We start from the raw sequence: 57,671 nt of genomic DNA, 5'->3' as shown, positions 1-57,671 counted from the left end.
GCCTGAGGGGAAAAAATCATTAAATATGATAAAATATATTGGAAGTGATTTAACTATGTATCCTAAAGAAGATGCTATAATTTTGTTGGATAAATTTTATATAATGGCACTTGCTGGGGTTTTATCAAGAGAAGATAGTGAGCTTGCATCAGTACTTTTAAGAGCAAGTTTAGAATAAAAATATTATTTAAATTTTTATAGATGGTACGTAATATTAAGAAGCTATGAAATTTTAATGGATATTAAAGTTTCATAGCTTCTTTTATGCATTTTTAAATAACATTTTTTTTTGTCTACAGTGAGCCAAATACACTCTAAATAAACTTTCTGTAGTTAAAAGGCATGCCCGTAAAGCGTATGTTACATCTTTTTCATGATTACTTAATGTATTATCATTTAGATATTTATCATGAAGTGAAAATATTTCAGTTAAAATGTCTTTTGGACAATTAAATAATTCATAGGGTTCTAATATTAAATTATTTAAAATGCTATTTATATTTTTGTTTATAAAAAACACTTGGTTTTGTTCATATATATGATGGTCTGGACGATTTCCTTCGTAGTGCTCATTGTGAGGATAACAAAAATAATCACATATAAAGTGGCAAATACTACCTAGTTCTATCATAAAATTACTATAAGTTATGTCATTGTCTATATTAGAATATATATTATTAATTAAAGTATTAAGATGTGTTACACAGTGATGGTTCACATGATATTTCATATTCTTTTTTTAACATCCGGTCGTATATTACCATATAAAAATGAAACAGGTTTAATAATAATATCAAGTCGTTCTTCTAATATAGGTTGGATTTTATGACCAATTGTCAAATGTGCAATAATATTCATATAAATTACCTCTTTAATTTCTTAAGTATACTTGTGTATTTTAAATGTTAAATTAAAATACTAATTAATATTTATTTTATCCACTACAATTAAAATTATATATTATCCATTAAAAAAATCACTATTAAAAATTGGAAATTTAACTTTTTTAATAGACTGTTTTAAATTAATAATTTAAAACAGTCCTTTTTATAATTATTTAATTAAAATAGAGCTATCTATATTTGAGTATTTAGATATATAATAAGATCTATTTAAAGCAATTTTTTCAAGTGCATATAATAAAACATTTATTTCTTCTATAGTATTATACATTCCAAAACTTACACGAAGAGTTCCGGGATAGGTTTCTTTAGGTAAGGGAATAAAACTTCTGCTTTGTTCGGGAGAAATATGCAAAAGTCTTTGCATATAAGGTTGGGCACAAAAACAGCCACTTCTTACTGCAATTCCAAATTCTAAAGAAAGAGCTTTAGCAACTATATTATGATGAATTCCTTCTATATTAAAAGGGATTATACTAACTTTATTATTAAAATTTAAATAATCTCCATAAATAATCAAATTAGGTATAGAAATCATATTTACAGTAGCATATTTTGTTAAATGTTTTTCATAACTTTCAATGTTCTTCATGCCTAATTTAGAAAATTCATCTACTGCAGAAACCATAGCTAATGCTCCTATTACATTTGGTGTTCCAGCCTCATGCCTATCTGGAGAATCAGCCCATTTAATATAGTCATGCATAACAAAATCTATAGTCCCACCACCAACGTGATCTGGATTACAGTTTGCAAATATATCTTTAGGTCCTAAAAGTGCACCACATCCAAATGGAGCATAGAATTTATGACCGGAAAATGCAATGAAATCTATATGGTTTAAATCATAAAATGGTTTTAAATCTATAGGTGCGTGTGGAGCTAATTGTGCACAATCAACTAAAATTTTTGCATCATAGCTATGAGCAAGTTGTGCTATTTCATAAATTGGTGTTTTATGCCCAGTTACATTTGAAGCTCCAGTTACTGTAACAAGTTTAACCCTACCTTCATATAAATTTAATTTCTTTTCTAAATCATCTATTAATAAATTCCCATTATTATCTATATTAATATAGTCTATATTATACCATTTACGCCAAGGTAAATCGTTAGAATGATGTTCCATTACAGATGATAGTATAACATCTTTTTCAGGTTTATAATCCATTAAAATATAGGCTAATTTGTTTATAGACTCTGTGCAATTTTTTACAAAAATTACATCCATATATTCTTCGTCATAGTTAAAAAAGTTTCCTATAGCTCGTCGATTTTCTTCATACAATATAGTGGAAAGTTGAGATTTATAACCATTTCCACGGTGTATTGATGAATATTGAGGACAAAAGGTAATTATATCATTTATTACCCTTTTTAGAGGTGGCGTAGTTGCTGCATTATCGAAATTTACATATTTTACTAATTTACCATTCAATAGAGGTATATTTGAGTTAACACCAACTACTAAATCTCTGTAAGGGCTATAGTTATTACTCATAAAACACCTCCAAAATTAGGTAGTTTAAAAGGTACTACCTATATAGATATAATATTAAACTTTTTTGTAAATGGTACATATAAATGATATGAATATTGGTAGAACATAAATAAAAAGTTAATTTATTTTTAAAAAATTAAAGTTTATATTTTGTAAAATATAACTATGGACTAATTAATTATTAAAAATACTAACAAATTAACTATAAATATTTAAAATTTTTATAGAAAATATGATAAAATTATTGTTGACAGTATTACTCTGATTTGGTATTATCAAAGTGTAGTAAAACACTCAACATTAAGGAGTGATAAAATGAAATTATCAACAAAAGGACGTTACGGAGTTAAGGCTATGGTTGACTTAGCTATTAATTACGGAAAAAATCCTGTTTCTATAAAAGTTATTTCTCAAAGACAAAATATTTCAGAATATTATTTAGAACAGCTTTTTTCTACACTAAGAAAATCAGGACTTATAAAAAGTATAAGGGGTGCAGCTGGAGGATATGTTTTAGCTAAATCTCCAGAAAAAATAACAATCTATGATATATTAGAGGTTTTAGAAGGTCCAATAGAGATATCAACATGCTTAGATAGTGATTGTTGTGACAATATTGATTGTTGTGCAACAAGAATAGTGTGGAAAAAAATAAAAGAAAGTATAGATAGTGTTACAACATCTATAACTCTTCAGGATATAGTAGACGATTATAAAAATATTTTAACTATTAAAGGAGTGACAGTTCAAAATGAATAAAAAAGTTGTTTATATGGATTATGCAGCTACTACTTACACTAAACCAGAAGTTTTAGAAGAAATGATTCCTTATTTTAATCAATATTTTGGAAATCCATCTTCAATATACTCTATATCAAGAGAAACAAAAAAAGCAATAGATATAGCAAGAGATAGAGTTGCTAAAGCACTTAATGCAGATAGAAGTGAAATATACTTTACAGGTGGCGGATCAGAAGCGGATAACTGGGCTTTAAAAGGAATAGCTTTTGCGCATAAAGAAAAAGGAAACCACATAATAACTACTAAAATAGAACATCATGCAATACTACACACTTGTGAGTATTTAGAAAAATATCATGGATTTGAAATTACATATTTAGATGTAAATGAAGAAGGTATAATAAGCCTTGAAGATTTAGAAAATGCAATAACTGATAAAACTATATTAGTAAGTATTATGTTTGGAAACAATGAGATAGGAGCTATTCAACCAATAAAAGAAATAGGTTCTATATGTAAGGCGAAGAAAGTATTTTTCCATACAGATGCGGTGCAAGCTGTAGGAAATGTAGCTATTGATGTTAAAGATATGAATATAGATATGCTATCATTAGCAGGACATAAAATATATGGACCTAAAGGTGTAGGTGCACTATATATAAGAAAAGGAATAAAAATTCACAATCTAGTACATGGCGGTGGACAAGAAAAAGCAAGACGTGCAGGAACAGAAAATGTAGCAGGAATAGTAGGACTTGGAAAAGCAATAGAACTTGCTAGTGATAATCTAGATGCACATAATAAAAGATTAGTTGAATTAAGAGATAAATTAATAAATGGTTTGCTTAAAATACCTTATACAAAATTAAATGGACCAACTGGAGAAAAAAGATTGCCAGGAAATGTGAATGTTTGCTTTAAATTTATAGAAGGAGAATCTATACTTTTAATGCTTGACGCTATGGGAATATGTGCATCAAGTGGTAGTGCTTGTACATCAGGATCATTAGATCCATCTCATGTATTATTAGCTATAGGACTTCCACATGAAATAGCACATGGTTCATTAAGATTAAGCATAGGTGATGGAACAACAGAAGAAGATGTAGATTACGTTTTAGAAAAAGTTCCAGCAATAGTACAAAGATTAAGAGATATGTCACCATTATACGATGAGTTTGTAAAAGGAGATGAAAAATAATGATATACAGCGAAAAAGTAATGGATCATTTTACTAATCCAAGAAATGTAGGAGAAATAGAAAATGCTAGTGGCGTAGGAGAAGTTGGAAACGCTAAATGTGGAGATATAATGAGAGTTTATCTTAAAATAGAAGATAATATAGTTGTTGATGCAAAATTCAAAACTTTTGGTTGTGGATCTGCAATAGCTTCATCAAGTATGGCTACGGAACTTATAAAAGGAAAATCAGTAGACGAAGCATGGGAGCTTTCTAATAAAGCTGTAGCGGAAGCATTAGATGGACTTCCACCTATAAAAATGCACTGTTCAGTACTTGCAGAAGAAGCAATTCACAAAGCAATAAATGATTATAGAGTTAAACAAGGTTTACAGCCATGGGATTTTAAAGAGACAGATCATGACGCATTACATGATGTGGTTCATGGAGAATAGGTGAATATATAATGAAAAAAAAAGTTGTCATAGGAATGAGTGGAGGCGTAGATAGCTCAGTTGCAGCATATTTATTAAAAGAGCAGGGGTACGACGTTATAGGAATAATGATGAAATTATCACCAGATGATCCAGATTATGCAGAAAATGAAGGTGGATGCTGTTCGCTTTCAGCAGTGTTGGATGCTAGAAGGGTTGCAGATAAATTAGATATTCCTTTTTATGTTATGAACTTTAAGCAACCATTTAAGAACTATGTAATAGACAATTTCGTAGATGAGTATTTTAATGGGAGAACTCCTAATCCATGTATAATGTGTAATAAACATATAAAATTTGAGGAGCTTTTAAGAAAAGCTATATCTATAGGGGCAGATTATGTTGCTACGGGTCATTATGCATCTATAGAGAAAAAGGATGGAAGATATCTTTTAAGAAAATCTGAAGATGATAGGAAAGATCAAACTTATGCATTATATAATCTAACACAAGAACAATTAAAGCATACTTTAATGCCTTGTGGACAATATGCTAAGACTGAGATAAGAGAAATTGCAGAGAAAATTGGACTTGAAGTGTTTAGAAAAAAAGATTCTCAAGAAATATGTTTTATACCAGACAATAACCATGGAAATTATATAGAAAAGAAAAGTGGTAGAAAAGTAAAACCAGGAAAATTTGTGGATAAAAGTGGTAAAGTTTTAGGTGACCACAAAGGAATAGTTTACTATACTATAGGTCAAAGAAAAGGACTAGGTATAGCACTTGGAAAACCAGTTTTTGTAATTGATATTATTCCAGAAAAAAATCAAGTAGTATTAGGCGATGAACAGGATATATTTAGAAATACGTTGATAGCTAAAGATGTTAATTTAATACCGTTTGATGAAGTTGATGGGGAAATTGAAGTTACAGCTAAGGTTAGATATTCAGCAAAACCGGCTAAAGCAAAATTAAGTCAAGTTGGAGTTAATAAAGTAAAATTAGTATTTGAAGAAAACCAAAGAGCAATAACAAAAGGTCAATCAGTAGTATTTTATGATGGAAATTATGTTGTTGGTGGCGGTGTAATAGAAACAGTACTATAAGCATATAAAAGCCTTCATGAAAATGGAGGTTTTTTATTATATCATAATTATAAGTAAAATCTAAAGGAGCAAAAAATGAATGAAATATTAAATTAGGGAAAAATATATAGGGTTATAAAAGATAATGTACATATCCTTGATAGTAAAATAGTTGCAATTAATAAATAAAGAACACAATACTATTAAAATATGTAAAGATAAAGCAAAGTATATTTTCTAAAAATTTTACCAATTAGATTGTTTTTAATGTTATAATTAATAATATAATAAATTAAATATTAATATTTAATTTATGTAAACATATATATTTTTTTCTTATCATGAACGATTTTCACTTGAAGATGGTAGTAGTTTAAATGCCATTTTATAAACATACAGGGTATTTACAGGAGATGATTTTATGGATTATAGTGATAAAGTTTTAGAACATTTTTATTCTCCAAGAAATGTAGGAACAATGCCAGATGCTGATGGAATTGGTGAGGCTGGCGATGCTAATTGTGGAGATATAATGAAGATTTATATAAAGGTAGAAAATAATATAATAAAAAAAGTTAAATTTATGACTTTTGGATGCGGTTCAGCTATTGCATCATCTAGCATAGCAACAGAACTAATAAAAGGCAAAACTTTAGAAGATGCTTGGAGTCTTACAAATAGATCAGTTATAGAAGCATTAGATGGTTTGCCATCAGAAAAAATTCATTGCTCTGTGCTTGCAGAACAAACTATACACAAGGCTATTAATGATTATAGAGAACGCAATAATCTACCTAAATGGGCAGATAGATGGGAAGAAGATAAAAGATAAAATTCATGGGATATCCATGGATTTTATTTTTATATAGATAAGGGATGAGGATTTATTTAAAAAAGTTAGAATATTCAGTTTGTTAATAAAAAATTAAATTTATATAAGGTTGGGGATTGAATGAAAAAAAGAATAATGTTAATAAGAGGAGGCATATTTTCAATAATTATCGCCATGTTACTTTTTAATGTATATATATTTTATATTTATAATGTTGATTTAATTACTTATATTAAAAAATCCCAAGATATATCAGCAGAAGAGCATAGGTGGTTAAATAATCATGGAAAAATAATTTATGCATCAGATCAAAATGCTCCGCCGCTTGCATTTAAAAGTTATAATGGCCAATACAAAGGAATATTAGTTGATTTTATGAATGCATTATCCATAGAAATAGGTCAAGAAGTTGATTTTAGAATTGATGATAGATGGAAAAAATCTTTAGATAACATATTGACTAAACAAATAGATTGTTATGGAATTATACCATCTGATGATAGAAGTGATTACTTTCTCTTTTCAGATCCCATATATATTATAAAAGGAAATATAGTAAAACCTAAAAAATACACAAATATAAAAAATTATAAAAATTTAAAACCATATAAAATAGCAGTTCCAAAAGGAGATTATTCATTAGAATTTTTAAAAGAAAATTTGCAAGATGGGAAATTTATTTTAACAGAAGATGTTAGTGAAGCTTTAGACTTAGTACAGGAAGGGAAAGCTGATGTGGCTATAGGTGATGAGCCCGTTATAAAGTATTACATGGAAAGTAAAGGTTTAAATAGGAATTATGAAACTTTAGAAGAAAGTGTATATGAAAAGCCTATTGTTATAGCAGTACCAAGAGGGGAAAAAAAATTAATTAATATACTAAATAAGGGCATATTTTCATTAAGAAAAAAAGAAACTTTTAGTAGCATAAAAGAGAAATGGTATAAAGATGATTTAAGACTTATTGGAGAAAGTAAAAATAGTAGATTAACTGGCATAATCTTAGTAGCTATTTTTATTTTATTAATATTAACTTACATTATATATATATGGACAAATCTATTAAAAGAAAAGGTGAAATCAAGCACTAAAGAATTAATGGAAAGCAAGAATACTTTAAACAATACTCTAGATAGTATAACTGATATGGTAATTGTGGTAACAAAAGATTATTCAATAACTCATGCTAATAATGCATTTTATGAATTTTTAAAAAAGGATGGGTATTTTAGAAGGTTTAAAGTAAGCATATTTAGTGAGATTATAGAAGAGACTTTTAGTGAAAATTTTGAACTCAGAAAGGAATATATAATAAATGAAAGAACTTTAAGAGTAAATACATTTCCATTTAAAGATAATAGCGAAATTTTACAGAAAATTGTTATTGTTATAAAAGATATAACAAAAGAAAAAATTATAGAAAAAGATATGATTCAAACTAATAAAATGGCAGCAATAGGAGAGTTAGCAGCAGGAATTGCCCATGAAATAAGAAATCCATTGGGCATAATAAGAAATTATTGCTATTTATTAAAAGATAGAACTAATACTTATAATGAGAATAAAGAGTATGTTTTATCAATTGAAAATAATATAGGTAGAGCAACAAAAATTATTGGAAATCTATTGAATTTTGCACGAATATCTAATGAAGAACTAAAAATGACTAATGTAAAAGAATTTATTGATAATATTTTATTATTAGAAAATAAATCTTTAGAAAAGGAAGAAATAGAGGTTATAGTAGAATGTGATGAAAATTTAAGTTTCAAGTTATACAAAGAATCATTAAATCATATATTTTTAAATTTAATTTCAAATAGTATAGATGCTATAAGAAGTGTAGAGCGAAAGGGTAAAATCATTATAACGGCTATGGTAAAAAATAATATATTATATTTTAAAATTTATGATAATGGTTGTGGTATTAAAGAGGACAAACTGACTAAAATATTTAACCCTTTTTATACAAGTAAGCCAATAGGTAAAGGTACAGGCTTGGGATTATATATAACTTACAATGAAGTTGAAAAATGTGGAGGGAATATAAGAGTAGAGAGTATATTTGGGAAAGAAACTTCTTTTTACTTAAATTTTTCTTTATTGGAGGAATGGGAAAATGAGTTATAAGATGGATATTTTATTGGTTGATGATGAAAAGGAATATACGACTATATTAAAAAAATAATAGAAAAGAAAGGTTATAATGTAGAAACTGCTTCTAGTGGAAAAGAAGCTATTGAAAAAATAAAAAAGTTTAGATTTAACTTAGTACTATCAGATTTAATAATGGATGGAATGGATGGCATAGAATTATTAACTAGAATAAAAGAAATAAGTAGTAATATAGAAGTTATATTAGTTACAGGATATGGCAGCATACAAAATGCAGTAGAAGCTATGAAAAAGGGAGCATTTTCATATTTTATTAAAGGAGATTCACCAGAAGTTCTTATAGATGAAATAAAAAAGGTAGAAGAAATGGTGGAGTTAAGGTGTGCTTTTGATAAAAGTAGTGAATTTGTCTTAAAGACTAATAATAAAGAATTTAGTCAAGCGATAGATATAGCTAAGAAAGCAGCAGAAAGTAATATAAATATATTGATTTTAGGAGAGTCAGGAGTAGGAAAAGACGTTTTTGCGAATTATATACATCAATATAGTGATAGAAAAGAAGAAAATTTTGTAGCAGTAAATTGCTGTGCATTTTCTGATACGCTTTTAGAATCAGAATTATTTGGACATGAAAAAGGAGCTTTTACAGGAGCTATAGAAAAAAGAGTAGGAAGATTTGAACTTGCTAATAATGGAACTTTGTTTTTAGATGAAATAGGAGATACATCCTTAGATGTTCAGGTAAAACTTTTAAGGGTTTTAGAAAATAAGACTATACAAAGAATTGGCAGTAATAAAGAAATAGAAGTTGATTTTAGATTAATTTGTGCAACGAATAAGAATTTATATGATGAAATAAAAAAAGGAACATTTAGAGAAGACTTTTTTTATAGAATAAGTAGTATAGTGATAGAAATACCACCTTTAAGAAATAGAGTTGAAGATAAAGAGATGTTAATAAATTTTTTCTTAAATCAATGTGAAATGGAATTTAACAAAAAAATAGAATATATAGATGATGACGCTAAAAAGTTTTTAATGACTTATGAATATCCAGGAAATTTAAGAGAAATGAAAAATATTATAAGAAGATTAGTTGTTTTGGCGGAAAATGGAATGATTACTTCTAAGTATTTACCAAATCAAAACATATCTAATATATACGAGGATGACGTAGATGAAATAAGACCATTAAGAGAAATACGAAGAGAATTCGAAAGTGAATATATAGATAAGGTTTTAGTACAATGCAATGAAAATATTTCAGAAGCGGCACGAAGACTAGAAATAAGTAGAAGGCAATTAAGTAATAAAATAAATGATTTTCAAATTAGGTAATAAATTTTCAAGTGGGAAAAAAATTTCATAGTGATTAGGAAATTTTTTTCCATAATATAAAGTAGAGCATTGTTTTATAAATGCTCTATTTTTTTATGTTTTTATTATATGTAGCATTAATTGATGATAGATTTAGTAAACAGGCAAAAAAAAGAGCGTAAAGAGAATAAACATTATTTTTTATAAAGTTTTAAAGACATATAGGTATTTAAAGCAAATTATCATCTTATATATATAAATCAATATATTTGGCATGATAATTGCTTAAATAAATAGTATATAAAAAATATAAAATATAAGAAATGTTTTATTATATACATCTTAAATCTTTATAGTCATATTATTTTAGTAAAGAGGTGGGGTTATTTATGGATAAGAAGAGAGAAAATTGGGGAAGTAGGTTTGGATTTATAATGGCCACGGCAGGTTTTGCCATAGGTTTAGGAGCCGTATGGAGGTTCCCATATATGGTTGGAGTCAACGGAGGGGGAGCGTTTTTATTAGTTTATATTTTAATATCAGCAATAATAGGTATTCCATTATTTATAGCAGAGATGGGGCTTGGTAGAAGAACACAACTTAATCCAATAAGTGGTATGAGAAAATTAGAAAAAAAAGGAAGCATATGGGTAGCTATAGGATGGCTTGGTGTAGCAGCAGCAACAATAATAATGTCATATTATACAATGCTTATAGGGTGGATGCTTGCTTATTTTATAAAAATGTTAACAGGGCAATTTTCAGGAACTACAGCTGAAGAAATAATGACAATATATACGTCTTTTACATCAAATCCTGTAGAAGTTATGATATATACAGTGATTATGATTATAATACTTGGAATTATAGTTAATAAAGGATTAAAAAATGGTATTGAAAGTTGTTGTAAGTATTTAATGCCAGCACTATTTGTTCTTTTAATTGGACTTGCAATAAAGTCTTTAACATTACCAGGTGCTATAGAAGGTGTTAAATGGTATCTTACACCAGACTTTTCTAAAATTGATGGTGGAGTAATACTTGCAGCACTAAGTCAGGCATTTTTCGCTATAGGAATAGGTTTTGCAGGTTCCTTTGTATATGGAAGCTATTTAGATAAAAATAATAGTAACTTGCCAAGTGATGCAACTATAATAATAATTGTAAATACATTAATAGCAATAGTTGCAGGACTTGTAATATTTCCAGCTATATTTTCATTTGGATTATCTCCAACAGAAGGGCCAGGTTTGACATTTATAACTATGCCAAATTTATTTTCAAAAATGGCAGGAGGAAGATTTTTTGGAGCAGCGTTTTTCTTCTTGGTTATAATTGCGGGAATAACATCAGGGATAGGTTTTTTAGAAGCTATAACTTGTACAGCTTCAGAGGTTTTTAAAGTAGATAGAAAAAAAGCGGTTTGGGTTATCTTAGGAATCATATTTATTCTCTCTATACCATGTATATTATCACAAGGTCCATGGTCAGGAATTAAAATATTAGGCAAAAATTTCTTTGACTTAGCAGATTATGTTTCAGGCAGTATATTAATGCCATTAGGTGCATTATTAATGTCATTATATATTGCGTTAAAGTGGACATTTAAAGGATATATGGATGATTGCAATACAGGTGCAGGAAAGTTTAGGGTACAAAGTTGGTGGAAACCTATAGTTGTAGTTTTAATTCCTATAACAGTAATTATTATAATGATAACTGGATTGATTTAAAATATATTAGAAATATATTAGAATATTAAAAAGGGCTATTGTAAAACTCACTGAATAATTTCAGTTAGTGGAGCAATAGCTCTTTTTATATTTATTAAAAGAATATATTTTAAAAAAATATGGAAACAATATAGAGGAGGTGGTGAGATTTTGTATAAAAGTAGTGACTTTATTTACATGGATGTAGTTAATATAGAAGGAGAAACCTTAGGGTATATTAATGATATTCTTATAAATTTTCATAAAAAACAGATTTTAGGTTTTTCTGTAACCCCTTATAAATTATTAAGAAAAAATTTTAATGTATTAAAAGAAGATATAATTTATCATAATAAAAATATGGTTGTAAAAAGCATTAACAAAGGTAAATATTTAAAATTTAGTGATATAAAAAAATATATGTTATAAATAAAATTCAGAGGTTATAGGAATAGTTAAGGATATAATTTTTGAAGAAAAAGAGTTTAAATTAAAAGGCATAGTAGTTGCAAAAATATTTCTAGTTTACTTAAAGAAAGAAATATATTTATTGCAAAGGAAATGATTTTAGGGGAAAAAATATGTTTTACATAGGAGAAAATAAAAATTTCAACTAGTATGTGTTCCCGGTACTAAAAAAATATAAAGAAATTTTGCAGTATATAAAATTAAAGTAGAGGTTGATGAATTTGAAAAAATAAATAAAGATAAAATCATTAATGTAAGCTTTATGATTTTTATACTATTTGGTATATACTTCATATTAAAGAAGTTTCCTATATTTTTAGATTTAATAATGGTAGTATTACTTTCGTTTATAATTTCATATAGTTTAAGACCATATTATAAGTTTTTAATAAAAAAAGGAATGAATTCTAGGTTAAGTGCGTTAGTAGTAATTTTAAGTATCATATTAGGAATAATAATTATTTTTACAATATTAATTCCTTCTATATTTAACGAAAGTGAAAATTTAAATGGATTATTAATAACTATAGAAGAGTATATAAGTAAGTTTAAAAATTTAAAAATACCTATGGGAAATAATGAATATATAGCAAATTTTATGACTGTAGTATATGAAAAGGTTCAACTGCTTTTTAATGAATTGGCAAATAGTGCAATAGAAAAAATAATACAATTAGGTGAAAATATATTACTGTTTTTAATAGTGCCTACAGTAATTTATTTTTTCTTATGTGATGATAACCTTATTTTAAGTGGATTATTAAAGTTTATACCTAATAGTGAACGACAAGCACTAAGAAAAACATTGCTTCATATTGATAAAGTACTAGAAAGATATATAATAACACAATTTGAATTATGCGGAATAATAGGTGTATTAACATTTTTTTCATTAGCATTTTTAAAGGTGAAATTTCCTGTATTATTATCAGTAATTAATGCAATTTTCAATATCATACCATATTTTGGACCTGTTATAGGTGCAGTACCAATAATTATATTATCTAGTATGACATCTATAAGAACTGCAGTATATGTTTCTATTGTATTAGCCATAATACAACAGGTAGAAGGTGATATAATAGGTCCTAAAATAATAGGTGACAGTGTTAATGCTCACCCATTAACGATACTTATATTACTTTTGATAGGTGGAAATATTGGAGGAATAATTGGTATGATAATAGTTATTCCTATTTGGGTAACAATTAAGGTGATATATGAGGATATTGAAGCATATTTATTTTAATGTTATGTTTTGTCAATTAAAATAAAGTATTGCAATTTAAAATTTATAAATTTGATATATAGTATAGAATATAAGAAGCTATATATAGTAGGAAATAGAACAGTAAATATTAAAAATAAGTTTTTTCTTTTATAAAATAGTTGACAAATTAAGCTTTTTTAATATAATGAAAATATAAAAATTTAATATAATGGCAATGATAAGAATTAGTAAATATATTAAGACATTAAGAGAGGAAGTGGTTGGTGAAAACTTCTTGGGAGATATATTGAAGCTGTCTTTGAGCTATATTTAATTAAGAGATATTGACGATGAAAATAATTGTCATCAATATAATAAGGGTGGTAACGCGGAACTTTCGTCCCTTCTTAGGGAAAGAAGTTCTATTTTTTTACAAAAAAACAAATTATTTGAGGAGGAAAAGATATGAAAAACATGACCGTAAATGAAATAAGAGAATCTTATTTAAGCTTTTTTGAAGGTAAGGAACACTTAAGATTAGAAAGTTTTCCATTAGTACCTAAAAGTGATAAAAGCTTATTGTTAATAAATGCAGGAATGGCTCCATTAAAGCCATACTTCACTGGAATTCAAACACCGCCATCTACTAGAGTTACAACATGCCAAAAATGTATAAGAACAGGTGATATTGAAAATGTAGGAAAAACTTCAAGACATGGTACATTTTTTGAGATGCTTGGTAATTTTTCTTTTGGAGATTACTTTAAAGGGGAAGTTATTCCATGGGCATGGGAGTATATAACAAAGGTTTTACAAATACCAAAAGATAGATTGTATGTAACAATACATTTAAATGATGACGAAGCTTTTGAAATATGGACTTCAAAAACAGATGTTGATCCAAGTCGTATATTTAGATTAGGTGCAGATAACTTCTGGGAAATAGGAGTAGGTCCTTGTGGTCCATCTTCTGAAATACATTTTGATAGAAATCCAGAGCTTGGACAGGTTAAAGATGCAGAAGAATTTGTAACTGCATCAGATAATGATAGAATAATTGAGTTTTGGAATTTAGTATTCACTCAATTTGATAAAGATGAAGAAGGTAATTATAATAAATTAGATCATCCTAATATAGATACAGGAATGGGGCTTGAGAGAATAGCTACTATAATGCAAGGTGTTGACAATATATTCGAAATTGACACTATGAAAGCTATAGTAGATAGAGTTTGCGAAATGTCAAATAGAAAATATAAAGAAAATGCACAAGAAGATATTTCTATAAGAATAATAACAGATCATGTTAGAAGTGTAACGTTTATGATTAGTGACGGAATATTACCTTCAAATGAAGGAAGAGGATATGTACTTAGAAGACTTTTAAGAAGAGCAGCTAGACACGGTAGATTGTTAGGGATAAAAGATATATTCCTAAGTGAACTTTGTGATGTAGTAATAAAAAATTCTAAAGGTGAATACAAAGAGTTAGAAAAAAAAGCTGATTATATTAAAAAAGTAATTAAACTAGAAGAAGAAAGATTTAGTGAAACTATAGACTCTGGTATGGATATATTAAAATCATATATAGAAGAATTAGAAAAAAATAATGAAAATATCTTAAAAGGTGAAAAAGCATTTAAGTTATATGATACTTATGGGTTCCCAATAGAACTTACAGAAGAGATCTTAGATGAGAAAAACTTAAAAGTAGATATAGATGGTTTTAATAAAGAGATGCAAAGTCAAAGGGAGAGAGCAAGAAATGCTAGAGGCGACTCAAATTATATGGGAAATGAAGATATTATAACAAATAAAATAGATAAAGATATAAAAACTTCTTTTGTTGGATATAATAAATTAATAGATGAGTCAGAAGTGAGAGTACTGATAAATGGTAATGAGTTTGTATCTTCACTTGAAAAGGGAGATAAAGGGGTTATCGTTACAACTGAAACTCCATTCTATGCTGAAATGGGAGGTCAAGTTGGAGATAAAGGTACTATAACTTGTGAAAACTTTAAAGCTATAGTTTATGATTGTAAGAAAAATATTTCTGGGAAAATACTTCATTTTGTAAAAGTTATTGAAGGTGAAATTAGTGTTGGAAATAAAGTTAAGCTTTCAGTAGATGAAGAAAGAAGAAATAAAATATGTAAAAACCATACTGCAACCCATATGCTGCATGAGACGTTAAAAGAAATTTTAGGTGATCATGTAAATCAAAGTGGTTCATATGTTGATGATAGTAGACTAAGATTTGATTTTACACATTTTTCAGCAATGACGGCAGATGAGATTAAAAAAGTTGAAAATAGATTGAATGAAGAAATAATGAAAGTTTATAATGTATCTACTGATGTTATGACTATAGAAGAAGCAAAACAAAGTGGTGCAGTTGCATTATTTGATGATAAGTATTCAGAAGATGTAAGAGTTGTTTCTGTAGGCGAATTTAGTAAAGAACTTTGTGGAGGAACTCATGTTAAAAATTCTGGTGAAATAGGATTATTTAAAATTTTAAGTGAAAATGGAGTAGCAGCTGGAATTAGAAGAATAGAAGCAACAACTGGTGAAGAATCTGTAAAATTTGTTGAAGAAAAAAATGAGTTATTAAAAGATGTTGCATCAATGTTAAAGTGTACAGAAAAAGATTTATTAAATAAAGTTCAAGGATTACTTCAAGAAATAAAAGAAAAAGAGAAGGAAGTTCAGGGTTTAAAAAATAAATTATCAAGTGGATTAGAAGATGAATTATTAAGTTTAGTAGAAGAATGTAATGGAGTAAAAACATTAGTTGCTGCAGTAAAAGACATAGATGGAGATGGATTAAGAAGCCTTGCAGACAAATTAAGAGACAAACTTCAAAGTGGAGTAGTTGTTCTTGGAAGTGCATCAAATAATAAAGTTCAATTTGTAGCTATGGCAACAAAAGATGTAACATCAAATGGAATTCATTGTGGAAAAATAATAAAAGAAGCAGCTACAGTAGCTGGCGGCGGCGGCGGTGGAAGACCAGATATGGCTCAAGCTGGTGGAAAACTACCTGAAAAATTAGATGAGGCAATTAATAAAGCTAAGGCAGTAATAGAAAGTTCTGTTAAATAGTGTACTTTTTACTTCCGATGATTTATAATATATATAACAATTATGAGAGTATAACTTTTTAAGTTCTACTCTCTATAATCCATATGGATAAGAAAGAGGGCGATTATAATGGATAACCAAAATACAGTTCAGTTTGATGGAGTAAGAGATAAGAAAGATATGACTAAGATGATATTGACTGACGTATATGATGCCTTAAAAGAAAAAGGTTATAATCCTGTTAATCAACTAGTAGGATATTTAATTTCAGGAGATCCAACATATATTACAAATTATAATGGAGCAAGAGCATTGGTTAGTAAACTAGAGAGAGACGATATATTAGAGGAAGTTTTAAAAGCTTATCTAGATATAAAATAAAAATGCCTTATTGGCATTTTTATTTTAATTTTTTAATGAAACTAATATAGTAATAGGAATGATATACTATATGGTTAGGTTTGCAAAATACATATATCTAAACCTCGTATAAAGTTTATGGTTTTCTGCATATTAAATCATATGAAATTTACCAAAAACAGCTTAGTATATAGTAAAAATTATTTATAATGTATAAAAAATATTTAAAAAACATATATTTTAGAGAAATAGTTAATAACTATTAAATAATTAATTATACATATTTATTTTTATAAATTAATTTTATATAATAAAGTAAAATTAAATTTACTTCACTTAAAATTAAGTATTATATATAAAATGGCTAAGATCTTTTATTATAGCTATAAAAAGAGTGAATTTTAAAATTTTAATAAAACCACAATTTATAATTATATTTGTATAGGAATAAAAGTTCGAGTTAAAAACATATATAAAATCATTATTAGATAGAAAATAAAAGAATTTTAATAAATATCAATAATACAATATATTCTTTTGTTTAATTGAAAAATTTTGCTTTAAAAAGACATAAATTGAATTTAAATATAGAGAATTATAATTATAGTGTGTAAGCATTAAAATAAAAACTTAATTCATAAAGCCTTTAAAATCCTAAAGTATAATCCTAAAGTGAAATTTTATTAAAGAATATGTATGATAACAATTTCACATTAAGATCTATTCAATAACTTTAAAATGTTTTTATACAAAATTAAGTATTGAATTTAAAAGGTAAGAAAGCGCCCAATTATTTTAGGTATTTAAGCTTTGAAAGAAATAATTTTAAGAGTAAAACTAAAGTGTTAAAAGTAAATAAAAATTTTAAATTTTATCATAATATAAACATATTTAAAAATATGAGCATTTGATTTTATATAATTATTAATATATATTAAATATATTAGGGAAGTAAAAACATATGCAAAAATATTGTCTTATGAGAAATATGTTTAATTTGCAAATGAAAATATGATGTATGAAATTTCTATACTTTTAAAGATTAATTTTACAATTAAAATAGTTTTGGCAATATGTTAAGTTTAGAGCGGAAAATTATTTAAAATAGTGTATTTATTATTAACATATAAAGAGTATAAGTTTTAAAACGTTAATTTGAAATTTACGTTTAATTTTAAAGAAAAATATGTGTTTTATAGATTTTTATATCTAAAACATGATTAGGAGACTAAAATGATGAGAATATTAGGATTAGATGTAGGGGATAGAACTATTGGAGTTGCAATAAGTGATCCCTTAGGTTTTACAGCCCAAGGAATAACTACAATTAAAAGAAAAGGGCTAGAATATGATATGAATGAGTTAATGAAAATATGTGATGAATATAGTGTTGAAAAAATTGTTTCAGGTCTTCCTAAAAATATGAATGGTACTGTTGGAGAACAAGGTGAAAAAGTGAAGCAATTTTGCGAAGAGTTAAAAAAACATACAGATAAACCAATAATATTTTGGGATGAACGTTTAACAACAGTAGCAGCACATAGAGTTATGCTAGAGGCAGATTTATCAAGAAGTAAAAGAAAAAAATTAGTAGATAAAATTGCAGCTACTTACATATTACAAGGATATCTAGATAGTATATAAAAAAGGAGAGAATGAATATGGAAAATAAAATGGAAACAATAATGTTAATGGACGAAAACGGAAATGAAATAGAATTTGAAATTGTTGTAAAATTAGACATAGAGGATAAAGAGTATGTTATAGTTACACCAGTTGAATCTGATGAAGAATATGATGTAGCCTTAAGAATAGAGGAAAGTGAAGACGGAGAACTTGTACTAGTACCAGTTGAAGAGGATGATGAATTAGCTTTAATTTCAGAAGCATATGAGGCACTAGAGTTAGAATAATAAAAGAGCATTATCATTTGAAAATTAATATCTTTGTAATAATGAAGATTTCTTTTAATATTAAATTTGTAGAATAAAGGTAAGCACTAGTTTTGTTAGTTGTAGAGGAGTTAAGATAGTTTAGCTTCTTAAATGAAATTTTCATTCATTGAAATTATCATATTAGAAAGATTTACCTATCTGTGAAATATAAATTATTTTAGAGAGGATGTAATATTTTGAGTATGTCTCATGAGAAAATTGAAGATTTAAAAGAGGTTTTAAAAGAAAAAGGATATAAATTAACTCCTCAAAGAAGGGCTATATTAAATGGCATAATAAACAGTGAAGGTAGTCATTTAACTGCAGAGGAGTTATATGACTTAGTAAGAATTGATTGTCCAGAGATAGGACTAGCAACAGTTTATAGAACAGTTCAACTTCTAGAAGAAATGGGAGTTGTTTGTAAGCTTGATTTAGATGATGGTAGAAGTCGATATGAGCTTTGTCAAGGTGACGATAATCATCAACATCATCATTTAATATGTAATGATTGCAATAAAGTTATTGAAGTTCAAGGGGATTTACTTGACGAAATAGAAGAAGTAATAGAAAAAAAATATAAGTTTAAAATAGAAAATCATAGTTTGAAATTTTATGGATTGTGTGAAGACTGTAATAAAGAATAAATGACAAATTAAGATTTTTCATATTTTAGAAATTATTAATTTAGTTAGGAAAAGATATATGGAGAATAAAAATATACCGAATAATAAAACTACTGATGAAAATAAAGTAGTAGATAATAAGGCAATTCATGAAGATAAGGTAGTGAATAATAAGGTTAAAAATAGAGTCGGCTCTAATGGAGGGTTTAAAAAATATAAAAAACCTTATAGAACGTATAACAAAATAAGTGATAAAGAAGAAAATGTGACTGAAAAGGCAGGGAAAATTAAAACTGACAATGTAAATATAAGTAATAGAAAAAAAACTGACGATAATTTAGTAGAGAAAAAACAGTTTAAAAACTCATTGCCAAAGGTAAAAAAAGATACAGTTACAAAAAATAACATTAAAGCTAATAAAGATATGACTAATAAAGATTTAACAGAAAATGAAAATAAAAAAGTGTATATGAAAAAAAATAAAGAAAAAGGAGGGGAGAAAGTGAGAAAAGAGAAAGATAAGATAAAAATTATACCTCTTGGAGGCTTTAACGAGATTGGAAAAAATCTTACTGTTATTGAGTATAAAAATGATATAGTTATAGTTGATTGCGGTTTAAAGTTTCCAGATGATGACATGTTAGGTATAGATGTTGTAATACCGGATGTCACTTATCTTTTGAAAAATAAAGATAGGGTTAAAGGCATATTTTTAACTCATGGTCACGAGGATCATATAGGGGCATTACCATATATATTAAAACAAATAAATGTACCTGTATACGGAACTAAACTAACTTTAGGTATTGTTCAAATAAAACTTAAAGAACATGGTATTTTAAGTACAGTTGATTTAAAGTATATAAAACCTAAAGATATAGTTAAACTTGATAATGTATCAGTAGAGTTTATAAGAACTAGTCATAGTATAGCTGATTCAGTTGCTATAGCAATTCATACTCCAGTAGGAGTAGTGCTTCATACTGGAGACTTTAAAATAGATTACACACCAATAGATGGATGTGTAGCAGATTTAGCAAGATTTGCAGAACTTGGTAAAAAAGGTGTAACAGTAATGTTAGCTGATAGTACTAATGTTGAACGACCAGGGTATACAATGTCAGAAAGTACAGTTGGAGAAAGCTTTGAAAACATATTCTTTTCAGCTAAAGGAAGAATAATAGTAGCTACATTTGCTTCTAATATTCATAGAATACAGCAAATAATTCAAGCTGCAAGTAAGTATGGAAGAAAAGTAGCTGTTTCAGGAAGAAGTATGGAAAATATAATGGCAGTAGCTATAGAACTTGGATATATCAAAATTGATAAAGAAACATTAATCAATGTTGATGCTATATCTAAGTACAATGATAACCAAGTTGCTATAATTACCACTGGAAGCCAAGGAGAACCTATGTCAGCACTTTCAAGAATGGCAGCATCAGAGCATAAAAAAGTAAACATACAAGAAGGAGATACTGTCATAATATCAGCAACACCAATACCTGGAAATGAAAAACTAGTTTCTAAAGTTATAAATCAATTGTTTAAAAAGGGTGCAGATGTTATATATGAGGCATTAGCTGATGTTCATGTATCAGGGCATGCTTGTCAAGAAGAACTGAAATTAATGCATACATTAGTTAAACCTAAGTTTTTTATACCTGCCCATGGAGAATACAGACATTTAAAACAACATGGTGAACTTGCTGTTAAACTAGGTATGCCTGAAAGAAATGTATACTTAGGAGAAAATGGTGATGTTATTGAACTCTCAAGAGATTCTATAAGAAAAGTGTCATCTGTTACATCAGGTCAGGTATTTGTAGATGGATTAGGTGTAGGTGATGTAGGTAATATAGTTTTAAGGGATAGAAAGCATCTATCACAAGATGGAATACTTACAGTAGTTGTTACAATTGAAAAAGATACATGTACAGTTATAGCAGGTCCAGATATAATCTCAAGAGGATTTGTATACGTTAGAGAATCTGAAGATTTAATGGATGGAGCAAGAGAACTGGTTAAACAGGTATTAAAGGAATGTGAAGAAAATAAAATTAAAGAATGGCCAACTATAAAAGGTAATATAAGAGAAGTATTAAGAGGATATCTTTATGAAAAAACTAAAAGAAGACCTATGATATTACCTATAATAATGGAAGTTTAAAAAATAAGCTGTATAAAAATAGAAAGATTTTCTATTTTTATACAGTTTTAGTTTTGTAATAATTATTATGAAGTTATTAATAATTTTAATGGTCACTTAGATATTTACAAGTGTTAAAGCTAAGTGAAGAAATAAAAATTATAGTATTTAAAAGTAATAAATTAAAATACTTATATATTTGAAACTTTATAGTTTCAAAAAATAATGAATTGATTATATAGAAATAAAACTTAACTAAAAGATAAAATTTTATAAAAAGTCATATTGAAAATAGTAGTTAATAATTATTAAATATAAATTTGAATTAAAAAAATCATAATTACATTCAAAAAGAAAAATAAAATTAAAAGTTCGAAAAAAGAATGAAAGAATATGGAGAAAATCAAATTTGAAATTATAAATTAAAAAATAATTTACATATGAGATAATTAAAATATTAAATATTTATATTAGAAATAAAAAATAGTTTTTATATTAAATAAATAGGAAAACTAATAATATTAATAGTTATAAAAAATATATAAAAACATAATAAAAAATTGAAATCTAACTTAAATTTTTATGAAAATTATGTTAAAAAATAAAGTGAAGGTTTATTTTAAATATAATTCTTAAAGAATTAACAATATAATTAATTATAATAAAAGAAATACTTTAAAGTATAAAAATAATAAAAGATTAATGGGAATATTGTAAAAAAATCAAAAAAATTTAACTAAAATTTAGCTAATTGAATAAATATATATATTAAAATTTCTTTGAAAATTATTAAATGATTTATTGTTAATAAAATTAATTGTAAAAGTGCGACTTTAAACAGTTGTATTGTGTATTTTAGTTGAATTTTATGTAAAATTAGAATAAAATTAATTGATAATGTATAATAAAATATTTTTTGTCAAAAATTTATATGTAAGAAGAAATTTAGAACTTAATATAAACATTACAACATTGACTTTTATTAAACATAATATTAGAATAGGTATAGTTAATTTAAATTGGGTACAAGAGCCGTATCCAATTTTATTTTGTACGTGATTTGTAGAAAAAAGAAGAAATTTGGAGGAAATTTAATGGATAAAATAACTAGAGATGATATAAGAAATATAGCTATAATAGCTCACGTTGACCATGGTAAAACAACATTAGTTGATGCGCTATTAAGACAAAGTAAAGTTTTTAGAGATAATGAGAAAGTTCAAGAAAGAGTAATGGATTCAAATGACTTAGAGAAAGAAAGAGGAATCACTATTCTTTCTAAAAATACAGCAGTTCATTATGGAGATGTAAAAATCAACATTATAGATACACCTGGACATGCTGACTTCGGTGGAGAAGTTGAGAGGGTTTTAAAAATGGTAGATAGCGTTCTACTAGTTGTAGACTCTTATGAAGGTGCAATGCCACAAACTAAATTCGTTCTTAAAAAAGCTTTAGAGCTTGAATTAAAACCAATAGTTGTAATAAACAAAATAGATAAACCAAATGAAAGAGCAGCTGAAGTTATAGATGAAGTGTTTGACTTATTTGTTGAGCTTGGAGCTTCAGATGAACAATTAGATTTTACTGTAATATATGCTTCTGCTAGAGATGGAATTGCTAAAGCAGAATTAGAAGATGAATCAGATAACATGGAAGCTTTATTTAAAGCTATAATTGAACACGTAGATCCACCAAAAGGATACGTAGATATGCCATTACAAATGTTAGTAACATCTTTAGATTACAACGAGTATGTTGGAAAAATTGGTATAGGTAAAGTTGAAAGAGGTACTGTAAAGAAAAATCAAACTGTAGCAGTAATGAGAAAAGATGGTACAGTGAAAAACGTTAAAGTATCTAATGTATATACATATAATGGATTAAAAAGAGAAGAAACTGAAGAAGCTAAATTAGGTGATATAGTTGCAGTATCAGGAATTGCAGATATAAATATAGGAGAAACAATAGCAGATGCACAAAATCCAGAGGCACTTCCATTCGTAGAAATAGATGAGCCAACATTAAGCATGAACTTTATTGTTAATAATTCTCCATTTGCAGGTCAAGATGGTGAATTTGTAACATCTAGACACTTAAGAGATAGACTTATGAAGGAACTTGAAACAAACGTAAGTTTAAAAGTTGAAGAAACTGATTCAGCTGATTCATTTAAAGTAAGCGGAAGAGGAGAACTTCACTTATCAATATTAATAGAAACTATGAGAAGAGAAGGATATGAGTTCCAAGTTTCTAAACCAACAGTTATATTTAAAAGCGAAAATGGAAAGAAATTAGAGCCAATAGAGCACTTAACAATAGATGTTCCAGAAGAATTTATGGGAGTAGTTATGGAAAAGCTAGGACCTAGAAAAGCAGAAATGCTAAATATGACTAGTGCTATAAATGGATATACAAGACTTGAATTCACAGTACCATCAAGAGGTCTTATAGGATTCAGAAATGAATTTATGACTGATACAAAAGGTAATGGTATAATGAATAGTATATTAGAAGGCTACGAACCATTTAAAGGTGAAATTCCTGAGAGAAGCAGAGGATCATTAGTTGTATTTGAAAATGGAGAATCTGTAACTTACGGATTAGTTAATGCTCAAGAAAGAGGAGTATTATTTATAGGAGCTGGAATTCCTGTATATCAAGGAATGGTAGTTGGAGAATGTTCAAGAAATGAAGATATAGAAGTTAATGTTTGTAAGAAAAAACATCTTTCAAATACAAGAGCATCTGGTTCTGATGAAGCATTAAAATTAATAACACCAAGAGATATGTCATTAGAACAATGTTTAGAGTTTATAGCTTCAGATGAATTAGTAGAAGTTACACCAAACAACATAAGATTAAGAAAAAGAATTTTAGACCCAGCAATGAGAAAAAGAGCGGCAAAAAAATAAATAATAGAATAATAATGGGGTGAGTCTGTGAAAAAAGGTGTTATTATATCTAGTTTATGCCTAGTGGGGATATTAGTATTAGGAGGAGTCTTTTATAGTCATACTATAAAAGACCCTTTTAAAACAAATGAAGATTTTGTAATTGAGGTACAACAGGGGGATAATTTATATAATGTTATATCACGATTAAAAGATGAAGGCAAATTGAAAAATGTAATAATTCCTAAAATCTATATAAAAAGTTTGGAAAATAAACCAGATATTAAACCAGGTGAATACAAAATAAATAAAAATAGTTCCTTAAAAGAATTTTTATCAGTTTTAGAGGATGCTACTTTAGATCAGAGTAAAGTTCAAATTACAATTCCAGAGGGGTATGATATAACCCAAATAGCGTCACTTTTACAGGAAAAAGGTATAATAGAAAAAGAAATTTTCTTAGAATCATTTAAGAATTATACTGTTCCAACATATATAAAAGCCGATAATAAAGTGAAATATCCTATGGAAGGATTTCTATTTCCAGATACATATACTTTAAAAAAAGGAAGTAGTGGAGAAGAAATCATAAAAGTTATGAACGACAGGTTTAATGAAGAAATAGAGGAAATTACAAATGATAAAAAACTTTCAGATGAGGAACTGTACAAAATAGTTACTATGGCATCTATAGTTGAAAGAGAAGCTAGCAACCCAGAAGAAAGGGATGTTGTAGCATCAGTTTTTTATAATAGGATAAATAAAAATATGAAATTTCAATCATGTGCTACAGTACAATATGCATTAGGTGAACACAAAGAAAAATTGTATGAAAAAGATTTAACGATAGAATCTCCTTATAATACATATTTAGTTGATGGTATGCCAATAGGACCTATAAGCAACCCAGGCAGAGAGTCTTTAAAAGCAGCAATTAATCCTAAATCAACTAACTATTTGTATTTTGTATCAAATAATGACGGAACACATTTTTTTACAGATGATTACAATGAATTTTTAAAAGTTAAAGAAAAAACCCAAGGTTTTTAAAAAAAATTATTTAGTCTATTATTAACAATCTAAGAAGATGGAGGATATTTATGAGTGGAGTTACTTATGAATACATGGAAAATTATTTAAGAAATCTTATCCCTGATGATATAGGTATTTTAAAAGAAATGCATGACTTTGCGATGGAAAATAAAGTGCCAATAATTCAAAAGGAAGGGGCTAAGTTTTTACAATTTATGGTTAACTTTAAAAGGCCTAAAAAGATTTTAGAACTTGGAACTGCCATAGGTTATTCCTCTATTTTAATGAATTTAGCATCAGGAGGTAGTTGTGAAATTACAACTATTGAAAGAGATGAAAATATGTTAAAAATAGCAAGTGAAAATATAGAAAAGTATGGTTTGCAAGATAAGATAACAGTGCTTCCAGGAGATTGTTTAGAAGTTTTAGAAAAGCTAAATGATAAATATGATATGATATTTATGGATGCAGGGAAGGGCCATTACAATCATTTTTTACCTCATTGCTTAAGATTATTAGAAAAAGATGGTATAATTGTTGCAGATAATGTTCTTTTTAGAGGAATGGTAGCCTGTGATGATCTTGTTAAAAGAAGAAAAATAACTATAGTTAAGAGGATGAGAAGTTACTTGGATATGGTTTCAAGTGATGAAAGCTTAGTAACAACAGTAATACCAATGGGCGATGGTATTGCACTTACTGTAAGGAGGAATGAAAATGATAAGACCAGAGATATTAGCTCCAGCAGGTAATTTAGAGAAACTAAAAACTGCTATAAACTTTGGCGCAGATGCAGTATATTTAGGTGGGAGTAAACTAAACTTAAGGGCATTTGCAGATAATTTTTCCAATGAAGAGTTAAAAGAGGGTATAAAATATGCTCATGACAGAGAGAAAAAAGTTTATGTGACATTAAATGTTTTTCCTCATAATGAAGACTTAGAAGGCTTAGAAGAATATCTTAAAGAACTTTATGAGTTAGGAACTGATGCTATAATTGTTTCAGATCCAGGAATTATCATGACTGCAAGAGAAGTTGTACCAGAGTTAGAAATACATTTAAGTACTCAAGCTAATAATGTAAATTATAAGTCTGCTATATTCTGGCATAAGCAAGGAGTTAAAAGAATAGTTTTAGCAAGAGAATTAACTCTAGAAGAAGTTACAGATATTAAAAATAAAATACCAGAAAGTTTAGATTTAGAAATATTTGTACATGGTTCTATGTGTATGTCTTATTCAGGTAGATGTTTATTATCAAATTATATGACAGGAAGAGATTCTAACAGAGGTGCCTGTGCTCAGCCTTGTAGATACAAATATAAGCTTGTTGAAGAAAAACGAAATGAAGAATATTTTCCAATAATGGAAGATGATAGAGGAACGTACATAATGAATTCAAAAGATTTATGTATGATAGAGTATATTCCTGAGCTTGTTAAAACTGGTTCAGTTTCATTGAAAATTGAAGGCAGGATGAAGAGTGCTTATTATGTTGCAACTGTAGTTAAAGCTTACAAAGAAGCTTTAGATACATATATGAAAGATCCAGAAGGGTATAAGTTTAATCCTAAGTGGTTACAGCAATTAGATAGACCAAGTCACCGAAAATATTATACAGGATTCTATTTAGGAGATAAGGATAGTCAAATATATGAATCTTCTTCATATATTAGAAATTATGACATAATTGGAATAGTAAAAGATTTTAATAAAGAAGAAGGTATAGCAACTATAGAACAAAGAAACAAAATTTTTGATAATGATACTGTAGAAGTCTTAAGACCTGTTGGTGATAATATAGAAGTTAAATTAACAGAAATGAAAGATGAAAATGGTAAAAAAATAGAGTCAGCACCTAGTGCACAAATGATATTTAATGTGAAAGTTGATACTGAATTAGAAAAAAATGACATACTTATAAAGGCCAAGGAGGAAAAAAAGTAATGAGCCGACCAGTTTTAATAGGAATTACCGGCGGAACGGGTTCTGGAAAGAGTACTATTGCAAAGGAAATATACAAAAAGTTTGGAGAAAATTGCATAGCAATGATAGAGCAAGATTCTTATTATAAAGATCAAAGTCATTTAACTCCAGAAGAAAGAGTTAAAACTAACTATGATCATCCAAATGCATTTGATACAGAACTATTAATCCAGCAATTACAAAGTCTTATAAATGGAGAGAGCGTAGAAAAACCAATATATGATTTTGAAATTCATAATAGAAAAAGTGATGAAACGGTAAGAGTTGAATCAAGAGATATAATTATTGTTGAAGGAATATTAGTTCTTCAAGAAAAAAATCTAAGAGACATGTTAGATATAAAAATATATGTAGACACTGATGCAGATGTTAGATTCATAAGAAGAATGGTAAGAGATGTTAAAGAAAGAGGAAGAACAATAGATTCTGTTATAACTCAATATTTAACGGTTGTAAAGAAAATGCATGAAGAATTTACTGAGAACACTAAAAAGTATGCAGATATAGTAATTCCAGAAGGTGGCCATAATAAAGTTGCCATAGACATAATAAATGCTAATATAGATCAAATATTACAACAAAAAAATAATTAACATTAATTAGGAATAGAACACTTTACTATAGTCAATAATTTGATTATGGTGAGGTGTTTTTTTATGAGAAGAAAAAGAAAAGTAAAAAAATTTATAGTTATAAAAAATACGATTTAAAAAAAACTATTAAAAATAGAACTTATATAGTAACAATAGTATTTACTGCCATATATTTAGGGTTAATATGTAGGTTATATTATATTCAAAATTATAAAGATAATACCTATGCTGTCATGGCAGATAAACAATATTATTATGAAGAAAAGATAAGTAATATAAATTACAAGCTATTAGGTAGAAATAATGAGGACTTGTTTAATTATGAAAATAAATATTATATAGTTGTAGATCCTATGACATTTATAAATATGAATAATAATACTGATGATAATAGTATTAAAACTGTAATGTATATATTGAGAAATTATGATAAAGAATATGATTTATATCAAATACCTTATATGGATAAAAATAAAAAATATACTTATGAAGTAGATAAAGAAACTTATGAAAAAATTAAAAATTATACTGATGTAAATGGAGTTTATGGATATATAAGTAAAGATGCATTAATAGATAAAAATTGGAAGCTAGAAAATATTATAGCATCTCCTAAGAATTATGATGATGAAGAATTTAAGGATAAAGATTCTCTTGAAATAAAAGTATATAATATGATTAAAAATAATAAATTTCCAAAAGTAATTTATGAAAAAAATGTAGATGGTAAAATAATAAGTGAGAAATTTATTGAGCCTAATGAAAATATAAATGTTAAACTGACTATTAATAAGAATGCTGAAACCTTAATAGAAAATATCTTAAAGGATAATTTATTAAAAAAATATCCTCAAGTAGGTGTGTGTTTAGTGGAAAGTAGTACTGGAGAAATTCTCTCTATGTGCCAAAAAAATGATAACATTTCTAATGTAAACATAGGTGTTCCAAGTAGTAATGGATTTTTAGTTGGATCTGTATTCAAAACTATTGTGTTAGAGGGAGTATTAGATAGAGAGAGCCACTCATTAAAAGAAAATCTTGATATCAAACATATATTTCCTAAAAGTAATGAACATAAAAGCAGATATAATTTAAGTGAAGCATATTTATATTCATCTAATGATATTTTTGCTCAATTAGGTTGGGATTTAGGCAGTGATACTATGATTAGTTATGCTGAAAAACAAGGGTTAACAAGTAAAGTTTTAGGATTATCAGACGAAAAATGTGGAACATTTGACAATATTGATGATAAAGAAAATATAGGTTTTATAACTAATACATCTATAGGCCAAACTTTAAGAACAACACCAATAGCATTAACATCTATTCCAAGTGTAGTAGTTAATGATGGGATTTATATAAAACCTAATATAATAAAGGGATATGTGGATAATGAAAATAATGTAATTCAAAATGATGAAGTAGAAAAAAAACAAGTAATAAATGAGAAAACAGCTAATTTACTAGAAAAAGAAATGATTAAGGTAATAAAATCTACAGATGGAACAGGAAGAAATGCAGATGTTAAAGGTATAAATATGGGTGGTAAAACTGGAACAACTGAATATTTTATTAAAGGAAAAGAATACTCAGATGGATGGTTCGCAGGTTTTTTTCAGCATAAAAACAAGTATTATTCATTAGTAGTATTTATACCTGAAATAGATATCAAAGAGGATGCAGGTGGAAGAACTTCTGCATTAGTGTTTAAAAAAATAGTAGAAGAGTTAACAAGTAAAGAAATTTTATAAATTAGAAAGACAGTTTAAAAAATAATTAATAATTTTATTTTTAAACTGTTTTTTTATGTTTATAAGTAAAAATATGTACTAATTTGTAGAAAGTTAATTTATGAGTGTAAAATGAAAAATATTTCAAATTAATTTTAAAATTTTTTAAGGTGGACAGGCTACTTTTTAATATAACCATCATATTATTATAATAAGCACTATTAGGGGGAACAACTATGGTTTTCTTCAATTGGTTTCTTAATGTAATTGGAGAAGTTACATTACTGACAGCCTATGTATCTGGAAGTAGTTCTTTTCCGCAGCCGTTAAATGACAAGGAAGAAAAAATTTACTTACAAAGATTTAAGGAGGGAGATTTAGAAGCTAAAAATGTTCTAGTAGAAAGAAACTTAAGGCTGGTAGCTCATATAGTAAAAAAGTATTCATTTCCAGGAAAAGAAGTAGATGATTTGATTTCTATAGGTACAGTAGGCTTAATAAAAGCTATCGATTCTTTCGATATGTCAAAAGGAACAAGACTTGCAACTTATGCAGCAAGGTGTATAGAAAATGAAATATTGATGTTAATTAGAAATAATAAAAAGACAAAAGGCGAAGTATATCTTCAAGACCCAATAGGTGTAGATAAAGAAGGCAATGAAATTTCATTGATGGATATATTAAGTAGCGATAAGGATTCTATTGCAGATATAGTTGAAAATAAGATACAAGTAAAAAAACTTTATTCAAAGATTAATACAACATTGCAAGAACGAGAACGGCTAATAATAGAAATGAGATATGGACTTATAGATGGTAAATCAAAAACACAAAGGGAGATTGCTCAAATATTAGGAATATCAAGGTCATATGTATCCAGAATAGAAAAACGAGCATTGAAAAAACTATTAAAGGAATTAAATAGTTCGGAAAAACAGAAAAAATAATCTGATAAACTAAATTAATTTAGAGTGTATATTTATTAAAAATATTTTATATTTATAATGAAATTATGAAGTCATTTGCAAAACATATTTATAATAATATATAATTTATTTATATTATGTTATAGATAGGTGGCAAGGAAATGTATAGTGGATTGCTAGGAAAAAATATAAAATATAGTCTTTCTCCGTTAATTCATAATAAAAAGTATAAAGAAGATAGTATACCATTAGAATATAAAATTTTTGATGTAGATGAAAATAGTCTTGATATATTTGTTAATAAAGCTAAAAAAGATTTAATAGGTTTTAATGTAACTATTCCATATAAAGAGTCAATTATAAAATATTTAGATGGTATTGAATATCCAGCAAATAAGATAGGTGCAGTGAATACAGTAGTAAATGTAAATTCTAAACTAATTGGTTATAATACAGATTATTTTGGATTTATATTAAGCTTAGAAAAAGAAAATATTAAATTAAAAGGTAAAAATGCTTTAATTATAGGCAGTGGCGGAGCAGCCAAAGCAATTATTTATGCACTTAAAGATTTGAAAATAAAAACCATAGATATTGCACTTAGAAATGAACAAAGCATAAGAGAACATAAAGCTTATATTAGTAAAACTATAAATATACATGAAGAATTTGATTTAACAGAATACGATATAATTATAAATTGTACTCCAATTTCAGGTGCAAATCATCCAAATGAAACACCAATAAGTATAAAAAAATGTAATTCTAAAAAAATATTCTATGACCTAAACTATGAACCAAAAAATACGCTTTTTATGAAAGTTGGAGAAGAATACGGTTGTCGCGTATTAAATGGTTACAGTATGCTTTTGTATCAAGGATATAAAGCAATTGAAATATGGAAAAAATATTTAAAAGAGAACACATAATTAATGTGTTCTCTTTTAACATGAAAAAAATGTAAATTTTTAATTGAACTTATTATATATTAAGGATATAATTTTAAGTGTGATAAAGATTAAATATTCTTTAATTTTGGTGATTTTCCTTGGAAATATACTAAGTTTTTTAAATTAAAAATTTTATTCTATAATTAAGGATTAAAAACAAAAATTTAATTAATTAGTATTAAAGTGAAATATTGCATTTTACTTGTAAAGCAATTATACTGAAAATAGGATGTTTATATTTATATATAAACATTTTATAAAAAGTTAATTAAGATTAAAGGAAAAGAGGATTTCTTGTTGAATATGTACTTTTGAAGCTTCTCTTAAAAGGGGGGTAATTTAAGTGAACAATTACATAGTTGGAATAGACATTGGTGCATCAAAAATATGCGGTGTAGTTGGAAATTTAGATAGTGCAGGAAAGCTTCAGGTTCTAGGTGTAACTACAAGCAAATGTAATGGTGTGAAAAAATCTGGAGTTTCAGATTTTGAAAATACATCCAATGCAATCAAAGATGTAGTAACCCAGCTAGGAAATATTATCAATACTAATATACATGGTGTGTATATATCTATACCGGTATCTTTATGTGAAGTAATTGAAAAAAGAGAGATATTGACTTTATCTTCCCAAGATAGAGAGATAACCAGTGAAGATATTGAAAATCTAAAAGAGTTAATAAGACTAGAGGTTAAACAATCTACCAATAAAGAGGTTCTAAAAATAAATCTTTTAGAATTTAAGATAAATGATGTTGGTAACATAAATAATCCTCTAGGGTTGTTAGGAAAAAATTTGGAGGTGGTTTCACAGGTAATAGTTGCATCTAAAGAAATTGTGAATCTTTATAAAAAACCGGTGGAAGACATAGGTATTAAAATTTTAGGATTTACAGTTGATTGTTTAGGTGTATGCAAAGATACATTAAGTGAAACTGATGTACAAGATGGAGTAGCAATTATAGATATTGGAGCAGAAACATCAGATGTTGTAATATATAAAAAAAATAAATTAGAATATGTTGCAAGCATTGGTCTAGGCGGAGATACTATAACGAATGATATAGCTATTTGTTTAAAGATTTCTAAAGATGATGCTGAAAGCTTAAAGATAAAAAGTGGACGTATTTATAAAGAAAACATCGATAATGGGGAAAAAATAAAGATTTATTCTTTAAAAGATGGACAAACTATAGAAATAGACTATGTTATGTTAGTGGAAGTAATTTATGAAAGAGTTAAAGAGATAATCAAGTTAATCAAAGAAGTTTTGGTTGATTCTGGATATTATAATCAAATTAAAACTGTTGTTTTATGTGGTGGAGGTGTTTCGCTTTATAGAGGAATAACTGATTTGATTGAAAAAGTGGTAGAAAAAGAATGTAGAGTAGTTACGCCTTCATATGTAGGAGTTGCAAATCCAATCTACACAATAGCAACAGGAATAATAAAGGAATTGTCTTTACAATTAAACAATGATATTGAAAAAGAAGCAGATAATAAAGTAGTAATTCAAAAAGATGAACAATTAAAGAAGAATAAGGATGACATTAAATTTTTATCCAAATTTAAAGCGTTTTTATCAGATTTTTTCTAATGAGGAGGTAGTATTGTGCTAGATTTTGATGTTCAAGACAGGGAGTTATGCAATATAAAGGTTATTGGATGTGGAGGCGGAGGAAACAACGCTGTAAATAGAATGATAGAGGAAGGCTTGAAAAATGTTGAGTTTATAGGAATTAACACTGATAAACAAGCGTTAGCATTATCAAGAGCTACAGAAAAGATACAATTAGGAGAAAAACTTACTAGAGGACTAGGAGCTGGTGCTAATCCAGAGATTGGAAGAAAAGCAGCAGAAGAAAGTAAGGAAGAAATAATTCAATTGCTAAAAGGTGCAGACATGGTGTTCATAACTGCCGGAATGGGTGGAGGAACAGGAACTGGTGCAGCTCCAGTTGTAGCAGAAATAGCAAAGTCTATGGGAATATTAACAGTTGGTGTTGTAACAAAGCCATTTTCATTTGAAGGCAGAAAAAGAATGTTACATGCAGAACAAGGTATTAAGGCTCTTAAGGAATCTGTAGATACATTAGTTACAATTCCAAATGAAAGACTTTTAACTATGGTAGATAAGAAAACTACTTTAGTTGATTCTTTTAGAAAAGCAGATGATGTTTTAAGACAAGGTGTTCAAGGTATATCTGACTTAATAACAATACCTGGAATAATTAATTTAGATTTTGCTGATATTAGTACAATAATGTTAGACAAAGGTCTTGCACACATGGGTGTTGGATATGGAAACGGCGATAATAGGGCGCAAGAAGCTACTAGAGAGGCTATATCTAGTCCTTTATTAGAAACATCAATTGTCGGAGCAACAGGTGTATTATTGAATATTACAGGTGGAGCAGATTTATCATTACTAGAGATAAATGAAGCAGCACAAATAGTTCAAGAAGAAGCAGATCCAGATGCTAATATTATATTTGGTGCAGTTATTGATGAAAGTTTAAATGACGAAATAAGAATTACTGTTATAGCAACAGGATTTGAATTAGATGAAGCATCAAAACCATCTCCAACTCAACAGCAAGCAAATAGAACTGAAATGCCATCTAGAGGGGTAATAAATAGTCAAATGCAACCACCACAACAACAAGAAGAAGAGGCTGCAGCTACAAAAACTGTAGAAGAACCAGAATTAGATTATTCAGTTCCAACTTGGCTAAGAAGAAGTGGAAGATAATATAAGAAAATAATATAATATAAATAAGAAAAGAAGAAACTAAAGTTTCTTCTTTTTTTTATGCCTATATTAACAAAAGATTAATTATTTTTTATTCCCATATAAGTTTAAGAAGTTACTATTTTTTTGATTATATTAAGAGACTTTGTATATATTGATAAAGGAAAAAGTGAAAATATTATGCAATTTGACGAAAAAGACAATTAATATAGAAAAATACAGTTGTGAGTTTTTACAAAATTTACCACTATATATATGTATAATAAGTATAAAGGAGTGAGTAAATTTGGTTTTGTATTTAGATGAACTAATATTAGAAAACTTTTTAGTGAATTTATTTCTACTTCAAATAACATTTCGTACGATTAAAAAACGATGTACTTTAAAACGACAGATATTAGCTGCATTTTTAGGGAGTTTATATGTAATTGTCATAATATTCCCAGCACTGAGATTTTTAAATAATAAAATAACAAGTGTTTTAGTTGCATTTCTAATGATTTTAATTTGTACCAATAATAAAAAATTTTACTTGAAAGGAACTTTAATTTATATAGGATATTCTATGGTTTTAGCAGGGACTACATTTTATTTTTCGATAGGCAATAAAGGTATCAATAATTATATATTTAAATTTAATTATAAAAAATTAGCTTTATCAGTAATGGTTATTTATTTAATTATTGATAGATTAGTTTTTTATATAAAGGATAGAAAGTTAATGCATCAGTATATATATGATGTAGATGTATTGATAAAAGAAAAAAAATAAAATTTAAAGGTTTTTTAGATACAGGAAATGAACTTAGGGAGCCTATAACAAATTTGCCAGTTATAGTAGTTCAAAAAAATATATTAGAGGGGGTAGATATAAAAGATTATATAAAATATTCAATAACCTATTCGGTGGTAAATGGTAATTTAGGGAAATTGCAAGGGTTTAAGCCAGACAGTGTAACCATTAATGAAAATGGACAAAAAATAACTAAAGAAGTAATTTTAGCATACTGTGATAATCAATTAAGCTACAGCAAAGATTATGGTGCATTATTGCCAAGGGGAATTTTAGTTTAATAGAGGAGGGGTATTTTTGAACTTAAAGATGTTTTTAAAAAGGATTGTTGAAAAGGTAAGTAGTTTTTTAGGTAAGTTTAAATTTTTTAAAAATAATATTTATTATATAGGGGGAAGTGATGCATTACCACCACCGCTTACCAAGGAAGAAGAAGAGGAATTGGTAAAACAATTAGTAGGTGGAGATGAAAATATAAGAGCGACTTTAATAGAAAGAAACTTGAGACTGGTTGTTTATATAGCAAGGAAATTTGAAAATACAGGAGTTAATGTTGAAGATCTAATTTCAGTTGGAACTATAGGGCTTATTAAAGCTGTAAATACTTTTGACCCAGAAAAAAAAATAAAGCTTGCTACATATGCATCTAGATGCATAGAGAATGAAATTTTAATGTATTTAAGAAGAAATAGTAAAATAAAGACAGAAATATCTTTTTATGAACCACTAAATATAGATTGGGATGGGAATGAATTATTGTTATCAGATATTTTAGGTACTGAAAATGATATTGTATATAACCTTATAGAAGATGAAGTGGATAAACAATTATTGTTATTGGCAATGGATAGATTAAATGATAGAGAAAAAGAAATTGTAGAATTAAGATTTGGATTAAATGGATGTAATGAAAAAACACAAAAGGAAGTTGCTGATATGCTAGGAATATCACAGTCTTATATATCTAGACTTGAAAAAAGAATAATAAAAAGATTAAAAAAAGAAATTAATAAAATGTTATAAGGTTTGTCCCGAGTATAAAAATTATTACATCAGGAAATAATTAAAATGCAATTACTCTGAAGGGAATGATGACCTTATGATAATAAACAAAGTAGAAATATGTGGAGTAAATACATCGAAATTGCCAGTATTAAAAGAAAAGGAGATGAGAGAACTACTTTTTAAAATGCAAAATGGAGATGATAGTTGTAGAGAAAAATTTATCAAAGGCAATTTAAGATTAGTTCTTAGTGTTATACAAAGATTTAATAACAGAGGTGAAAATGTAGATGATTTATTCCAAGTTGGGTGCATAGGTCTTATAAAAGCAATTGATAACTTTGACTTAAGTCAAAATGTAAAATTTTCTACTTATGCTGTGCCTATGATTATTGGAGAAATTAGGAGGTATTTAAGGGATAATAACTCAATTAGAGTTAGTAGATCTCTTAGAGATATTGCATACAAGGCACTCCAAGTTAGAGATAGACTAGTAAATAAAGATAATAAGGAACCTACAGTATCTCAAATAGCTAAAGAATTAGAGATACCTAAAGAAGAGGTGGTCTTTGCTTTAGATGCTATCCAAGATCCAGTTTCATTATTTGAACCGATTTATCATGATGGAGGAGATGCCATTTATGTTATGGATCAAGTAAGTGATAGTAAAAATTTAGATGATAGTTGGCTTGAAAATATATCTATAAAAGAAGCAATGAAGAAGTTGACTGATAGAGAAAAATTAATATTAAATTTAAGATTTTTTGATGGTAGAACTCAAATGGAAGTAGCAGATGAAATTGGAATATCTCAAGCTCAAGTATCAAGATTAGAAAAAACAGCATTAAAACATATGAGAAAATACGTTTAGAGCCTAAAAAGGCTCTATTTTTTTATAAAATGTAATATAAATTTTCTTATTAACATATAAATAGTACAAGCTAGCTAGTATAGATTTTAAATTATAAAATTTGTACATTACAAAACTTGGATATCTAAAATAGTGAAACATGCTCCAAATTACTTAGAGTTTAATAATAAATAAAATTAGTGAATAAATTTAAATCTGAGCCTGTTTCTCTATAGAAGTTATTAATTTAAATAAAGCACTAAATAAAGGAGTGGGAGATAAATGGAAAATTCAATGTATGCTATAAATAGCTTGAAAATGATGGAGGTAATAGATATAAACACTGGAGCTAAACTAGGCTTTATAAAGGATTTGAGAATAAATTGTGATGAGTATAGAGTAACATCAATAGTACTTCCTACTCAAAAAACTGGATGGTTTATGAAAAATACTGATATAGAAATACCTTGGGAAAAGATAAGGAAAATAGGATTGGATGTAATATTAATTGATGGTGATGGGATAATAAGTTTTGATGAATAAAATAAATTTATAAAAATTTTATAGAAATTTATTTTAATATGTGTATAATAAGAATATAATAAATTCTTTAGGAAAGTAGTGAATTGATGTGAGATGTCCATTTTGTAGTAGCGAAGACAGTAAAGTTGTAGATTCTAGATCAACTGAGGATAATTTGGCTATAAGAAGAAGAAGAGAATGTCTTTCTTGTAATAAAAGGTATACTACATATGAAAAAATAGAAGAAATGCCTATATTAGTAATTAAAAGAGGCCAACATAGGGAATTTTTTAATAGAGAAAAGTTAATAAGAGGTATAGTTACTGCTTGTCAAAAGAGACCAGTAACAAGGGCTATTATAGAAGATATAGCTAATGATATAGAGAAAAGTTTAAATAATAAAATGATGGTAGAAATAAAATCCGAAGAATTGGGAGAAATGGTTCTTGAAAAATTAAAGTATATAGATGAAGTTGCATATGTTAGATTTGCATCTGTATATAGGCAGTTTGATGATATAGATACTTTTATTCAGGAAATTGATAAATTAAGAAATTTAAAATAAAACACTATAATTTTTGTAGTGTTTTATTTTTATATATGGGAATTTAAACTCAATACGTAATTTGAATGTATTTTATTTTAATATAGTTTTATAGTTTTTAGAAAAAGGGGGAAGATAAAATGGAAATTAAAAATATGAATGGTTATGAATTCTTAGCTTTTCAAAATGACTGTGCAGAAATAATATTTTCCACTGCAAAACAAGGATTAAATTTAAATAAAAATTTAAAAGTAGGTTTAGAAAATTTAGATAAAGTAAAGAAATTTTTCAAGTTAGATAATTTAGAATACTTAAATCAAATTCATAGTGATATAATATATAGTTATAATGAAAAATCTATAAAAGGATTAGATGGAGATAGTATTATAACTAACAAAAAAATATAGGAATAGGGATATTTACAGCTGATTGTGTTCCTGTTATTATTGTAGATAATAAAGAGAAAGTTATAGCTGCTATACATAGTGGGTGGAAAGGTACATATGAAAAAATAGTATTAAAAACTATAAATAAGATGATAAAAGATTATAATATAAATCCTAAAGATTTAAATGTATATATAGGACCACATAACAGATCATGTTGTTATGAAGTTAGTGAGGAACTTATTGAAAAATTTAAAGAGGTAGATATTTATAAAAACATAAATATAAATCAAGGAAGATATTTAGATTTAGAAAAATGCATTTTTTACTCAATTGGATTTAATAGGAGTGAAAAAAGAAAATATAAATACAATTAAACTTTGTACTTATTGCTGTAAGAAGTATAAATTATACTCTTATAGAAAAATAGATGAGAGGGAGGGTAGGCTATTTTCATTTGTATATATGAAATAGCAATTTTATGGCGGAAAAAAAAATTTTAGTTGTTGATGATGAAGAACATATATTAGAACTTATAAAATTTAATTTAAAAAAGGAAGGTTGTAATGTAATTACAGCTAACACTGGTGATTTAGCATTGAAATATGTAAAAGAAAATCACCCAGACTTAATATTATTAGATCTTATGTTACCTGGAATTGATGGATTAGAGGTATGTAGGATTATTAGAAAAGATCCAGAAATTTGTGAAATACCTATAATAATGATAACTGCTAAAGGTGAAGAAATAGATAAAATATTAGGATTAGAATTAGGTGCAGATGATTATATTACTAAACCATTTTCAGTAAGAGAATTAGTTGCTAGAGTAAAAGCTATATTAAGACGAACAGGAAGCAAGAAGGATAATTCTAATTTTAAATTTGATAATATTACTATTAATTTTGATAAGCATGAAGTAAAAATAGATGGACAAAGAATTGAATTAACTCTTAAAGAATTTGAGTTGCTTGAGATTCTTATAAAAAATGAAGGTAAGGTAGTAACTAGAGAGGTGTTACTTGATAAAATTTGGGGTTATGAATATGTTGGAGAAACTAGAACAGTAGATGTTCATATAAGACACTTAAGACAGAAGATAGAGAAAGATGATAAAAATCCTAAATATATTCAAACTATAAGAGGAATAGGATATAGATTTAATTATGAAAAAAATGAAATCTAATGGATCTATGAAAAGAAAAATAACAGTTTTTATACTTGGAGCTATAGTTTCAGTATTAATATTAGTTACTATATTGTTTTTAAATGTTTTAGATTATCAAAGGCAGGAAAATGCAAAAGAAACTTTTAAAATATATGCCAATGCCATAAATGGATTAATAGAAAGAGATATAAGGGAAAAGGATAAGATAGATTTTATTAGAGAACTAGAAAATGAAGAAATAAGAGTAACAATTTTAAAAAATGATTTAACTTTAATTTATGATTCAGTAAAAGATAACAATTATGACAAAAAAGAAGAAGTTAATAGGGCTTATAAATATGGTGAAAGTTTTTTGATAAGAAGGAGTAATCATTTAAATTCAGACACAATATATTATGCTAAAAAATACGAAAATCATATAGTAAGGATATCAAGGTTAGATAAAATAGTGGAAAATGTTGATAGAGCATATATAGCATTATATGTAGCACTTGTAATTACAACATTGATTTTTTCCGTATGGATAGCATCTAAACTTTCTTATGTAATAGCAAAACCTATAAGTGACCTTCAAAAGATAACATCAATGATTGCAGATGGAGAATTAGATAGAAGAGTAAAAATAACTACAAATGATGAAATTGGCAAGCTAGGGCAATGCTTTAATGGAATGGCTAATAAATTGGAATTCACGTTAAATGAAGTTAAAGAAAAACAAAATAGACTTTCAGCAATACTACAAAGTATGGATAGTGGATTAATTGCTATAGATATAAATAATAAAGTTATAATGCTCAATGCATATACTAAAAAAATATTTAATATAGACAGAGATGTTATAGGAGAGAACATAAATAATATATGTAAAGATTTTGACATGAATATGTTATTTGAAGATTTAGATAAAAATTATAAGGAAATAAAAATAGAAATTTCAAATGAGACATACCTTAGAGTGAGAACTGCTGAAATCATAAATAGAAGTCAACATATTGGAAAAGTTGCAGTAATACAAGATGTCACCGATGTAAAAAGGTTAGAGAATGTAAGAAGTGAATTTGTAGCAAATGTATCCCATGAATTAAAAACACCACTTACTTCTATAAAAGGATTTACAGAGACTTTGAAATATGTAGAAGATGAAGAAACAAGAAATAAATTTTTAGGAATTATAGAAGAAGAAAGTGATAGATTAACAACATTAATATCAGATATATTGATTTTATCAGATATAGAAAGACAGATAGATTTAAAATTAGAACAAGTAGATGTAAATGTTGTAATAGAAAATGTTTATGAACTTATGAAAAATTTTGCTCAAACAAAAAATATGAATTTAAATATGGAAATTAATCAATTAAATATAGTTGTGGCAGAAAAAGATAAACTAAAACAAATGATAATAAATTTAGTTGATAATGCAATAAAATATTCAGAGGGAAATAATGTGGTAATAAGAACTAAGAATGAAAAAAATGGATGCATAATTGAAGTAGAAGATGATGGAGTTGGAATAGCTAGTGAACATTTACCACGATTATTTGAAAGATTCTATCGTGTAGATAAAGACAGATCAAGGTCCAGTGGAGGAACAGGATTAGGATTGGCTATAGTTAAACATATAGCATTAAAGTTTGATGCAAATATACAAGTTGAAAGTAATTTGGGGAAAGGTACCAAATTTCAAATATGGATACCTTATGAAAAAATGTGAAATATTTGAAAATAGTTACAAACTAGTGTACTATAGTAATTATAAAGTGTTATTATAGAACACTAAAAATAATGATAATTATCTCCTAAATATAATTTATGTCTCAAAATAAGATTTTATTTTTATTTTGAGACTATTTTTTGTAATATAGGTATTTGAAATCATATATATAAAATAAGAATAATATATGATAATTAAAGAAAATAAAAATTTAAATTGTTTAAATTTTATTATTACAATATGTATTTTTAGTTTCCATGAAGTAAAATACTTAATTGTATAATTAAAATTTAAATATGAAAATAAATTTTAAAATAATAGGATTTTAAAATTTATTTTATTATCTTATTAAAGTGGGTAAAATTAAAATATAAGTATAAATAAATTTAAGATAAACATAATATTTAAAACACTATTTAAGAAAGTTTTAACTGTTAATGTATATTGACTAATAACAGTAATTAATATAATATAACATAATGTATACAGTATAAAAAAGTAGAAAAAGGAGGAATCTAAATGAAAAATATAATCTCAAAAGTTCTTCCTAATAGTATAGCTGAAGAAGTAGAAATTGAAACAGGTGATAAGCTTTTAAGTATCAATGGAAATGAAGTAAAAGATATTATAGATTACAAATTTCTAATTACTGATGAATACTTGGAAATAGAAGTTGAAAAACCAAATGGAGAAATTTGGGAATTTGAAATAGAAAAAGAGTATGATGAAGATTTAGGTATAATATTTAAAGAAGCAATTTTGGATAAACCTATGAGTTGTCATAATAAATGCATATTTTGTTTTATAGATCAACTTCCAGAAGGAATGAGAGAAACTTTATATTTCAAAGATGATGATTCAAGACTATCTTTTTTACAAGGAAATTTTTTAACTTTAACTAATATGAAAGATGAAGATATAGATAGGATAATAAAATATAGAATTAGTCCTATAAATGTATCAGTACATACAACTAACCCGGAGCTTAGGGTTAAAATGTTAAACAATAGGTTTGCAGGGAATATTTACGACATATTAAAAAAACTTTCAGATGCTGACATAAAAATCAATACCCAAGTAGTTTGTTGCAAAGGAATTAATGATAAAGAAGAGCTTGTAAAAACAATAGAAGATTTATATAATTTGTATCCGAGTGTACAGAATTTAGCAGTAGTTCCTTTAGGTGTGACTAAATTTAGAAAAAATCTTAAAGAATTAGAGCTTTTTGATAAAAGCAGTTCTAAGGAATTAATAAAAGATGTATCACAGTTACAAAGTAAATATGTAAAATTAAGTGGAGATCCTTTTGTAAGGCTGTCAGATGAATTTTATGTTATGGCAGAGGAAGATATTCCAAGTAATGAGCATTATGGATCTTATGAACAATTAGAAGATGGAATTGGTATGATAAGAATGCTAAGGGAAACTATATCAAACACAATAGGTAACCTTGATTTGAATATATCAGGAAATATTTCTATGATTACAGGTGTTTCAGCTGAAAAATTTATAAAAGAGGCAGCAAAAGAAATTATGGATGCTAATCCTAAAATAAAAATAAATGTGATAGCTGTTGAAAATGAATATTTTGGGAAAACTATTACAGTAGCTGGACTATTGACAGGTAAGAATATAATAAATACTGTAAAAGAACATGATTTAGGCGATTACTTAATAATGCCTAATAATATGTTAAAAAGAGGATATGAATTAGGTGAAGAAAAAGAAGGATTACTTTTAGATGATTATAAAGTTTCTGATTTAGAAAAGATTTTAAAAAGAAAAATACTAATTTGTGATTATGCTGGGGATGATTTAATAAGCATAATAAACAAAAATTTGGAGGAGGATTAAGATGGGAAAACCAATAGTTGCAATAGTTGGAAGACCAAACGTAGGTAAATCTACGTTATTTAATAAGTTGGCTGGAAAAAGAATTGCTATAGTTCAAGATACACCAGGAGTCACTAGAGATAGAATATATGCTGAGGCTGAATGGCTAAATCATAATTTTACGATTATTGACACAGGTGGAATTGAGCCTACTAATGAAGATATAATAATGAGTCAAATGAGAAGACAGGCAAACATAGCTATAGAAACTGCTGATGTAATAGTGTTTATAGTTGATGGAAAAGCTGGACTTCATCCATCAGACCATGAAGTAGCTCAAATGCTAAGAAAAAGTAAGAAGCCTATAGTATTAGTTGTAAATAAGGTAGATAGAATAGAACAAGAAGATAATGCATATGAGTTCTATAACTTAGGTATTGGAAATCCAGTAACAATATCAGCATCACAAGGATTAGGCCTTGGTGATATGTTAGATGAAGTAGTTAAACACTTTAACTATGATGATGCAAATGAAGAAGAAGAAGAAGATATAAAAATAGCAATGATAGGAAAGCCTAATGTAGGCAAATCTTCTTTAATTAATAAAATAATAGGTGAAGATAGAAATATAGTAAGTAATATTCCAGGAACTACTAGAGATGCAATTGATAGCAAAGTAGAGACTAATGAAGGTAAATTTACTTTAATAGATACAGCTGGATTAAGAAGAAAGAGTAAAGTTAAAGAGGAAATTGAAAGATATAGTGTTGTAAGAACTCTTACTGCAATAGAGAGAGCAGATGTTTGTATTTTAATGATAGATGCAACAGAAGGCTTGAGTGATCAAGATGAAAAGATAGTTGGATATGCTCATGAATTAAATAAAGCAATAATGGTTATAGTTAACAAATGGGATTTGATTGAAAAAGATGATAAAACTATGAAAGAATTCCAAAATAATATTGCTAAGGGATTATCATTTATGAATTATGCTCCATATCTATTTATATCAGCTAAAACAGGTCAAAGAGTTAATAAAGTATTACAAATGGCTAAAGAGTGTTATGATAGCTATAGCAAGAGGGTAGCAACTGGAGTGTTAAATGATGTTATAAGTAGAGCGGTACTTATGAAAGAACCTCCAATAGTAGCATTAAGAAGACTAAAAATATTTTATGCAACTCAAGTTGGAACGAAACCTCCAACATTTATATTCTTTGTGAATGACCCTAACTTATTACATTTCTCTTATGAAAGGTATTTAGAAAATCAATTAAGAGAGAATTTTGAGTTTAAAGGTACAGGTATAAAATTAATATTTAGACAAAGAAAAGAAGATTAAGCATATTAAAATAAATAAGATGTCAAAGATTTAAAATATATTTGTCATGAAACAAGAATATGAAATTCAGTCATAGTAGGATTATGTATGGATTTTGTCAACTAAGTATTCGTGACGAATAGGTGAGAACACAGATTTATTATTTATTTGATTATACCTTAATATAAGAACTGTGATTGAAAATCACAGTTCTTGGTGTATAAAGAGAAAATTATATTTGTAAATAAATAGAATTTGTATATAATTACTATATAGGTATTAAGAATAATGGGAGGTGTTTTATTTGGAAAAGGTATCTATATTAGGAGCTGGAAGTTTTGGAAGCGCACTAGGTGTTATGTTAGCAAAAAAAGGTGTAGAAGTTTCTATATGGGCTCATAAAAAAGAGACAATTGAAGATATAAATAAAAAAAGAGAAAATATAAAATATTTACCCAATGTTACAATTCCAAGCAATATGATTGGATATAATGATATGGAAGGTGCTGTCAAAGATAGTAGTATAATAGTTTTGGCTGTTCCATCTCATGCTATAAGAAATATAAGTAAACAGTTATCAACTGTTGTAAATAAAAATCAAATAATTGTTACCGTTGCTAAGGGCTTAGAAAATGGTACTTTGAAAAGAATGTCTGAAATAATAGAGGAAGAGATTAAACATGCTGCTGTAGTAGTTTTATCAGGTCCATCTCATGCTGAAGAAGTTGCAGTGGATATACCGACTACAGTTGTAGTTTCATCATTGAATATGGATGCAGCTGAAAAGGTACAGGATATTTTTATGTCTAGCAAGTTTAGAGTTTATACTAATGATGATTTAATTGGTGTAGAAATTGGAGGAGCTTGCAAAAATATTATAGCATTAGCAGCAGGTATATCAGATGGTATAGGGTATGGTGATAATGCTAAAGCAGCATTAATGACTAGAGGAATGCATGAAATAATGAAAATAGGAATAAAACTTGGAGGAAAGCCAGAAACATTTAATGGACTTACAGGTTTTGGAGATCTTATAGTTACTTGTACAAGTGTCCATAGTAGAAATAGGAGAGCTGGAATATTAATAGGTAAAGGTATGTCTATGGATGAAGCAGTTGAAAATGTTGGTATGGTTGTTGAAGGGATAAAAGCTTGTAAAGCATTTTATGAGTTAAAGGAAAAAGAAAATATTACTATGCCAATAACAGATGTTTTATATAAAGTTTTATTTGAAAATAAAGATCCTAAATATGGAGTTTATGAGCTTATGTCAAGAAATAAAAAGAGAGAAAATGGCATATACGAATAATGGCAAAATAAAATTTGAAATTAATACATTATATGGAAAACACTTTAAAAGTATTAAAACTTTTAGGGTGTTTTTTTATTAGTTAATATTTTTAAGGTTTATTTAAGGCTTGTTTTATTTTTATGTAAGTTAGCATGAATATAATTTAAGATGTAAATTAAAAACAATATAAGTTTTAGGAGATGTTAAACTATGAAAAAGAAAATGATAATTTTATTAATAGCAACTATTATACCATTAGGAATGATAGGATGCGGTAATAGCGTAAAAAATAATTCAAATAAAAGTCAAGTAGAACAAAAAGAAGATAATGAATTCAAAATTAGTGAGTTAGGTATATCTTTTAAAAAGCCAAAAGACTTTAATGAAAAAATAGAAGGAAAAGGTGTAGTTGACTTTTTAGGAATAGGTAATGATGGACAAGGTACCTATGGAAAACTAATAGGAAATTATATAAGTGATAGTGCTTTTAAAAAGCTTGGAGAATTAGGAGAAAAATCAAATGGTGAAAATTTAGATGAAGAATATATGAAATTATTTGAGGAAAGTTTTAAACCATTATTTGAAATTGTAGGAATAGAGAAAGATAAAGCTAAAGAAAACACTTTAAAAGATATAGAGGAAAAATATAAAAATAGTGTAAAAGTAGGAGCTCAAGATGGTATAGAATACTACTTAGTTTATGGAGCTAAGGATGAATATCTAAAAGGTTTAAGTGATGCAGAGAAAAAAGAGTATAATACTTATTTAGAAGAGGCAGAAAATATAAAAAATAGTATAAAGATTATAGATATTGTGACACCTAAAGATGAAGTTAATAAAATTAAAGGTAATAATAAAATAGAATTTGATACAAAGGATACCAATGGAAATAAGGTAGATTCTAAATTATTCTCACAACATAAAATAACAGTTGTAAATATATGGGGAACTGAATGCGGACCTTGTGTAGCAGAAATGCCAGTTTTTGAAGATTTATATAATGAGTATAAAGATAAGGGTGTTAATATTTTAGGCATAGTAAATGATGCTAAAGATGATGAAACAGCTAAAAGAGCTAAAGATATATTAGCCAAAAAAGCAGTTACATATGTCAATATAATTCCTGATGATAGTTTAAAAAATGGAGTTTTAAAAGATATAGTGGGAACTCCTACAACTATTTTAGTTGATAATGAAGGGAAAATAGTTGGTGAACCAATAATTGGTGGTAAAGAAAAAGATGAGTATAAAAAAATTATAGATGAATTTTTAAAATAATAACTAAATTAAGGTAACAGTTGTTGCCTTAATTTAAAAATGTATAATATTAAATTCTATTTTAAATTAAGGTGTGGTGATTAAAGTGAAAAAGTTTATAACATATTGTACTTTATTTATGGCTATAGGATTTATTTTATTTGGAATTTATAGAGGAGAAGTTAGTATCGTTCTTCAAAAAGCTATAAATATATGTTTGGAGTGTATAGGTATTGGATAAGAGAAGAATTACACAAGTGATTTCAGCTATGGTTAGTAATGGATATTTTAAAGGTTTTTTTGAAGGTCATATATATAAGGGAAATTTAAAAAAGACTTGTGTTCCAGGTTTAAATTGTTATTCATGTCCAGGATCCTTAGGATCATGCCCTATAGGGTCACTACAGGCTACTATAGGATCGTTGAAGTATAATGTGGCGTATTATACTATTGGTTTAATAACTCTGTTTGGAGTCATATTTGGAAGGCTTATTTGTGGGTTCATATGTCCCTTTGGATTAATACAAGATTTGTTATATAAAATACCATCTAAAAAGATTAATGTCAATAAAAAAGTTAATGGTGTTTTGAAATACTTAAAGTATATAATATTAGTAGTGTTTGTAATAATTATGCCTATGTTTTTAGTTGATGATGTAGGTATAGGAAGTCCTTACTTTTGTAAACTTATATGTCCAGCAGGAACATTAGAGGCCGGTATACCTTTAACTATAATGAATGTATCATTAAGAGGAACTATAGGATTTTTGTTTAAATGGAAAATATTTATACTAATTATAACCATACTTTTATCTATAGTTGTATATAGACCATTTTGTAGATATATTTGTCCATTAGGAGCAATATATTCATTGTTTAATCCTATAAGTTTTTATAAGTTGAATATTAATAAAGATAAGTGTACAATGTGTAAAAAATGTATGAGAAAGTGCAAATTAAATATAGAAGTATATAAAAATCCTAATAGTTTAGAATGTATAAGATGTGGAGAATGTGCTAAGGCATGTAGTAAAGGAGCTATAACTAAAGGGTTTGATTTACCTTTAATAAAAAATAACCATAAAAGAGAGTAACTCTTTTATGGTTATTTTTTATTTTATTCTGATTTTCACTATCTATGTATAGAATATAGGATGAATTAAAAGTTATAAATTTTAAAACTTGGACACCAAAAATATAAGAAGTAATCTAAAGTGCGTATAACTAAATACTACCTTTTGTATAAAAATATTTTAAAGTTATTGAATAAATTTAAATAGGAGCTCATTTTATTACATTAATAAATATTGATTAAAAGTAATTTTCATCAAAATGGTATATTAGTTTTATTTTTCTAATATATATATAGTGTCAATATTAAGTTGTGGGAGGGTGAAACTTGGAAAATTTTAATATATACAATGATATAGCCGAAAGAACACAAGGGGATATATATGTTGGGGTAGTAGGACCAGTTAGGACTGGAAAGTCAACTTTCATAAAGAGATTTATGGAAATGATGGTTATACCTAACATAGAAAATGAACATAAGAAAGAAAGAGCAAAGGATGAATTACCACAAAGTGGTTCAGGAAAATCTATTCATACGACAGAACCTAAGTTTGTACCTAATGAGGCAATAGAAATCAAATTGGAAAATGGAGCTTTATTTAAAGTTAGAATGGTAGATTGTGTTGGGTATATAGTTAAAAATGCATTAGGATATAATGAAGAACAAGGCCCTAAAATGGTAAATACACCTTGGTTTGATTATGAGATTCCTTTTGAGGAAGCAGCAGAAATAGGTACTAAAAAGGTAATAAATGATCATTCAACAATAGGCATAGTTATGACTACAGATGGTTCTATTGCAGGATTAGATAGAGAAGAGTATGTTGAAGCTGAAGAAAGAGTTATATCTGAATTAAAATCTATAAATAAACCTTTTATAATATTATGTAATTGCAAAGATGTAAATACAGAAGAAAGTAAAAATCTTCGTAAAGAAATGGAAAAAAAATATGATATTCCAGTGCAATTAGTAAATGTTATGGAGTTGGATAAAGAGGGTGTATCAGACATATTCAGCAATGTACTTAAAGAATTCCCAGTTAAAGAAATTAACATAGACATGCCACAATGGATAGAAGAATTAGATAGTAAACATTGGTTAAAGGTTAATATAATGAGTGCTTTAAAAGACATGAGTGGAGAAATAACAAAAGTTAGAGATATTACAAAAATTTTAGAAAACCTTGATGGATTAGAGAATTTATCTGCAATAAAAATTAAAGAAATGAAAATGGGTGATGGAACTTCAAGGTTAGATATATTACCTAAGAAAGAATTATTTTATAAAATTTTAGGTGAAACTTGTAGCATAGATATAGAAAATGAAAGTCAATTATTAAAAATGATGGAAAGTTTCTATAAGGCTAAAGTTGAGTACGATAAAATAAAAGATGCGCTAATTGATGTTAATAATACAGGATACGGATTGGTAGCTCCGCAGTTATCAGAAATGAAGCTAGAGGTTCCAGAGCTTATAAATAGTGGAGCTAGAAAGGGCATAAAATTAAAAGCTTCAGCGCCTTCTTTGCATATTATAAGGGCAGATGTGGAAACAGAAGTTCCTATAGTTGGTACTGAAAAACAAAGTGAAGATTTTTATAAGGCTATTTTAGATCAATTTGAGAATGACCCATCCCAAATATGGCAAAGTAATATGTTTGGAAAGCCATTAGAGGAAATAGTTAAAGAGGGTCTTCAAAGCAAATTATATAAAATGCCGGATGATGTTCAAAATAAATTGCAACGAACTCTTCAAAAAATTATAAATGAAGGAAGTGGAGGGTTAATCTGCATAATATTGTAATAAAAAAATAAATGTATAAATTGGTATAAATGGAGTGAATTTAAAAATCACTCCATTTTAAATTTTGCAATAATAGCACATTGTTGCAAGAAAAAAATCATAATTGTTAGTAGATTTGGCTTGAATTCTTATGTTGGTGTAATGGAAAGAATAAATTGAAATAATTATTGAGAAAAAAATGAATAGCAACTATTAATAGTATAAAAATTTAAAATCTTCTTTTTTAAAAATAAACACTTTAAAAAAAATAAAAATGTTGTAAAATATTTATTGAAAGAGTTTAAACTTAAAATTAAATTTTTGTAAATTATATGAGATGAAAATAAATAAATCCTTTCAAAATTTCATTGGATTAAACATATTATTTGATTAATGGAACAAAATCCATAAATGAATGATTAGACGTGATAGTAATTAGGAGGTATATACACATGAAAAAAGTAGTTGTTATTTTTAATGGTGGCACAATATCAATGAAGGTAGATGAAAGAATTAAGGCAGCAGTTCCAACTTTAAATGGTGAGGAAATAATGTCTATGGTTACTGGAATTGAATCTCATGCGGAAGTAGAATCATATAACTTTTCATCGTTGCCAAGCCCACATGTTACACCAGAACTTATGTTAGAATTATCTAATTATATAAAAGGTTTTTTAAAAAGAGAAGATGTTGATGGTGTTGTTGTCACACATGGAACAGATACTTTAGAAGAAACAGCGTATTTCCTACACTTAACAATTAAGAGTGACAAACCAATAGTTATAACTGGATCTATGAGAAACAGTTCAGAACTTGGATATGATGGTCCGGCCAACTTAGCGGCATCTATATGTACAGCTACATCTAATCAAGCAAGGGGTAGAGGTGTTTTAGTTTGCTTAAATGATGAAATTAATGCAGCAAGTGAAGTAACTAAATCTCATTCAATGAAGCTTAACACATTTGAAAGTCCAGAATTTGGTTTAGTAGGAATTGTAGACAACAATGAAGCACATTTCTATAGGGAAAGTTTAGATCATGATTACATAGGAACTGATAAAATAGAAACTGATGTTGAATTAATTAAAGCTTGCGCTGGAATGGATGGAAAATATATAGATTTTTGTGTAGAGCGTGGTGTGAAAGGGTTAGTTGTAGAAGGTACAGGAAGAGGAAATTTGCCACCTCAAATGGCTACATCTGTTAAAAAAGCTATAGAAAAAGGTATACCTGTAGTTATGGTTACTAGATGTTACAGAGGTAGAGTTTTAGATAGCTATGGTTATGAAGGTGGCGGAAAAGACCTAAGAAATGCAGGTGTTATATTTGCAGATAGCATGCCAGGACAAAAAGCTAGGATAAAACTTATTATAGCATTAGGAAAAACTAAAAATATAACAGAGATAAGAAAAATATTTGAAAATGGACATTACTAGAATATAAAAATATTTATAAGATAGGTGTAATATAAATAAAGATATTACACCTGTTTTTGTATTTTTTTATATTTTTAAGATAATATTTAATTTAAAATGGAATATATAGGTATATTTTGTAAAAAATATTAACATAAAATGATTTTTATTTTAAAAATAGGTAAAAAGTGAAAAAAAAGCCTAATATTTATGCTATAATAAAATTTAAATTAGTATATTAAATATAGTAAATGTTTTAGGTCAAGATTATAATATAATTAGAAATTAATATATGAATTAAAACGTTAATTGATATTAAATGTTAAAAAAATAACAAATAACAGATTCTTAAAAATAATATTTAGTTTAAAAGTTTATTTTAGTAAAATTTTAAAAATTAAAGAAGTTTAAAAAATATATTAAAAGAAAATCATCACCTTTTTTATTAGCAGCTAGAAGTTACTTGCCCATAATATTGAAAACTAATAAAAGGGAGGGTATTATGTACATTCGTATAGGAATCTGTGAAAGTGATATTGCGCAAAGAAACTCTTTAAAAAAATATTTAAACAAAATTGTTGGAGAAACAGGGTTTAAATATGAATTGTTAGAGTTTGATTCTGGAGAAGAACTTTTGAAAAATTATAGAAGAATGAATATTATATTTTTAGACATAAATGTAGGAAAAATAAATGGAATAGAAGCGGCTAAAGAGATAAGAAAATTTGATTCCACAGTAGAAATAATATTTGTAACGAAGTTTAATAATTATATTTATGAGGGGTATGAAGTAAGAGCATATAGATATTTATTGAAACCTATAAGGTATGAAACTATTAAAATTGTTACATTAAATTGTATTAAAAATATTAATAGACAAAAAAATTGGTTATTAAATATAAAGGCGAAATCATAATTTTAAATATAGATGAGATTGAGTATATAGAAGTAATGCAAAAAATGATTACTATACACACAGAAGACAATGAATATATGCTTAAAATGACTTTGAGTAAATTTGAAGAAAAATTATCTGAATATAATTTTTTAGATGCCATAAAAGTTTTTTAGTCAATCTCAATAAATTAAAAGAAATAAAGGATAATATAATTAAAATTAATGATACTTATATACCTATAAGCAAATACCGATTAAAAGAATTTAGAGAGAAATTAACAAAAATTTTAGAGGATTCAATATGGATTTAAATTAATTTATCTATTATTAGGTTAAATGTTAAAATTAGAATCATGTTTTAAAGTGGATAAGTAATAGTGTATTAACTTTTGGTGATGATATTTAATCAATATAGTTGAATTTAAATAGAATAATTTTATTTTAAGTATACTTCTTATAAATTAAAAGTTATAGAATTAAATTTAATAAGAAACTATAGTTTAAATTATCTATTAAATGTTAGATATGAATATATTATATTATTTCATAAAATTTATTTAGAATATAAGAATGATTTTAATATGTAAAATACCATCAGTTAAAATCACTTGTAATTATCATTGTAATTACAAGTGATTTTTTAAAACTTAATAAACATATAATTGAAAGTCATATCGAAACCAAGTATAGGGAGATAAGATTAAATTTCAATGCATTCATATTTGAAATTTACTTTAAAATCCTTATATATTTACTTTAAATGCAACATAAATAATTAAAATTAATCAAATTATGAATAAATACAATAAAAAGTAGACAAAATGTGACAAAAATATGGACGAATATTAAAAAAATCTATTTATTCTAGTATAAGTATTATTCATACCAAATATATTGAAAAAAATAGAATCATGATACAATTTTTTTAAAGTTAAACTTAAAGAAGTGGGACAAGTAATATAAGGTTAAAGTAAAAATATGTTTTAGGTGATGAAAATATATTAAAACTAAAATAAATTTTATTTAAAACGAATTTGTTGAATAAAATTGTAATTAAACAGTATAAGATAAGTACTTTACAAATAAGAGTAATATATCTTTATAAGAGATATTAAAGTGTTAAAAACAAATAATTATATGTTTTAGTACTTATTAAAAATGCAAACGATGACATTCTAAATTAAGTTTTGTACATTGATAGTTTTCTTTTAATTAGCTTTATGATTTGTTAGGTTAACAAATAGGAAACATCAATGTTCATATAAAAAATTATATTAAGTTAAGGAGGGGAAGTTTATGAAATTTATAAAAAAGCCATCTAACAAATTTCAATTAGGATATTGTGTAGTTTGTGACAAAAACTGTGATAACAGATGTGCAGATCAATGTATAATTATGGATCCGAGTAGTAATAGTTAATAAAAATATCAAAATTGATTAAGTGGGGGGTGGAATAAATGAAATTTATAAGAAAACCATCAGAAAAATACGTGTTAGGTTTTTGTAATGCATGTTCAGAAAATTGTCACAATGATTGTTCTAAACAAGCTGGATGTGGTTATTGCGCATCATACAATGAAAGTAATTAATTTTAATTACAGTAAGTAAAATATAACATTTAACAATTGTATAACATAATTATTAATTTAAGTTTGTAATTAGAGTTTATATAAATATAGTAATTTTAAGAGCATAAATAACGAATAGTAGAGGTAGTAGTATATGAAATTTATAATTAAGCCTAAAAAATTTGAAAATGGTTTATGCTATTGTGATCAGTGCGATTATTGTTCATTAAAATGTGCTAGTAGATGTGGAATTTATACGTAATATAAAATAGTATAGTAATTTTATTGATAATTGTTATATTGAATTTTATAAGAAAACTGTTTTGTTGATAAATTTCAAATTAAATTCTTTAATTTCTTCTTTTATAGGGAATAACTTTTTAAGAAAAATTAGCATAGCTTTGATGAGTTTATAAAATTTAGAGTGGCTATATGGAGAACTCAATATAGTAGATACTATGAGGGGAGAGAAATTATGAAATATGTGAAAAAACCAGCTGAAAAATTTTCTAAAGGATATTGTTTAATATGTTCAGGAAATTGTATAAATGACTGTGTAGGACAAACTATATGTCAATATGCATTTAATTAATAAGAATATAAGTTCTTAAAAAATTAAATAAATATTAAAAGTTTATCTATAAAATTCAGAAAATTACAACAATAGCTTTAAGAAATATGTTAAGCGCTATAAAAATATCATATAATTCGTAGTTTAAGGGCATAAAAAGGGAGGGTTGACATATGAAATATATTATTAAAAATATGAACTATAAAGATGGATTTTGTGTTATAGGATGTTCAGATAAAGGTTGTAGCAAGGTATGTGTAAACAATTGTACAAGAGTTTGTGTCGTGGATTGTCCAATTAATGGAGATTAATGCAAAAATAATACAACAAGTGTTTTGATTGGAGATTTTATCATGAAATATGTAATTTATAGAAAGAAGGAATTAAGATATAGTTTAGGATATTGTTATTGCAGCAATTGTAGTGATTGTCATGAAAATTGTGGAAATCAATGTAAGACATATTATTATTAAATAATCTGTTATAATCTTAAATTTTAACTTTATTATAAATTAAAAGTAATTTTGTTCTACATTATTTTATAATAGGATTTTACTTTAAAATATACTCCAAATTTATGAGTTGTAAGTTTAGCATATTAAGTAAGGTATTTAAAACTTATCTGAGGATTATATATTAAAAGATATAATTAGTGATAATATGTTAATTTGCAATATTGATTTTATTAATAATTAAAATTAAATTTATATGTTAATAAGAAAATAGGAGGAGTTTATGAGGTATATAATAAGAAAATTAAAAAATGCAGATGGATATTGCCTTTGTCAAAATTGTCCTAAACGAACTTGTGCAGAAGTATGTTTAGAAAATGGTTGTATTGATGTTTGTGTAGTATATAGCTTAAATTTCTAAATCATACCTATATATAAATAAGTTTTTTAGTGGTTTACATTAAAATATATAAAATTAATAGTAATGGATTTAATTTAAATATTGATTTCTCTTTTTGTGATAGTAACATGAAAAGAGAAGTCAATTTATATAAAATTAATGAATTAGGAGGGGTCATGAAATATATAATAAAAAAATCAAAGAATATGAATTGGTATTGTTATTGTTCAGATTGCAATGTGTGCGAAAATTGCAATAATTGCGAAATATATCATTCTATGATATAAAAACAAATAAATTAATTATAAAAAATTACATATTAGGGGGCAGGAGTTATGAAAAAATCAAAATATAATAAGATTATTAAATTGGAAGATGGGAAAACAATAGCTTTTAATAGTGTCACTTGTGCATTAGCAGAAGTAGAAGATGAATTTTTAAATGTACTAGAAAATATTGAGAATATAGATACTGAAAACTTAAGTGGAAAGATGAAAGAGTTAATTGAGGATATGTCTGAAGGAAATTATATAGTTCATAATGACATGGATGAATTAAAATTATTAAAGTATAGAAATTATAATGGAAAATTTTCAAGTTCATCTTTGGGATTAGTTATTGCACCTACATTAGCTTGTAATTTTGCTTGCCCTTATTGTTATGAAACTCCTAAATCAGGAATGATGACTAAAGAGGTTCAAGATAGTTTAATGGAAATGATAGAAGAAAATGCAAAAAATAAAAATAGTATAAGCATAACATGGTATGGTGGAGAACCACTATTAGCTAAAGATATGATATTTGATTTTTCAAAAAGAGCTATAGATATATGCGAAAAAGAAAATGTTAAATATAGCTCATATATTGTAACAAATGGATATTTAATAGATGAAGAAACTATTGAAAATATGAAAAAAGCAAGAATAACAGGAGCTCAAATTACAGTGGATGGACCTCCTAGTATTCATAATAAGAGAAGAAAATTAAAGAATTCAGATGAGGAAACTTTTACTACAATAATTTCTAATGTGAAAAAGCTTATAGATGGTGGAATAAAAAATATAGCTATTAGAATAAATGTAGATAAAACAAATGTTAATCATGTTGAAGAATTATTAGATATATTAGAAGAAAATGGTCTAAAAGACGTTATTGTAAATTTAGGACATGTTACTGCATACACAGATACTTGCAATGGTATAGCAAATAATTGTTTAAATACAGAAGAATATGCTAAAAGTGATAGCAAGTATCAGAAAATCTTATTTGAAAGAGGATATAAAGTTTCGGGAGCATATCCATTTTATCCAAGTATAAAAGCAAATTACTGTTGTGCTGATAATGTTGGAGCTTATGTAGTTGATGCAGAAGGATATATGTACAAATGTTGGAATGATGTTGGAAATATTGATAAGGCTGTTGGAAATGTGACTACAATTAAAACTAAAGTAGATGAAAAAATGTATGCTCGCAATATGGATTATATATTATGGTCACCTTTTGAATATGAGGAATGTAGAGAGTGTAGCATATTACCAATATGTATGGGTGGGTGTCCTTATAAAGGAACAATGAATGAAAAGCCAGAATGTGAAAAATGGATATATAATTTAGAGGAAACAATAATAGCAACATATAATCAAAGCAATGAAGTTGGGTGTGATAGGGGATGTTGCTGTGAATAACCTTAATCTTGATATTAAAGATTTAAGGGTGCTGAGAGATATGACTGATTATTTTAACTTTTATTATAGGATAAGGAATATAAGAAATATATTTCATTTTAATAATAAAGTTACTATAGATGTTATAGATGGATTAGATGAATTATCAAAAATAATAGGAAATAAAGTACCAGATTGGGTTATTGGTACAAGCTTTGATGATGTAATTTTAATATTAGATCATGATAAGTGGAGAAAGTTAAATAATGAAACTGTTGACAATTTAATACTACATGAATTTATTCATGTAGTATTAAATTCAAAAGCACAAATTAAATTGCCAATTTGGTTGAATGAAGGATTAGCTATGTACTTTGCTGATCAACATAATTCTTATATAAATAAGGTTCCTAAAATAAATGAGAATTTTAATTTTTATAAGATTGATTACTATAATAATGAAATTTATCACATATCAATATATACAGTTATTAAATTGATTGATAAATATGGAATAGAGTGCATTGTTGATAAAACTTTAAAAACTAAAAATTTTGAGCAAAGCGAGATTTTTAATAATGATAACTTATTAAATTTATTAAAATAAAAATACAATTAAATTTATGAAAATTAGTTCTGGAATTGGT

The 57,671-nt window shown here is 26.6% G+C and carries 58 protein-coding genes, 2 pseudogenes and 1 other annotated feature (1 of these 61 running past the window's edge); of the genes and pseudogenes, 57 read left to right on the top strand and 3 right to left on the bottom strand.

The window, feature by feature from the left end:
- Positions 1–178 carry the end of a GlmL-related ornithine degradation protein gene (locus tag CSGHG_RS04085; RefSeq protein ID WP_010292922.1) on the top strand. Its footprint begins 1,148 nt before the window's first position, so only the last 178 of its 1,326 coding nucleotides appear in the window; the start codon falls outside the window, past its left edge; the stop codon is at positions 176–178.
- A gap of 84 nt (positions 179–262) precedes the next feature.
- Here CSGHG_RS04085 and CSGHG_RS04080 read toward each other — a convergent pair whose 3' ends face one another.
- The 3 genes from CSGHG_RS04080 to CSGHG_RS04070 all read right to left on the bottom strand — a co-directional run bounded on the left by CSGHG_RS04080 (position 263) and on the right by CSGHG_RS04070 (position 2,403).
- Positions 263–730, bottom strand: coding sequence for a zinc dependent phospholipase C family protein (locus CSGHG_RS04080; RefSeq protein WP_010292921.1), 468 nt, complete (start codon positions 728–730; stop codon positions 263–265).
- Positions 727–858, bottom strand: coding sequence for a hypothetical protein (locus tag CSGHG_RS24550; RefSeq protein ID WP_268869835.1), 132 nt, complete (start codon positions 856–858; stop codon positions 727–729). The genes CSGHG_RS04080 and CSGHG_RS24550 overlap by 4 nt, the downstream gene beginning before the upstream one ends.
- Positions 859–1,053: 195 nt before the next feature.
- Complete coding sequence (locus CSGHG_RS04070) at positions 1,054–2,403, bottom strand: aminotransferase class V-fold PLP-dependent enzyme (RefSeq protein WP_010292920.1); 1,350 nt, start codon at positions 2,401–2,403, stop codon at positions 1,054–1,056.
- A 315-nt stretch (positions 2,404–2,718) separates the two neighbouring features.
- On the opposite strand from CSGHG_RS04070, the gene CSGHG_RS04065 reads away from it, so the two are divergent.
- The 56 genes and pseudogenes from CSGHG_RS04065 (at position 2,719) to CSGHG_RS03815 (ending at position 57,631) form a co-directional block, all read left to right on the top strand.
- Positions 2,719–3,162: an RrF2 family transcriptional regulator gene (locus tag CSGHG_RS04065; RefSeq protein WP_010292918.1), complete on the top strand. Its 444-nt coding sequence runs from the start codon at positions 2,719–2,721 to the stop codon at positions 3,160–3,162.
- Positions 3,155–4,345 (top strand): cysteine desulfurase NifS, encoded by a 1,191-nt coding sequence (nifS, locus tag CSGHG_RS04060; RefSeq protein ID WP_010292917.1) that lies wholly within the window; start codon positions 3,155–3,157, stop codon positions 4,343–4,345. Before CSGHG_RS04065 ends, nifS begins: the two co-directional genes overlap by 8 nt.
- Complete coding sequence (gene nifU / locus CSGHG_RS04055) at positions 4,345–4,779, top strand: Fe-S cluster assembly scaffold protein NifU (protein WP_010292915.1); 435 nt, start codon at positions 4,345–4,347, stop codon at positions 4,777–4,779. Before nifS ends, nifU (CSGHG_RS04055) begins: the two co-directional genes overlap by 1 nt.
- 11 nt (positions 4,780–4,790) lie before the next feature.
- Entirely contained in the window at positions 4,791–5,867 is a 1,077-nt protein-coding gene (gene mnmA, locus CSGHG_RS04050; RefSeq protein WP_010292914.1) for a tRNA 2-thiouridine(34) synthase MnmA, read from the top strand.
- Positions 5,868–6,267: 400 nt separating this feature from the next.
- Positions 6,268–6,678: a Fe-S cluster assembly scaffold protein NifU gene (nifU, locus tag CSGHG_RS04045; protein WP_010292913.1), complete on the top strand. Its 411-nt coding sequence runs from the start codon at positions 6,268–6,270 to the stop codon at positions 6,676–6,678.
- 120 nt (positions 6,679–6,798) lie between these two features.
- A complete protein-coding gene (locus tag CSGHG_RS04040) occupies positions 6,799–8,808 on the top strand; it encodes a transporter substrate-binding domain-containing protein (RefSeq protein WP_010292912.1) in 2,010 nt (669 codons plus the stop codon).
- 33 nt (positions 8,809–8,841) lie between these two features.
- Positions 8,842–10,131 carry a sigma-54-dependent transcriptional regulator gene (locus CSGHG_RS19835; RefSeq protein WP_328284731.1) on the top strand — a complete coding sequence of 430 codons (1,290 nt, stop codon included), beginning with the start codon at positions 8,842–8,844 and terminating at the stop codon, positions 10,129–10,131.
- Between the two features lie 368 nt (positions 10,132–10,499).
- Positions 10,500–11,843: a sodium-dependent transporter gene (locus CSGHG_RS04030; RefSeq protein ID WP_010292910.1), complete on the top strand. Its 1,344-nt coding sequence runs from the start codon at positions 10,500–10,502 to the stop codon at positions 11,841–11,843.
- 150 nt (positions 11,844–11,993) lie between these two features.
- Positions 11,994–12,251 carry a PRC-barrel domain-containing protein gene (locus CSGHG_RS21720; protein ID WP_010292908.1) on the top strand — a complete coding sequence of 86 codons (258 nt, stop codon included), beginning with the start codon at positions 11,994–11,996 and terminating at the stop codon, positions 12,249–12,251.
- A 301-nt stretch (positions 12,252–12,552) separates the two neighbouring features.
- Positions 12,553–13,539, top strand: coding sequence for an AI-2E family transporter (locus CSGHG_RS04015; RefSeq protein ID WP_010292907.1), 987 nt, complete (start codon positions 12,553–12,555; stop codon positions 13,537–13,539).
- A gap of 187 nt (positions 13,540–13,726) precedes the next feature.
- Positions 13,727–13,908: a binding site (T-box leader), on the top strand.
- Between the two features lie 57 nt (positions 13,909–13,965).
- On the top strand, positions 13,966–16,608 hold the full coding sequence (alaS, locus tag CSGHG_RS04010; RefSeq protein ID WP_010292905.1) for an alanine--tRNA ligase: 2,643 nt from the start codon (positions 13,966–13,968) through the stop codon (positions 16,606–16,608).
- 108 nt (positions 16,609–16,716) lie between these two features.
- Positions 16,717–16,968, top strand: a complete 252-nt coding sequence (locus CSGHG_RS04005) for an IreB family regulatory phosphoprotein (protein ID WP_010292904.1) — start codon at positions 16,717–16,719, stop codon at positions 16,966–16,968.
- A gap of 1,215 nt (positions 16,969–18,183) precedes the next feature.
- Positions 18,184–18,591 carry a Holliday junction resolvase RuvX gene (gene ruvX / locus CSGHG_RS04000; protein WP_010292903.1) on the top strand — a complete coding sequence of 136 codons (408 nt, stop codon included), beginning with the start codon at positions 18,184–18,186 and terminating at the stop codon, positions 18,589–18,591.
- A 17-nt stretch (positions 18,592–18,608) separates the two neighbouring features.
- Positions 18,609–18,860 carry a DUF1292 domain-containing protein gene (locus CSGHG_RS03995; protein WP_010292902.1) on the top strand — a complete coding sequence of 84 codons (252 nt, stop codon included), beginning with the start codon at positions 18,609–18,611 and terminating at the stop codon, positions 18,858–18,860.
- Positions 18,861–19,084: 224 nt separating this feature from the next.
- Entirely contained in the window at positions 19,085–19,528 is a 444-nt protein-coding gene (locus CSGHG_RS03990) for a Fur family transcriptional regulator (protein WP_010292901.1), read from the top strand.
- A 448-nt stretch (positions 19,529–19,976) separates the two neighbouring features.
- A complete protein-coding gene (locus CSGHG_RS03985) occupies positions 19,977–21,677 on the top strand; it encodes a ribonuclease J (protein WP_026022215.1) in 1,701 nt (566 codons plus the stop codon).
- A gap of 1,073 nt (positions 21,678–22,750) precedes the next feature.
- Positions 22,751–24,571 (top strand): translational GTPase TypA, encoded by a 1,821-nt coding sequence (gene typA / locus CSGHG_RS03980; protein WP_010292897.1) that lies wholly within the window; start codon positions 22,751–22,753, stop codon positions 24,569–24,571.
- 27 nt (positions 24,572–24,598) lie between these two features.
- Entirely contained in the window at positions 24,599–25,600 is a 1,002-nt protein-coding gene (gene mltG, locus CSGHG_RS03975) for an endolytic transglycosylase MltG (RefSeq protein ID WP_010292896.1), read from the top strand.
- Between the two features lie 50 nt (positions 25,601–25,650).
- A complete protein-coding gene (locus CSGHG_RS03970; RefSeq protein ID WP_010292894.1) occupies positions 25,651–26,334 on the top strand; it encodes an O-methyltransferase in 684 nt (227 codons plus the stop codon).
- Positions 26,300–27,529, top strand: a complete 1,230-nt coding sequence (locus CSGHG_RS03965; RefSeq protein WP_010292893.1) for a peptidase U32 family protein — start codon at positions 26,300–26,302, stop codon at positions 27,527–27,529. Before CSGHG_RS03970 ends, CSGHG_RS03965 begins: the two co-directional genes overlap by 35 nt.
- The gene (gene udk / locus CSGHG_RS03960) at positions 27,529–28,161 is read left to right on the top strand and encodes a uridine kinase (RefSeq protein ID WP_010292891.1); all 633 of its coding nucleotides are present in this window, start codon (positions 27,529–27,531) and stop codon (positions 28,159–28,161) included. The genes CSGHG_RS03965 and udk overlap by 1 nt, the downstream gene beginning before the upstream one ends.
- A gap of 53 nt (positions 28,162–28,214) precedes the next feature.
- Entirely contained in the window at positions 28,215–29,915 is a 1,701-nt protein-coding gene (locus CSGHG_RS03955; protein WP_010292889.1) for a penicillin-binding transpeptidase domain-containing protein, read from the top strand.
- 215 nt (positions 29,916–30,130) lie between these two features.
- Complete coding sequence (gene sigK / locus CSGHG_RS03950) at positions 30,131–30,841, top strand: RNA polymerase sporulation sigma factor SigK (protein WP_010292887.1); 711 nt, start codon at positions 30,131–30,133, stop codon at positions 30,839–30,841.
- Between the two features lie 140 nt (positions 30,842–30,981).
- Positions 30,982–31,749 (top strand): shikimate dehydrogenase, encoded by a 768-nt coding sequence (aroE, locus tag CSGHG_RS03945; RefSeq protein ID WP_010292885.1) that lies wholly within the window; start codon positions 30,982–30,984, stop codon positions 31,747–31,749.
- Between the two features lie 364 nt (positions 31,750–32,113).
- Complete coding sequence (gene ftsA / locus CSGHG_RS03940) at positions 32,114–33,367, top strand: cell division protein FtsA (RefSeq protein ID WP_010292884.1); 1,254 nt, start codon at positions 32,114–32,116, stop codon at positions 33,365–33,367.
- A gap of 15 nt (positions 33,368–33,382) precedes the next feature.
- Positions 33,383–34,522: a cell division protein FtsZ gene (ftsZ, locus tag CSGHG_RS03935; protein WP_010292881.1), complete on the top strand. Its 1,140-nt coding sequence runs from the start codon at positions 33,383–33,385 to the stop codon at positions 34,520–34,522.
- Between the two features lie 328 nt (positions 34,523–34,850).
- Positions 34,851–35,596 (top strand): annotated as a pseudogene (locus tag CSGHG_RS25020) (sigma-E processing peptidase SpoIIGA).
- A gap of 28 nt (positions 35,597–35,624) precedes the next feature.
- Complete coding sequence (sigE, locus tag CSGHG_RS03925) at positions 35,625–36,338, top strand: RNA polymerase sporulation sigma factor SigE (RefSeq protein ID WP_042316041.1); 714 nt, start codon at positions 35,625–35,627, stop codon at positions 36,336–36,338.
- A gap of 76 nt (positions 36,339–36,414) precedes the next feature.
- Entirely contained in the window at positions 36,415–37,188 is a 774-nt protein-coding gene (gene sigG / locus CSGHG_RS03920; protein WP_010292874.1) for an RNA polymerase sporulation sigma factor SigG, read from the top strand.
- A 261-nt stretch (positions 37,189–37,449) separates the two neighbouring features.
- On the top strand, positions 37,450–37,710 hold the full coding sequence (locus CSGHG_RS03915; RefSeq protein WP_010292873.1) for a YlmC/YmxH family sporulation protein: 261 nt from the start codon (positions 37,450–37,452) through the stop codon (positions 37,708–37,710).
- Between the two features lie 88 nt (positions 37,711–37,798).
- Positions 37,799–38,254, top strand: coding sequence for a transcriptional regulator NrdR (gene nrdR, locus CSGHG_RS03910; RefSeq protein ID WP_010292871.1), 456 nt, complete (start codon positions 37,799–37,801; stop codon positions 38,252–38,254).
- Positions 38,255–38,373: 119 nt separating this feature from the next.
- A complete protein-coding gene (locus CSGHG_RS24835; RefSeq protein WP_328284723.1) occupies positions 38,374–38,640 on the top strand; it encodes a hypothetical protein in 267 nt (88 codons plus the stop codon).
- A complete protein-coding gene (locus CSGHG_RS24830) occupies positions 38,637–38,996 on the top strand; it encodes a purine nucleoside phosphorylase YfiH/LACC1 family protein (RefSeq protein WP_328284730.1) in 360 nt (119 codons plus the stop codon). Before CSGHG_RS24835 ends, CSGHG_RS24830 begins: the two co-directional genes overlap by 4 nt.
- Positions 38,968–39,093 (top strand): laccase domain-containing protein, encoded by a 126-nt coding sequence (locus CSGHG_RS24825; protein WP_328284722.1) that lies wholly within the window; start codon positions 38,968–38,970, stop codon positions 39,091–39,093. Before CSGHG_RS24830 ends, CSGHG_RS24825 begins: the two co-directional genes overlap by 29 nt.
- Before the next feature lie 7 nt (positions 39,094–39,100).
- On the top strand, positions 39,101–39,805 hold the full coding sequence (locus CSGHG_RS03900) for a response regulator (RefSeq protein WP_010292870.1): 705 nt from the start codon (positions 39,101–39,103) through the stop codon (positions 39,803–39,805).
- A complete protein-coding gene (locus CSGHG_RS03895) occupies positions 39,786–41,501 on the top strand; it encodes a HAMP domain-containing sensor histidine kinase (protein ID WP_010292869.1) in 1,716 nt (571 codons plus the stop codon). Before CSGHG_RS03900 ends, CSGHG_RS03895 begins: the two co-directional genes overlap by 20 nt.
- Positions 41,502–42,020: 519 nt before the next feature.
- Positions 42,021–43,355: a DUF512 domain-containing protein gene (locus CSGHG_RS03890; protein WP_010292868.1), complete on the top strand. Its 1,335-nt coding sequence runs from the start codon at positions 42,021–42,023 to the stop codon at positions 43,353–43,355.
- Position 43,356: 1 nt separating this feature from the next.
- Positions 43,357–44,676: a ribosome biogenesis GTPase Der gene (gene der / locus CSGHG_RS03885; RefSeq protein WP_010292867.1), complete on the top strand. Its 1,320-nt coding sequence runs from the start codon at positions 43,357–43,359 to the stop codon at positions 44,674–44,676.
- 283 nt (positions 44,677–44,959) lie between these two features.
- Positions 44,960–45,964 carry an NAD(P)H-dependent glycerol-3-phosphate dehydrogenase gene (locus tag CSGHG_RS03880; protein WP_010292865.1) on the top strand — a complete coding sequence of 335 codons (1,005 nt, stop codon included), beginning with the start codon at positions 44,960–44,962 and terminating at the stop codon, positions 45,962–45,964.
- A 192-nt stretch (positions 45,965–46,156) separates the two neighbouring features.
- A complete protein-coding gene (locus tag CSGHG_RS21705; RefSeq protein ID WP_010292861.1) occupies positions 46,157–47,224 on the top strand; it encodes a TlpA disulfide reductase family protein in 1,068 nt (355 codons plus the stop codon).
- 85 nt (positions 47,225–47,309) lie between these two features.
- A complete protein-coding gene (locus CSGHG_RS24545) occupies positions 47,310–47,444 on the top strand; it encodes a CD1871A family CXXC motif-containing protein (protein WP_010292859.1) in 135 nt (44 codons plus the stop codon).
- On the top strand, positions 47,437–48,297 hold the full coding sequence (locus CSGHG_RS03865) for a 4Fe-4S binding protein (RefSeq protein WP_010292858.1): 861 nt from the start codon (positions 47,437–47,439) through the stop codon (positions 48,295–48,297). The genes CSGHG_RS24545 and CSGHG_RS03865 overlap by 8 nt, the downstream gene beginning before the upstream one ends.
- A gap of 305 nt (positions 48,298–48,602) precedes the next feature.
- Positions 48,603–50,078: a stage IV sporulation protein A gene (gene spoIVA / locus CSGHG_RS03860; protein ID WP_010292857.1), complete on the top strand. Its 1,476-nt coding sequence runs from the start codon at positions 48,603–48,605 to the stop codon at positions 50,076–50,078.
- A gap of 431 nt (positions 50,079–50,509) precedes the next feature.
- Positions 50,510–51,493: an asparaginase gene (locus CSGHG_RS03855; protein WP_010292856.1), complete on the top strand. Its 984-nt coding sequence runs from the start codon at positions 50,510–50,512 to the stop codon at positions 51,491–51,493.
- A 481-nt stretch (positions 51,494–51,974) separates the two neighbouring features.
- Positions 51,975–52,388 carry a LytR/AlgR family response regulator transcription factor gene (locus CSGHG_RS24100; protein ID WP_235700105.1) on the top strand — a complete coding sequence of 138 codons (414 nt, stop codon included), beginning with the start codon at positions 51,975–51,977 and terminating at the stop codon, positions 52,386–52,388.
- A 35-nt stretch (positions 52,389–52,423) separates the two neighbouring features.
- Positions 52,424–52,680 (top strand): annotated as a pseudogene (locus CSGHG_RS25015) (LytR/AlgR family response regulator transcription factor).
- A gap of 985 nt (positions 52,681–53,665) precedes the next feature.
- Complete coding sequence (locus tag CSGHG_RS22485; RefSeq protein WP_010292855.1) at positions 53,666–53,788, top strand: Clo7bot family Cys-rich peptide; 123 nt, start codon at positions 53,666–53,668, stop codon at positions 53,786–53,788.
- A 38-nt stretch (positions 53,789–53,826) separates the two neighbouring features.
- A complete protein-coding gene (locus tag CSGHG_RS22480; RefSeq protein WP_010292854.1) occupies positions 53,827–53,958 on the top strand; it encodes a Clo7bot family Cys-rich peptide in 132 nt (43 codons plus the stop codon).
- A 133-nt stretch (positions 53,959–54,091) separates the two neighbouring features.
- Positions 54,092–54,199: a Clo7bot family Cys-rich peptide gene (locus tag CSGHG_RS22475; RefSeq protein ID WP_081496224.1), complete on the top strand. Its 108-nt coding sequence runs from the start codon at positions 54,092–54,094 to the stop codon at positions 54,197–54,199.
- Between the two features lie 213 nt (positions 54,200–54,412).
- A complete protein-coding gene (locus tag CSGHG_RS22470; RefSeq protein ID WP_081496223.1) occupies positions 54,413–54,529 on the top strand; it encodes a Clo7bot family Cys-rich peptide in 117 nt (38 codons plus the stop codon).
- 152 nt (positions 54,530–54,681) lie between these two features.
- Positions 54,682–54,819, top strand: coding sequence for a Clo7bot family Cys-rich peptide (locus CSGHG_RS22465; protein ID WP_010292853.1), 138 nt, complete (start codon positions 54,682–54,684; stop codon positions 54,817–54,819).
- 42 nt (positions 54,820–54,861) lie between these two features.
- The gene (locus tag CSGHG_RS22460; RefSeq protein WP_081496222.1) at positions 54,862–54,981 is read left to right on the top strand and encodes a Clo7bot family Cys-rich peptide; all 120 of its coding nucleotides are present in this window, start codon (positions 54,862–54,864) and stop codon (positions 54,979–54,981) included.
- A 262-nt stretch (positions 54,982–55,243) separates the two neighbouring features.
- Positions 55,244–55,381 (top strand): Clo7bot family Cys-rich peptide, encoded by a 138-nt coding sequence (locus tag CSGHG_RS23025; protein WP_147582086.1) that lies wholly within the window; start codon positions 55,244–55,246, stop codon positions 55,379–55,381.
- A gap of 155 nt (positions 55,382–55,536) precedes the next feature.
- Positions 55,537–55,647 (top strand): Clo7bot family Cys-rich peptide, encoded by a 111-nt coding sequence (locus CSGHG_RS23020; RefSeq protein ID WP_147582084.1) that lies wholly within the window; start codon positions 55,537–55,539, stop codon positions 55,645–55,647.
- 48 nt (positions 55,648–55,695) lie between these two features.
- On the top strand, positions 55,696–57,045 hold the full coding sequence (gene ctpM / locus CSGHG_RS03820; RefSeq protein WP_010292852.1) for a radical SAM/SPASM domain Clo7bot peptide maturase: 1,350 nt from the start codon (positions 55,696–55,698) through the stop codon (positions 57,043–57,045).
- Entirely contained in the window at positions 57,038–57,631 is a 594-nt protein-coding gene (locus tag CSGHG_RS03815; RefSeq protein WP_010292851.1) for a gluzincin family metallopeptidase, read from the top strand. The genes ctpM and CSGHG_RS03815 overlap by 8 nt, the downstream gene beginning before the upstream one ends.
- Positions 57,632–57,671: the final 40 nt, after the last annotated feature.

The organism is Clostridium senegalense JC122, assembly GCF_000285575.1.
In the GTDB taxonomy this organism is placed as follows: Bacteria; Bacillota; Clostridia; order Clostridiales; family Clostridiaceae; genus Clostridium_J; species Clostridium_J senegalense.
Note: the sequence above shows the minus strand (reverse complement) of the source record. Positions and strands in the feature narration are given on the sequence as shown.

Bases quoted from the DNA above. Each gene is read 5' to 3' on its own strand.
- CSGHG_RS04080 (WP_010292921.1), bottom strand. From the start codon at position 730: ATGAAATATCATGTGAACCATCACTGTGTAACACATCTTAATACTTTA.
- CSGHG_RS24550 (WP_268869835.1), bottom strand. From the start codon at position 858: ATGAATATTATTGCACATTTGACAATTGGTCATAAAATCCAACCTATA.
- CSGHG_RS04070 (WP_010292920.1), bottom strand. From the start codon at position 2,403: ATGAGTAATAACTATAGCCCTTACAGAGATTTAGTAGTTGGTGTTAAC.
- CSGHG_RS04065 (WP_010292918.1), top strand. From the start codon at position 2,719: ATGAAATTATCAACAAAAGGACGTTACGGAGTTAAGGCTATGGTTGAC.
- nifS (WP_010292917.1), top strand. From the start codon at position 3,155: ATGAATAAAAAAGTTGTTTATATGGATTATGCAGCTACTACTTACACT.
- nifU (WP_010292915.1), top strand. From the start codon at position 4,345: ATGATATACAGCGAAAAAGTAATGGATCATTTTACTAATCCAAGAAAT.
- mnmA (WP_010292914.1), top strand. From the start codon at position 4,791: ATGAAAAAAAAAGTTGTCATAGGAATGAGTGGAGGCGTAGATAGCTCA.
- nifU (WP_010292913.1), top strand. From the start codon at position 6,268: ATGGATTATAGTGATAAAGTTTTAGAACATTTTTATTCTCCAAGAAAT.
- CSGHG_RS04040 (WP_010292912.1), top strand. From the start codon at position 6,799: ATGAAAAAAAGAATAATGTTAATAAGAGGAGGCATATTTTCAATAATT.
- CSGHG_RS04030 (WP_010292910.1), top strand. From the start codon at position 10,500: ATGGATAAGAAGAGAGAAAATTGGGGAAGTAGGTTTGGATTTATAATG.
- CSGHG_RS04015 (WP_010292907.1), top strand. From the start codon at position 12,553: ATGATTTTTATACTATTTGGTATATACTTCATATTAAAGAAGTTTCCT.
- alaS (WP_010292905.1), top strand. From the start codon at position 13,966: ATGAAAAACATGACCGTAAATGAAATAAGAGAATCTTATTTAAGCTTT.
- CSGHG_RS04005 (WP_010292904.1), top strand. From the start codon at position 16,717: ATGGATAACCAAAATACAGTTCAGTTTGATGGAGTAAGAGATAAGAAA.
- ruvX (WP_010292903.1), top strand. From the start codon at position 18,184: ATGAGAATATTAGGATTAGATGTAGGGGATAGAACTATTGGAGTTGCA.
- CSGHG_RS03995 (WP_010292902.1), top strand. From the start codon at position 18,609: ATGGAAAATAAAATGGAAACAATAATGTTAATGGACGAAAACGGAAAT.
- CSGHG_RS03990 (WP_010292901.1), top strand. From the start codon at position 19,085: ATGTCTCATGAGAAAATTGAAGATTTAAAAGAGGTTTTAAAAGAAAAA.
- CSGHG_RS03985 (WP_026022215.1), top strand. From the start codon at position 19,977: ATGAAAAAAAATAAAGAAAAAGGAGGGGAGAAAGTGAGAAAAGAGAAA.
- typA (WP_010292897.1), top strand. From the start codon at position 22,751: ATGGATAAAATAACTAGAGATGATATAAGAAATATAGCTATAATAGCT.
- CSGHG_RS03970 (WP_010292894.1), top strand. From the start codon at position 25,651: ATGAGTGGAGTTACTTATGAATACATGGAAAATTATTTAAGAAATCTT.
- CSGHG_RS03965 (WP_010292893.1), top strand. From the start codon at position 26,300: ATGATAAGACCAGAGATATTAGCTCCAGCAGGTAATTTAGAGAAACTA.
- udk (WP_010292891.1), top strand. From the start codon at position 27,529: ATGAGCCGACCAGTTTTAATAGGAATTACCGGCGGAACGGGTTCTGGA.
- sigK (WP_010292887.1), top strand. From the start codon at position 30,131: ATGGTTTTCTTCAATTGGTTTCTTAATGTAATTGGAGAAGTTACATTA.
- aroE (WP_010292885.1), top strand. From the start codon at position 30,982: ATGTATAGTGGATTGCTAGGAAAAAATATAAAATATAGTCTTTCTCCG.
- sigE (WP_042316041.1), top strand. From the start codon at position 35,625: ATGTTTTTAAAAAGGATTGTTGAAAAGGTAAGTAGTTTTTTAGGTAAG.
- sigG (WP_010292874.1), top strand. From the start codon at position 36,415: ATGATAATAAACAAAGTAGAAATATGTGGAGTAAATACATCGAAATTG.
- CSGHG_RS03915 (WP_010292873.1), top strand. From the start codon at position 37,450: ATGGAAAATTCAATGTATGCTATAAATAGCTTGAAAATGATGGAGGTA.
- CSGHG_RS24835 (WP_328284723.1), top strand. From the start codon at position 38,374: ATGGAAATTAAAAATATGAATGGTTATGAATTCTTAGCTTTTCAAAAT.
- CSGHG_RS03900 (WP_010292870.1), top strand. From the start codon at position 39,101: ATGGCGGAAAAAAAAATTTTAGTTGTTGATGATGAAGAACATATATTA.
- CSGHG_RS03895 (WP_010292869.1), top strand. From the start codon at position 39,786: ATGAAAAAAATGAAATCTAATGGATCTATGAAAAGAAAAATAACAGTT.
- CSGHG_RS03890 (WP_010292868.1), top strand. From the start codon at position 42,021: ATGAAAAATATAATCTCAAAAGTTCTTCCTAATAGTATAGCTGAAGAA.
- der (WP_010292867.1), top strand. From the start codon at position 43,357: ATGGGAAAACCAATAGTTGCAATAGTTGGAAGACCAAACGTAGGTAAA.
- CSGHG_RS21705 (WP_010292861.1), top strand. From the start codon at position 46,157: ATGAAAAAGAAAATGATAATTTTATTAATAGCAACTATTATACCATTA.
- CSGHG_RS03855 (WP_010292856.1), top strand. From the start codon at position 50,510: ATGAAAAAAGTAGTTGTTATTTTTAATGGTGGCACAATATCAATGAAG.
- CSGHG_RS24100 (WP_235700105.1), top strand. From the start codon at position 51,975: ATGTACATTCGTATAGGAATCTGTGAAAGTGATATTGCGCAAAGAAAC.
- CSGHG_RS22485 (WP_010292855.1), top strand. From the start codon at position 53,666: ATGAAATTTATAAAAAAGCCATCTAACAAATTTCAATTAGGATATTGT.
- CSGHG_RS22480 (WP_010292854.1), top strand. From the start codon at position 53,827: ATGAAATTTATAAGAAAACCATCAGAAAAATACGTGTTAGGTTTTTGT.
- CSGHG_RS22475 (WP_081496224.1), top strand. From the start codon at position 54,092: ATGAAATTTATAATTAAGCCTAAAAAATTTGAAAATGGTTTATGCTAT.
- CSGHG_RS22470 (WP_081496223.1), top strand. From the start codon at position 54,413: ATGAAATATGTGAAAAAACCAGCTGAAAAATTTTCTAAAGGATATTGT.
- CSGHG_RS22465 (WP_010292853.1), top strand. From the start codon at position 54,682: ATGAAATATATTATTAAAAATATGAACTATAAAGATGGATTTTGTGTT.
- CSGHG_RS22460 (WP_081496222.1), top strand. From the start codon at position 54,862: ATGAAATATGTAATTTATAGAAAGAAGGAATTAAGATATAGTTTAGGA.
- CSGHG_RS23025 (WP_147582086.1), top strand. From the start codon at position 55,244: ATGAGGTATATAATAAGAAAATTAAAAAATGCAGATGGATATTGCCTT.
- CSGHG_RS23020 (WP_147582084.1), top strand. From the start codon at position 55,537: ATGAAATATATAATAAAAAAATCAAAGAATATGAATTGGTATTGTTAT.
- ctpM (WP_010292852.1), top strand. From the start codon at position 55,696: ATGAAAAAATCAAAATATAATAAGATTATTAAATTGGAAGATGGGAAA.